Raw genomic sequence first — 55,585 nt, 5'->3', positions numbered from 1 at the left:
CCGTCGCGTGCGGCGGCGAGGATGGCGGGCCGGTCCTCGGACCCGGCCACGGCGGACAGACAGCGGGCAGCGGGCACATGCAGTGCGGCGCCGCGCTCGACACCCTCGTCGGCCCAGTCGAAGACGGCCTGGACGCTCCAGCCGGGCCGGGGCCCGGACGGTCGCATCTGGCGCTGCCAGCGGTCGAAGGAGCCTGCCTCCCGGGCCGCACGGACCCGGGCGCCGACGCTCTCGCGCCGGTCGTCCGCCCACAGCCGCCACGGCCGGGGTTCGAAGGCGTCGCGGACGGCGGCGGCCAGTTCGGCCTCACCCTCGGGGGTGGCCGGGAAACGGGCGAGGACGGGGACCGCGAGGGCACGCAGTCCGGCGTCGTCGTCGCGCAGGGCCAGTTCGTCCAGGGCCCACGCCCAGTTGGCGCCGGTGGCGGCATAGCCGCGCAACAGCGCGAGGGCATCGGTCCTGCCGTAGGAGGCGAGATGCCCGAGCACCGCGAGCGCGAGGCCGGTCCTGGCCTCGTCGGTGTCGAGGTGGTCGTCGGTGTCGCCCAGGTGCCGCTCGATCTCCTCGAGACCGCCGTGGAGGTCGAGGTAGAGGCGGGCGTAGTAGAGGGAGCGGTTCTCGACCTGCCAGTCGTGGCGGGGGTCGTGGAGCACGCAGTGGTTGAGGGCGGCGAGCGCTTCGGCGCGCGGCGCGGCGAGCGCGTGCAGCGTGCCGTCGCCGCGGCCCCTCTGCAGCAGGCCGAGCAAGGTGCCGCTCGGCGCTATGACTGGATCGAACATGGGGAGAGCCTCACATCAAGCTGTCGACGCAACCGGGGAGATCCGGGGAAATCCGGGCAAGGGGATGCCTAGGCCGCGCAGCAACATGTAGGGCCGCCCGTCGTCGTCTTCCGCTTGGTGTAGACCATCGTCCTGCCTCTCGTCGGTGGCCCCAGGGGAACTCCCGGATGAAGTCCGGGGTAGGGCCCGACGTCATGATGACCCACCCATTTCGCCACCGCGACCACATTTACGGCGTCCCTCCCGGCGGCCTTCCGGCAACCGGTCACCGGCCGCCGAAGAGCTCCAGGAGCTCTGTCTTCCCAAACATCTGCGCAGTATCCACGGCGGAGGGCGTACCTGCGGAAGGATCCGCTCCGCCGGCCAGCAGAACGCGGATGACATCGTCCTCGCCCTTGAAGACCGCACCGGCGAGCGGGGTCTGGCCGCGGTCGTTGGGACGGTCCGGCTCGGCGCCGCGGGCGAGCAGCGCCTCCACGGCGGAGGCGTGGCCGTGGTAGGCGGCGAGCATGACGAGGGTGTCACCGCGGTCGTTGGTGAGATTCGCGGGCACACCGGCGTCGACGTACGCGGCGAGCGTCTCGGTCTCGCCCTGCCGCGCCAGGTCGAAGACCTTGGTCGCGAGTTCGATCACCTCGGGATCCGGGGCTTCGCTCATCGGACGGACCGCCTCTCACTGCGTTGACCTGGGGCGCACGGCAAGAACAGCCGTACGAGTGAATCGTCAGAGTACTGCCCGGCGACCGGGACGGAGCGGCGCGCCCGAGGCATGGATCACCCATGAGGGAGGCACTGTGCCGTGCGAGCGCGGAGTGTGCCCCTCGAGCGGAGACCCGGCGTCCGCCAGTGGAGTGGAATCTTGGGATTTTCACCCATTTGCACCTTTTATCGCATAGATACTTCCTGTGAGGCTGGAAGTACTCAAGGTGACTGTCCCCTCACCCAGGAGAACTCATCATGATCCTGTCCATCTCAGGCGTCGTGCTGCTGCTCATCATCGTCTTCCTGTTCTTCAGGAAGGACGGCCTCAAGGCCTCCCACGCCGTCGTCTGCACACTCTTCGGCTTCTTCCTTGCGGGCACGGCCATCGCCCCCAGCATCAAGGCCGGCAGCCAGAGCCTCGCCAGCCTGCTGGGCGGGATCAAGTTCTGACCACTCCCGCCCCCTTCGGTACATCCGCATTCAGCACCCCCAGGAGACCCACGTGGCCCGGCGACCACTCCCCCGCATTCTGAGCAGCGGAACAGCGCAGATCGCCCGGAGCCGGGAGATCGCGCGCACGGCCGCCGACAACGCCACGGACGTACTCCATCCGCTGATCACGGTCTCCCGTGGTCTGCGGAAGCTGGCCGGACTGACCCGGCTGCGGTGGGCCGCCACACCCAAGGAACGGCGTGGTCCCACCCTGTTCCTGGTCGCGGGCGGCGTCCTGGTGGTCGCGCTCATCCCGTACGGGCCGCTTCTGGCCCTCATCTCGGTGATGGCCGCGGCCGCCTGGAAGGGACGGGTGCGCGAACCGGTGAAGACGGGGCCCGACGAGGCGGAGATCGGACGGCTCAAGGCGCTCTACGAAGCCCTGGTGCCCTACTTCTCGGTCCCCGACGACCCGGCCCCGCTCTTCGCCCACGGTGGCGACTGGTCAGGCGCCTTCAGTGAGTACGCCTTCGACGACGACGGCCGGCTGACCCGGCTGCACATCGCCTACCCGGCGTACTTCACGGACGGTGAGGCGCAGTCCCGCGACCGGATCGAGCAACTTCTGCACGCCAAGTCCGGCCGCGGCCGCGAGTACCTCTTCACCTGGGACGAGGAGGGCAACCGCCTCGTCATGAGCGTCCTGCCCGCCCTGTCCACGGCCATCGCCGCCCAGCGCTTCGTCACCGTCCCCGGCGAGACCGTGCTGGGCTTCACCGACGAGGGCGCCGTCCAGCGCACCGTGCCGGTGGCCCAGGGCGAGGAGACACGGGACGCGCCGCCGGTGGTCTGGCGTACGGGACCACGCTCCACGGAGCCGCATCTGCTGGTGGTCGGCGAATCGGGCAGCGGCACCACGACCCTTCTCCGGTCCATCGCGCTCCAGGCGCTCCAGCACGGCGACGTGCTGATCGTCGAGGGCAGCGGCACCGGTGAGTACGCCTGCCTGACCGGACGCACCGGTGTGCTGGCCGTCGAGTGCGGACTGGCCGGGGCGCTCGCCAGCCTGGAATGGGCCGCGCACGAGACCGAGCGCCGTCTGATCGCCGCGAACCGCGCCCGCCAGGCCGGGCAGTCCGTCCCCGAGGACACCAAGCGGCCGCTGTGGATCCTGGTGGACCGCCCGAGCATCTTCGGCCACCTCGCCGCGGCCGACGGGGACACCGAGCCCCAGCAGCTGCTCCAGGTGCCGCTGCGGCACGGCCGCGCCGCCCAGGTCACGGTCGTGGTGGCGGAGCAGTTCGACAGCCTGGACGCACTGACCGAGACCGTACGGACGCACACCCGCGGCCGCGTGGTGCTCGGCCCCGCGACCCCGGAACAGATCAGCACCGTGCTCGGGACGACGCCCCACACCACGCCGACGCCGGACGTCCCGCCCGGCCGCGGCTACGCACGGCTCGGCACCGGCCCGGTGCTGCGGCTCCAGGTGCCGGCGACCCCCGACCCGTACGACGACGCGACGAGCGAGGCACACCGCCAGGCCGTGCTGGAGCTGCTGCCCGAGTACATCGACGGGCGGGCGCCGGACGAGGCCGCGGAGCCGGTGGCGCAGGTGAAGAAGACGGAGAAGGCCGAGGCCGGGGCGCCCGACCCGATACCGGCCGAGGGCTGACCCGGCCCGGACGGCCACTGCCGGGAGGGGTCAGGCGACGAAGGTGCGCGGCGTTTCCGTGCCCGCCTTCGCCCCCGCCTCGACCAGTCGCGCGGCAGCGGCCAGCCGCGCGGCCGCCTCGTCGGCCACCGGCCCGCCGACCGTGAACGGCAGCCGGACGAAGCCCTCGAAGGCCCCGTCCACTCCGAAGCGCGGCCCCGACGGGACGCGTACACCGACCCGTTCGCCGACCTCGGCGAGCCGGGAGCCGGACAGCCCGCCCGTCCGCACCCAGAGCGTGAGACCACCGCTCGGGACGGCGAACTCCCAGTCCGGCAGTTCCCGGCGCAGGGCGGTGACCAGCGCGTCGCGGTTCTCCCGGGCCTGATCGCGCCGGATGGAGACCGCCTGGTCCCAGCCGCCGGTGCGCATCAGCCAGTTCACGGCGAGCTGCTCCAGGACCGGGGTGCCCAGGTCCGCATAGGCGCGGGCGGCGACGAGCGAACGGATCACATCGGGTGCGGCCCGCACCCAGCCGATGCGCATGCCCGCCCAGAAGGCCTTGCTGGCCGAGCCGACCGTGAGCACGGTGCTGCCCGCCGGGTCGAAGGCGCAGACGGGCCGCGGCATGTCGACACCGTCGTCCAGGTGCAGCTCGGACATCGTCTCGTCGACGACGAGGACCGTGCCGGCGGAGCGGGCCGCGTCGACCAGCCGGCGGCGCTGGTCCTCGTCCGCGAGCGCGCCGGTGGGGTTGTGGAAGTCGGCCACGACGTAGGCGAGCCGGGGCGCCGCGTCCCGCAGCACCTGCCGCCACCGCGGCAGGTCCCAGCCGCCCAGCCCCTCCTCCATCGCCACGGGCACGAGACGCGCCCCGGCCTCGCGCATCAGCTGAAGGATGTTGGCGTACGAGGGTGACTCGACGGCGACCCGCTCGCCGCGCCCGGCGAACAGATGGCAGATGGCGTCCATCGCGCCCATCGCGCCGGTGGTGACCATGATCTGTTCGGGCATGGTCGGGATGCCGCGCTCGGTGTAGCGGTCGGCGAGCATCTGCCGCAGGGCGGGAAGGCCCGCCGGGTAGTCGCCGTGGGTGTGGGCGTACGGCGGCAGTTCCTCCAGCGCTCCCTGGACGCCACGGGTCAGCCACGGCTCGGGCGCGGGCAGGGCGGCGCAGCCCAGGTCGATCATGGAGCCGAGCGACTCGGGCGGCAGGGGCTCCAGGCCTCGCGCGGGCAGCGGATTCCCTGCCGGTACGGCGGTCCAGCTGCCCGCACCCCTGCGGGATTCGAGGAAGCCCTCGGTACGCAGCGCCTCGTAGGCGGCGGCGACCGTGGTGCGGCTGACGGAGAGGGACAGCGCGAGTTCGCGCTCCGCGGGGAGGCGGGCGGCGACGGGGACCCTGCCTTCGAGGACGAGCAGCCGGATACCGTCGGCGAGGGCCCGGTAGGCCGGCGGCTTACGGGTCCCGGGGCCGGCGGGGCGCGGCTGCTGGGAGGTGAGCTGCCGGGCGAGCTGGGCCGCGCCCACCGCAGAGGTCCACTGCGTCATGGAAGTCAGTCCACCTTCATCGAATTGGCCATGGTTGCCGGGTATGGCATAGCCACAGAGTGTCATGAGTCAGTCCACTATCACCAGAGGGGGCGTCATCGTGTCGGGGAAGTCCGCGCATCTCACTCGCCGGCTGTCGCAGCTGTACATCGGCCTCACCCTCTACGGGGTGAGTGCGGCACTGCTGGTGCGCGCCGGGCTCGGGCTCGAACCCTGGGGAGTGCTGCACCAGGGCCTGGCGGAGCGCACCGGTCTGACCATGGGCGTGATCTCGATCATCGTCGGCGCCGTGGTGCTGCTGCTGTGGGTCCCGATCCGGCAGCGGCCGGGCCTCGGCACCGTCTCGAACGTCTTCGTCGTCGGTCTGGCGATGGACGGCACGCTGGCGCTCGTCCCGGACGCCCACGGCCTGCCCGTCCGGATCACGCTCCTGATCGCGGGCATCGTGCTCAACGGGGTGGCGACCGGGCTCTACATCGCGGCGCGGTTCGGACCGGGCCCGCGGGACGGCCTGATGACCGGACTGCACCGGCTCACGGGGCGCTCGATCCGCCTGGTGCGTACGGCGATCGAGGTGGCCGTGGTGGCGACGGGCTTCGTGCTGGGCGGCTCGGTCGGCATCGGCACGATCGCCTACGCCCTGGCCATCGGCCCGCTCGCGCAGCTGTTCCTGCGCGTCTTCGCCATCTCCGATCAGGACGCCGGCAGCACGGTCGTCGCCGGCGCGACACCCGGACGGGCGATACTGCGGAAGTGAACCGCGTACTCCACCCCTATCTCGACCACCCCTCCGTGCTGCCGTTCGCCCATCGCGGCGGCACGGCGGACGGGATCGAGAACACCACCGCAGCGTTCCGCCGGGCGGCCGGTCTCGGCTACCGCTACTTCGAGACGGATGTGCACACCACGGCCGACGGCAAGCTGGTCGCGTTCCACGACTCGACGCTGGACCGGCTGACGGACGCGAAGGGCCGGATCTCGGACCTGCCGTGGAGCGAGATCCAGCAGGCGAAGGTGGCCGGCAAGGAGCCGCTGCCGCTGTTCGAGGAGCTGCTGGAGGAATTCCCCGAGGCCCGCTGGAACATCGACATCAAGGCGGAGCCCGCGCTGGTGCCGCTGGTGGATCTGGTGCGCCGGGCCGGCGCCTGGGACCGGGTCTGCATCGGCTCCTTCTCCGAGGGCCGGGTGGCCCGGGCGATGCGCCTCGCGGGTCCGCGGCTCGCCACGTCGTACGGCGTGCGGGGTGTGGTGGGCCTGCGGCTGCGGTCGTTCGGCATTCCGGCGGCGGTACGGATGGGCGCCGTGTGCGCGCAGGTACCGGAGTCCCAGGGCGGGGTGCGCGTGGTGGACCGCCGCTTCGTGCGGTCGGCTCACGACCGCGGTCTTCAGGTGCACGTCTGGACCGTCAACGACGCGGATCGGATGGCAGCGCTCCTGGACCTCGGAGTGGATGGCATCATGACCGATCATCTGGAGACGTTGCGCACGGTACTGACGGACCGGGGAGTCTGGGTCTGACCCGCGCGTCTGCACCACGGACGAGCGAGGGGGCGGGCGTGACGACCGACATCGCGCAGGAGGCGACGGGGGCGGGCGACCGCCGGCGCGAGCAACGAGGCTGGTACTTCTACGACTTCGCGTGCTCCGTGTACTCGACGAGTGTGCTCACCGTCTTCCTCGGCCCGTATCTGACGTCGGTGGCGAAGGCCGCGGCCGACGCGGACGGCTTCGTGCATCCCCTCGGCATCCCGATACGCGCCGGATCGGTGTTCGCCTACGCGGTCTCCGCGTCCGTGGTGCTGGCCGTGCTGCTGATGCCGATGGCGGGAGCGTGGGCGGACCGCACCGGGCGGAAGAAGCCGCTGCTGGCCGTGGCCGCCTATGTCGGTGCGACGGCCACGACGGCCATGTTCCTCGTGGGCGGCGACCGCTATCTGCTGGGCGCGTTTCTGCTGATCGTCGCGAACGCCTCACTGTCGGTCTCGATGGTCCTCTACAACGCCTATCTGCCGCAGATCGCCGAGCCGGACGAACGCGACGCGGTCTCGTCGCGCGGCTGGGCCTTCGGCTACACCTCCGGCGCCTTGGTCCTGGTGCTCAATCTGATCGTCTACTCGGCCCATGAGTCGTTCGGCCTCTCCGAATCCGCCGCGGTACGGATCTGCCTGGCGTCGGCCGGTGTGTGGTGGGGCGCCTTCACGCTGGTTCCGCTGCGACGTCTGCGGGACCGGCGGATCGCGCCGGGCGGCGAGGGCGCGGTCGGGTCCGGCTGGCGGCAGCTGGTGGCGACCCTCAAGGACATGCGGAAGCATCCGCTCACGATGTCGTTCCTGCTGGCGTATCTCATCTACAACGACGGCATCCAGACGGTCATCTCGCAGGCCTCGATCTACGGTTCGGAGGAGCTGGAACTCGACCAGACGACACTGATCGTCGCGGTTCTGCTGGTGCAGGTGCTGGCCGTGGCGGGTGCCCTCGGAATGGGACGGCTGGCCAGAACGCACGGGGCCAAGCGGACGATTCTCGGTTCGCTCGGAGTGTGGGCCGTGATCCTGGCGGCCGGGTTCTTCCTTCCGGCCAGGGCTCCGCTGTGGTTCTTCGCGCTCGCCGCGGCGATCGGGCTCGTCCTCGGCGGCAGCCAGGCCCTGTCGAGGTCGCTCTTCTCACACCTGGTGCCCCGCGGCAAGGAGGCGGAGTACTTCTCGGCGTACGAGATGAGCGACCGCGGTCTGAGCTGGCTCGGACCGCTGGTCTTCGGCCTCGCGTACCAGCTGACCGGGAGTTATCGGGACGCGATCATCTCTTTGGTGGTCTTCTTCGGGCTGGGTTTCGTCCTGCTCGCCCGGGTACCCGTACGGCGTGCGGTGGCAGCCGCGGGCAACCCCGTGCCGGAACGGATTTAGACGTTGAAGTGAAAGGCCGGTAGTGTACGCCTTTGGCCTGCCAGGTGGACCGTTACTGCGAGCTGAAGAAGTGAAATCACTGGGTGACACTTCCTGTCAGATGTGACAAACCGGGCACTGGTGGGTACCCCAACCAATGGGATACCAGCGGCACGACGGGCGACGCATGACCCGGAACGGGAATCTTTACCGCCGACCGGACGTTGACCGGATGACGACGACAGCGACACCTGTCCTGTGGGCGACAAGCCCGGGAGGCACGATTCATGAGTGAGCGAGCTCTCCGCGGCACGCGCCTCGTGGTTACCAGCTACGAGACGGACCGCGGCATCGATCTGGCCCCGCGCCAGGCGGTGGAGTACGCATGCCAGAACGGACATCGGTTTGAGATGCCGTTCTCGGTCGAGGCGGAAATTCCGCCGGAGTGGGAGTGCAAGGCGTGCGGCGCCCAGGCACTCCTGGTCGACGGGGATGGCCCCGAGGAGAAGAAGGGCAAGCCGGCGCGAACGCACTGGGACATGCTCATGGAGCGGCGTACCCGCGAGGAGCTGGAGGAGGTGCTGGCCGAGAGGCTGGCCGTCCTGCGCTCCGGTGCCATGAACATCGCCGTGCACCCGCGGGACAGCCGGAAGTCTGCCTGATCCGCCTGACCGCGTACACCGCATCGCACCATCTGGCGCCACCTACAACAGCATGACGCACGACAAGAGCCGCGGGCCGTCTCACCGACCAGGTGAGACGGCCCGCGGCTCTGCTGTCTTCGGGTCCGAGGCGGGCCACTCGGTGCGGGTCCGGAGAGGCGCGGCTCAGGCTCGCAGCGGGCGTGCACCCGGCCGCGGCCGCACGCACACGCCGCTTGCGAACCCGTCGCCCCTCACCAGGTGCCGCTCAGGGCGTGAGCGGCGGCCTCGGGCGATCGCCACGCTCGCCCTCGTGTCCGCCCGCCGAATGCCCCGCGTCCTGGCGGATGACCTCACCCTGCACGATCTTGCCGTCGGGGCGGTGCATACGGGCCTGCTGGAAGGCGTCTCCCAGGCTGCCGGGTCCCGCTGCCCGCATACGGCGCTCGAGGGACCGCTCCGCGCGGCGCCCGAGGTACGAGCGGACGGGCGGCACCAGCAGGACCAGGCCCACCACGTCGGAGATCAGGCCGGGCAGCATGATCAGCAGTCCGCCGAGCATCAGGAAGCCGTTGCCGGTGCTGCCGCTCTCCGGGGGCGGCGCCTGGCCGTTCTGCTGCCTCTGCACGGTCTCGGTGAGATTGCGGAAGGCCCGCCGGCCGGCGCGCTTCACCACGGCGCCGCCGACGATGCCGGCGGCGATCAGCAGGGCGAGGACGGTCCATCCCCCGGCCGCCCCGGCGACCAGGGTCAGCAGCCAGATCTCGAGCACCAGCCAGGCGGCAACGGCGAGGGGAACCAGATTGCGGGCGCGTGAGCGCTTGGGGGCTGTAGGGGGCATAGCGCCGGTCGTCATGCTCCCAGTGTGCCTGGGAGCCCGCCGGAGTGGCGTAAGCGGGTGATCAAGAAGATCGCGGTCCGGACGGGCGGGTCATCGGGCCGTCGCCGCTACGAGGATTTACGGCCGAGGAGACGATTGGTCCGGTCGCCGACGCCCCACGCGGTGACGCGCCACAGCGCCTCGACCACGATGTCGCGGTTCATCTTGGAGTCGCCGAGCTCCCGCTCGACGAACGTGATGGGCACCTCGACCACGTGGTAGCCCTCGGCCACCGCACGGCGGGCGAGATCCACCTGGAAGCAGTAGCCCTGGGAGGCGACCTCGCCGAGTCCGAGCCCCTTCAGCGTCTCGGCCCTGAAGGCGCGGAAGCCGCCCGTGACGTCGCGGATCGGGACGCCGAGGAGAAGGCGGGAGTAGGTGCTGCCGCCGCGGGACAGGAACTCGCGGTACTTGGGCCAGTTGACGACCCGGCCGCCGGGCACCCAGCGCGAACCGAGCACCAGATCGGCGCCCTTGAGCGCGGTCAGCAGCCGGGGCAGTTCCTCGGGCTGGTGCGAGCCGTCGGCGTCCATCTCGATCAGCACGCCGTAGCCGTGCTCCATGCCCCAGGCGAAGCCGGCGAGGTAGGCGGCGCCGAGGCCTTCCTTGCCCTTGCGGTGCAGGACATGCACCTGCTCGTCGTGGCCCGAGAGTTCGTCCGCGATCTTGCCGGTGCCGTCGGGGCTGTTGTCATCGGCGACGAGGATGTCCACGTCGGGCACTGCCTCGCGCACCCGGGAGACGATCGTCTTGATGTTCTCGGCCTCGTTGTAGGTCGGGATGATCACCAAGGATCTGCCGAGTGGTTCGTACCGCCTCCCCTGGGCTTCGCCTTGGGTAGACCCAGCGCCGTCGTTCACTACTGCCCCTTAATGTCCGTGCACAGAGCCCCACCATAGCGATCGTGCGGCGCGAGCCTGCGGCGGCACGGACCTGGGGTGTCGTGGGCCGTGCGGCGGGGAGAGACAGCGGGTGCGGATCAGGGCCCGGCGTCCTTCGGGCCGACCTGGGACCCGCTGGCTGCGGGTCGACCGAGAGCCGTTGTCTACTGAACGCCGGGCCCTACCCGGGTCGCACCTGCCGGCCGGCTGAAACCTTCCCTCGCCCCCGAGGCGCGGGCGCTGGACCTGGCTCCCAGTGGCAGTGCACCGGTGCGGTGCTCTGCCCCATGGCCCAGCGGCGTTCGACGACTGGGGGGAAGTTCTCCGGTCGGACGTCCTGTGGTGGACTCGGCCGAACCTACCGGCCGGTGGGCGCTCCGTGTCAACAGTCGTGCGATCTGCGCGATTTGCGCAATTCCGCAGGTCGGAGCCGAAGATCCGCAGGTCGTGGCCGAACCTCGAACGCACCGGTCGGCGGTACGAAATGTCCGGACGTCACTCTTTCGGCCGCTCAAAGATCGTTTGTCCGGATACCACCGTTCGCAGACAGACCGGCAGCTCGGTGCCCGGGGTGAGGTCGGGCAGGCCCGGAGTGCCGGAGCGCGGGTCCGTCGACCAGCGGGCGACGCGGTCGTCGGGCGCCTGGACGATCAGTTCGCCGGTGTGCCACAGGGCGTAGTCGGCCGGTGCCCCGGGGACCAGGACACCCGCGTCGTCGCGCCCCACGGCCCGCCAGCCGCCCCGGGTGTGGGCGGTGAAGGCGGCCCGTACGGACACCCGGTGCTCGGCGGTGCGGTGGAAGGCCGCGGCGCGGATGGTGCCCCAGGGGTCGAGCGGCGTGACGGGGGCGTCGGAGCCGAGGGCGAGCGGGACGCCCGCGCGCAGCAGGGCCGCGTACGGGTTGAGGGTGCGGGCCCGCTCCACACCGAGGCGCTCGGCGTACATGCCGTCGTCGCCGCCCCAGGCCGCGTCGAAGGCGGGCTGTACGGAGGCGGTGAGGCCGAACTCGGCGAAGGCGGCGATGGTTTCGGGGGTCAGCATCTCGGCGTGCTCGACGCGGTGCCTGGCGGCGCGGACGCGGGCGAGGCCGAGCGTGTCGGCGACGGCCCGGATGCCGTCCACGACGGTGGTGAGAGCGGCGTCGCCGATGGCGTGGAAGCCGGCCTGAAGCCCGGCCTCGGTGCAGGCGGCGACATGGGTGGCGACGGCCTGGACGTCCAGGTGCGGGGTTCCGGTGTGGGCGGCGTCGGCATAGGGGGTGTGGAGGCAGGCGGTGTGGGAGCCGAGGGAGCCGTCGACGAACAGATCGCCGGCGGCCCCTGCCGCTCCGAGTTCCCTGATGCGCAGGGCGTCCTTCTCGTCGGCCACGCGTTCTGCCCAGTAGCCGACGACCCGCGGCACCGCTCCGCCGCGGGCGAGTGCGAGCAGACCGGTGAAGTCGTCCTCGTCCGAGATGTCGGGCCCGGCGCACTCGTGCACGGTGCCGATGCCGAGGGACGCGGCGTGGTCCAGCGCGGCCCGCTGGGCGGCTTCGCGCTGGGCGGGAGCGATGGCAGCGTGGGCGGCGGCCCGCACGGCGTGGTGGGCGTCGCCCGTGAGCGGTTCGCCCGGGTGGTAGCCGGACAGACCGGTCACCGAGGGGACGAGATCGAGCAGCGCGGTGGTGACCACGGCGGAGTGGACGTCGATACGCGGCAGATAGAGCGGGCGGCCGCCGGCCGCCTCGTCGAGCTCGGCGCGGGAGGGGTGACGCCGTTCGGGCCAGCGGGCGCTGTCCCAGCCGTGGCCGAGGAGGACGGCCGCACCGGGGTGTGCCGCACTGTGCTCGCGCACGAGACGCAGGGCGTCGGCGAGGGTGGCCGCGCCCGAGAGGTCGAGCCCGGTGAGCGCGAGGCCGGTGGCCGTGGTGTGCACATGGGCGTCGGTGAACGCCGGGGTGACGAGGGCCCCTTCGAGGTCGACGATCTCGTCGACCCCGTCGGCGAAGCCGTCGGCCGCCCCCTCGGAGCCCACCCAGGCGATGTGGCCTCGTTCGACGACCATCGCGGTGGCGAAGGGGTCGGCGGGGCTGTGGACTTCTCCGCCGCGCAGCAGGACGGTGCGGTCTTCGGCGCGGGGGGCGGTGCTCTCGGTCATGGGACCAGCCTAGATACGCGGCGGGCGTGCCTCGTACGGGGTCGACAGGACGACCGTGGTGCGGGTGGAGACGCCGGAGAGGGTGCGGATGCGGGCGAGCAGGTGCTCGAGGTCGTGCGGGGTGGAGACACGCACCTTGAGGATGTAGTTCTCGTCCCCGGCGACGCTGTGGCAGGCCTCGATCTCGGGTACGTCCGCGAGCCGTTCGGCGATGTCGTCGGGGGCGCTGGGGTCGAACGGTTTGACCGAGATGAAGGCGGTGATCGGGAGCCCGACCGACTCGGGGTCGACGACCGCCGCGTATCCGCGGATGACGCCGCGCTGTTCGAGACGGCGGACGCGCTGGTGCACCGCCGATGTGGACAGGCCGGTGGCCTTGCCCAGGTCGGTGTAGCTCATCCGCCCGTCCTTGACGAGCAACTCCACGATCTGACGATCCAGCTCCTCCATGCGGATCAACCTAATTGCCCAGGTGGCTTCCGGCACAGCCGAAAGAGGCATGCGAGGGCACCTGCGGGGGCCATGTGACGAACACCACAGTCCCGGCGGCGCCTCCGCCGTGACCGCACGGTTACCTGCCGGGCGCGTGGGGAAGTGCTTGCTGTGGTCGAGGCCGCACGTGCCTGGTCGGCCCACCCGAGGGGGAGATCTCCATGCAGAGTGTCAAGAACACCGTCCGTACCGAACCGGAGCCCGTTGATCCGGCTGAGCCCGCCGAGATGGACGAGCTGGACGCGTACGACACCTACGAGATGTACCGGGTGATCTGCCCGGACTGCGTGCAGCCGATCGCACTGCTGGCCGACGAGGACGTCCTTCCGGAGCACGCGCTGTGCCCGACTCCGTGGAACCCGTTCGGGCTCACCGTGTGCACCGGCACCGGCCGGCCCGCCTCGGAGGCGAGCGCCGCGGACGAATCGCTGGAGGTCCAGGAGCAGGACACCGCGCTGCTGTTGACACTGCCTCAGGGCCTGGACTGGCGGATGCAGCCCTTCTCGCACGTCGGCGGCCCGGGCTCGCGTCCGGTGCGGATCCCGTCCATGCGCCGCCGCGTCTGAGGTCGTTCCGGGGTTCCCGGCCGGAGTCGTAACGCGCAGCACCTGACGGACAGTTCGGGCTGCGCGCGGCCGGACGGCCGGGTCCCGTCGACCGCACCGTCGTTCTCCGGCCCCCGCACGGCCGCGAGAAGACGCTGAACTCCTTTGCCACGTAAGAGAGTTGCCTTGCCGCGCCGCACGCGCCGCACCGCACTTCGGCACCCGCGGTGAATCAGTGGCGGGAACACGGCACTTGACGGGTTCGGGCCTGTGCGCTCCGTCCGTCCGCTCCCCGCCCGCGTGTTTACGTGGGACCACCCGCAGGCCGCTCGGGCGCGGCCCGCTGCCGGTGGAAGGAGCAGGCAGATGACGCGCAGACGGACGGCCACGGTGCTCGGTGCGCTCGCGACGGCGGCGACGCTGACGCTCGCGGTTCCGAACTCCGCGTACGCGGCGCAGGGCACACTGATCATCAACCGGGTCGCGTACGAGAATCCGAGCGGGTGCTACCCGGTCACCTGGTTCCCGTCCTCGATCACCAACAGGACCGACGCGACGGCCACGGTGTGGACCGGCTTCGACTGCCGGGGGACCATCGACGCGATCGTGTACCCCGGCCGGTCCCACTACACGGAGATGGCCCACAGCGTCTCCATCCGCTGACGCCGCCCGGGGAGTAACCGCAAGGTGTCGTCGTCCGCCCGGACCGGACGAGACCTCGCGGACCCGGCCCGACGTCCCCGACGCCGCCGCGGCCCGCCCGGGAGCGGTCCGCGGCGCGATCGGTTCAGCGGGTCTCGGGACCGGCCAGGTGGCGGGCAATGACCATGCGCTGGATCTGGTTGGTGCCCTCGACGATCTGCAGGACCTTGGCCTCGCGCATGTAGCGCTCGACGGGGAAGTCCAGGGTGTAGCCGTAGCCGCCGAGGACCTGCACGGCGTCGGTCGTCACGCTCATCGCCGTGTCCGTGCAGAAGAGCTTCGCCATGGCGGCCTCGCGGGAGAAGGGGCGTCCCGCGTCCCGCAGCCGGGCGGCCGCCAGATACAGCGAGCGGCCCGCCTCGATCCGGGTGGCCATGTCGGCCAGCATGAAGCGCAGCCCCTGGAAGTCGGCGATGGGCCGGCCGAACTGAAGACGCCCGGTGGCGTACGAGACGGCCTCGTCGAGCGCGGCCTGCGCGACACCGATGGCGCACGCGGCGATGCCGAGACGGCCCGAGTCCAGGGCCGAGAGCGCGATCGCGAAGCCCTGCCCCTCGTCGCCGATCCGGCGGGCGTCGGAGACCCGGACGCCGTCGAAGTTGATCTGGGCGGTGGGCGAGCCCTTCATGCCCATCTTCTTCTCGGGCGCGGCCGCGTTCAGGCCGTCGGCGTCGCCCGGCACCAGGAAGGCCGTGATGCCGCGAGCACCCTCCCCGCCCGTCCGGGCGAGCACGGTGCAGAAGTCGGCGATCCCGCCGTGCGTGATCCAGGCCTTCGTACCGGTGATCACCCAGTCGTCACCGTCGCGGACGGCCTTGGTGCGCAGGGAGGCGGCGTCCGAGCCGGACGAGGGCTCCGACAGGCAGTAGGCGCCGAGCAGTCCGCCGCCGAGCATGGCGGGCAGGTGGTCGCTCTGCTGCTGCTTGCTGCCGTAGCCGGCCAGTGCGTGGCAGGAGAGGGAGTGCACGCTGACGCCGAGGCCCACGGTGAGCCGGGCGGCGGCGAGTTCCTCCAGGACCTGGAGGTAGACCTCGTACGGCTGGTCCCCGCCGCCGTATTCGCTGTCGTAGGGAAGGCCGAGCAGACCTGACTCGGACAGGAGGGTGAAGAGCTCGCGGGGGAAGTGTCCCGCCTCCTCCTCCTCGGCCGCCCGTGGAGCGATCTCCCGCTCGATGATGTCGCGCACCAGGGCGATGAGATCCCTGGACTCCTCGGTGGGCAGTTGACGTTCCACCGGCTGCGGGGCGCGGTCGGGCATTGCGGCGCTCTCCTCCCTGTCGGGCGATGCGGCGGTCGCGCGCGAAGGGTGTGTGCGCGCCGCCGGGTCTTCCTGCCAGGCCGATGCTGCCTTTCCGGGTCACGGATGTGGGCTGGACGGCGGCTGTGGCGGGTTGAGTATGCCCGATCAGCGGGCTTCCGTCACGGGTGGAGCCGTCCGGCCCGGCCCCCGCTCCCCTGCACGGGAACTTGGTCCGAACCATTGACCCAATGGTCTAGTCCTTCTACCGTTCCTGCAACGCGTACCGCGTTCATGTCAAAAGAGTCAGACGGTCGACAGCAGTCCCCCCACGTGTTCGCCTCCCCCACGAGGAGACCAGATGTCCGGTCCACACCGTCCCCGTGCCCGCCTGAGGGCCCTGATCGCCGCCGCCTGTACCGCCGCGCTCGGAGCGACCCTGCTGACGGGTGCCCATGCCGCAGCCGCGGGCGGGAGCACCCCGCAGCAGAAGACGTCGACAACGGCCGCCGCCCCGGCCGCCGCCGGCAGCAAGGTGATCGGGTACTTCACCGAATGGGGCGTCTACGACCGCAACTACCACGTCAAGAACATCCAGACGTCGGGGTCGGCCGCCAAGCTGACGCATATCAACTACGCCTTCGGCAACGTCCAGGGCGGCAAGTGCACCGTCGGCGACGCGTTCGCCGACTACGAGAAGTCCTACACCGCCGCCCAGAGCGTGGACGGTGTCGCCGACACCTGGGACCAGCCGCTGCGCGGCAGCTTCAACCAGCTGCGCAAGCTCAAGAAGCTGCATCCGAATCTGAAGATCCTCTGGTCCTTCGGCGGCTGGACCTGGTCCGGCGGCTTCGGCCAGGCCGCCGCGAACCCGGCGGCCTTCGCCGAGTCCTGCTACAAGCTCGTCGAGGACCCGCGCTGGGCCGATGTCTTCGACGGCATCGACATCGATTGGGAGTACCCCAACTCCTGCGGTCTTACGTGCGACACCAGCGGGCGCGAGTCCTTCAAGAACCTGATGTCGGCGCTGCGCACCAAGTTCGGCGGGTCGAACCTGGTGACCGCCGCCATCACCGCGGACGCCTCGTCCGGCGGCAAGATCGACGCAGCCAACTACGCGGGAGCCGCGCAGTACGTCGACTGGTACAACCCGATGACGTACGACTTCTTCGGCGCCTGGGCCGCGCAGGGCCCGACGGCGCCGCACTCGCCGCTCACGTCCTACAGCGGCATCCCGCAGCAGGGCTTCAACAGTGACGCGGCGATCCAGAAGCTGAAGTCCCTCGGCGTTCCCGCCTCCAAGCTGCTGCTCGGCATCGGCTTCTACGGACGCGGCTGGACCGGCGTGACCCAGAAGGCGCCCGGCGGGACGGCGACGGGACCCGCGCCCGGCAAGTACGAAGCGGGTATCGACGACTACAAGGAACTGAAGGCCAAGTGCCCGGCCAACGGGACGGTCGCCGGCACCGCGTACGCGCACTGCGGCAACCAGTGGTGGAGCTACGACACCCCCGCCACCATCACCGGCAAGATGAACTACAAGAACCAGCAGGGCCTGGGAGGCACCTTCTTCTGGGAGCTCAGCGGTGACACCGCCAACGGCGAGCTGATCAAGGCCATCAGTTAGGGGCGACGACGGACAGCGGGGCGGGGAGCCGGTCGGGCTCCCCGCCCCGCTGACATGTTCCGGACGCCCGGTCGGGCCCGGAACCGCGCCGTCAGGTCCGAACGCCCCAGGTCAGGCCTGGACCGCGGTGTCCTGCGGATACGGCGGCGGCACGTGTTCGCGCGGCGGCTGCGGGCACTTCGGCTCGAACTCCTCGATGGTGCCGAGGGTGGCCCGGAGCTGTCGCATCAGCAGGGCGCAGACGAGCTCCCGTTCCAGCTCCTGGTGCGCGAGCCAGTCGAGGGTGATCTGCTCGACGCTGCTGAGCCAGCCGAGCAGCGCGAGCCGGGCGATCATGGGAATGTCGCGTCTGCCGTACGCACCCTCGGCGATGGTCGCGATCAGTTCCTCGCGCACCGCCCCGCGTATGGACTGCACCTCGGTGTCGAACCCGACGCCACCGGTGACGATGGTGCGGAACGCGGCCTCGTGGTGCTGGGCGTAGCGCAGATAGCCCTCGACGGTGCGCTGCACCCGCTGGGCGCGCGGCAGTTCGGTGTCGCTCGCCGCGCCGGAGACGAGATCGGCCACCGAGTCCTCGATGATCGCGAGGTAGTAGCCGCGTTTGCTCTTGAAGTAGTAGTAGATCAAACCCTTGGCGACACCGGCGTGTTTCGCGATGTCGTCCATCGACAGCGCGTCATAGGACGTGTCGGCGAACAACTTCCGCCCGGTTGCGATGAGTTCAACGCGGCGTACCTGGGATCGTTCGGTCGCACCGCGTTGTTGACTATTATTCAAATGGCGCCCTAGTCTCCAACTGCCACAGGATTCCCGCAGTATGGCAGACCAGCGCAGCGGCTAGATCAGGCCGATCTGGGTCACGAGCATGGCGAACACGACGACGAGGGTCCAGCCGAGAATGTGCTCGAGGAGGTTCGAGTCCTCGTCGGGGCCGCCGGTGCGGGTCCGGACACGGTCTGCGGTGGTCGCGGAAGAAGTCATGGGGCATCTCGCTCGGTCGGGCTGACAGGTGTACGTCCCCCCGGGTGACCCGACCACAGTGCCAAAGACCGGGGCCCCGACGGTAGAGACGTACGTCACTGCCCCCGGGGCCCGGTCCGCGCCTCAGTGGATGCCGAAGGCCTCCAGCGCCTTGCGCTGAGCGGCCGTCGGGCGCTCCGGCCAGTAGAGGTAGCAGACGCCCCCTGTGCCGGAGGACACGTTCCCGCTCGCGTTGTACCGCTTCGTCCGCAGCCAGATGTTCTCCCACTCGCGGCGGCGGTAGACCCTGCGTACGGCCGCATTGCCCGGCGACGCGGGGTCGTTCGCGATCACATCGCCCGCGGCTGTGAACCCGATCACGGTCATCAGATGACCGGCGGTGCCGTAGCCCGCGCCCGTCAGCTCCTCCTTGAGGAACGACTGCGACGTTATGGCCGGGATTCCCGCGCGTACCAGCGTCTCCAGGTCGGCCAGCGAGGACAGCCGGGTGACGACCGCGTTCATCTCCGGGTAGGTCGCCGCGTACGCGGCGTTGAACGGCCAGTTCCCGCAGCCGTTGTACTGGTGGTCGAAGGTGAAACGGGCCGCGTGGCAGACCTGCGGATCGTCGAAGGCCGGGTTGACCCAGGCGAGGTCCGCCGGGGACGGCTTCCGGCCCCAGTACTCGATGATCATCTGCGAGGAGGTGGGGCTGCACCAGGCCTCGCCGCCGTTGTCGTACTCGGGGTACTGGCCGACGTGCGTGTTCTGCGAGTAGCGCGGCACGGCCAGCTCGCGTGCGAGCTTCGGGGCGGAGGCAGGGACGGTGAACCGGTCGGGAACGTCCGAGGCCATCGCACCGAGCCGCCAGACCGTGGGCGTCAGCCCGGTGCCGGGCCTGCGGTGGAGCCTGAGCCGCAGCTGGTAGGCCGCCAGGCGCAGACCGCTCGCCGCGTCATCGATCGAAAAGGTGTCGGTCCAGATGGAGGCCTTGCCGTCGGTCTGGCCGTCGACCGAGGTCCGCCGGATGTCCCCGTCGCCCGCCGCCCAGCGGCCCATCACGAACCAGGGACCGATGGTGCCGTCGGAGTAGTGGCCGCGCAGGTCGACCTGGAGCCAGGTGCCGGCCGGGGTGTGCGCGTTCCAGGAGGCCACGAGCTCCGTCGCGGGCACCCGGGCGCGGTGGACGGGCGAGGTCCAGGTGGCGTAGTCCCAGGCGGTGGTCTTCCCGGTGTGCGGGTCGGTGTAGTCGACGCGGCCGTCGGGGGCTGCGATCACGACGCCGGGACGGCTGCCGGCGACCGCCCCGGTGCCGGCGGCCGTGCCGCTGCGCCAGTCGGTATACGTCGCCCAGAACCGGTTGTCGACGAACGGAATCGTTCCTGCACCTTTCCGAGCCGCATGACCGGGCACGGCACCATGTCGCGCCCGGGGTGCGGTGGCCGCGACGGCCGACGAGGACAGGACGCCCGCTCCCGCCGCTGCCGCGATCGCGGCGCCGAGCACGGTTCTGCGGGAAGTGGCTCTGGCCATGGGACTCCCAAGTCGGTGCCTGCAGTGGGGTCACTATTACGGGTCCCTGCCAAGTTCTGCCAGCATCCCGGCATCGCGTCGCGCCACCAATATTGGTCTTGTCCTTTGGGAGTTCTCCGAATCGGTGCGGAGGGAGTGGCCTGCGGCATTCCACCGGGCCCTCGTAGGGTTGCCGGATGGACGATCTCGAACAGCTGACTTTGGCCCTGCGGGCATTGCCGCCTTCCTGCGGGCCGGTGCGGCTGATCGCCGTGGACGGCCACGCCGGATCGGGCAAGAGCACCTTCGCCGCGCGTCTCGCGGAAGCCCTCGGGAGCGGGGTGCCGGTGCTGCATCTCGACGATCTGGCGAGCCACGAGGAGTTCTTCGACTGGACGGACCGGATGCTCGGCCAGGTCGTCGACCCGCTCTCGCGGGGCGAGGAGGCGCGCTACGAGCCGTACGACTGGGTCGACCGCCGCTTCACCTCGGCGCGGACACTCGCACCGGCTCCGGTGGTGCTGGTCGAGGGCGTGGGCGCCGGCCGGCGGGCGCTGCGCCCTCATCTGGCATGGCTGTTCTGGATGGACAAGGACGCCGACAGCTCCTGGCAGCGCGGCCGTCAGCGGGACGGGGATGCGCTTTCGGCCTTCTGGGACGACTGGACGACGGCGGAGACTCGCCATTTCCTGACCGACCCCTCGTATTCATTCGCGAATTCCCTGGTACGCGAGTGTTCCGAGGGATATGAGGTGCTGCCGAGGCCTTCTGCGACAGCACGATTGAACGGAATCATCACAGAGGGTCACCGGATTTCACCCCCATACTGAGCAGTCGGAAATCCGCCTCAAGAGTGCTCCAACTCTTCTTGACCGACGGGGCGTACAGGTCTTACGTTTCCAATGTGCGGCTTTCCGGAGTCGCCGCAGACGCGAAGCCCCCGGTTGTTCCCCCGTGATCGGGGGCTTCGTTCTGCCCTCTCCCCCACTTCACCGGCGCGTCACCCCACCCTTCGCTCACCCTGGGTCACCGCCAAGGGATCATTTGTGGTGCCCTTAGGCGCAACCCCTCTGCGCAGGTACGATGCACCTCGGTGGGGTCAATTCCCGTCCACGGCAAGGCGGTTCAGTGCATTGCCCACGGTCGCCCTCCCGGCGCCGGGGGGTCCGGGGGCTCCCCCCGGAAAACACAGCACAGGTGCACTTTGTGGGGGACCTGATGGACATCGGCACTCAGGGCGCACCGGCCCCGGCCGACCTCGCCTGGGTGCGCGGCGTGGACGCCTACACCATGGGGGCCTACCCCCAGGCGGAGGAGGAGTTCCGCAGCGCCGTGCGGCTCGACCCCGGGATGGCCGACGGCTGGCTCGGACTCCATGCGCTGCGCGTCGACACCACGACCGCGTTGCTGCGCATGTACCGCAACCGCGAACGCTTCGGCGAGCAGCGCGCCCGGCACCGCCGCACCCTCAACTCCTGGTACTGGCTGGGCTGGTGGGTCCAGCCCGTGCTCGAGAGCCCACGTGATCTCCTGCTGGCGCACGCCTCCCACTGGCTCGACGGCCGCCATGTGCCCGAGCTCGACCGGGCGCTCGCCGGACTGCCGCCGGTCGACGCCGATCCGCAGGTGCGGTTTCTGCACGCCTGCCGCGCCTATCTGGTCAAGGACTGGGAGCAGCTCGTGCGCCACACCGAGCCGCTGGTCAACGATCCGGTGCTGGGCATCGAGGCAGGTCTCTTCGGCGGCATGGCCCGGGTGCGTCTGGAGATGTACGGACAGGCCGAGCCGCTGCTGTCGGCCGCGCTGATGCGCTGCCGCAGCGAGCAGCCGCAGCGCAAGGAGCTGCGGTACTGGCTGGCGCGCGCCCACGAGGGCACCGGGCGCAGCGCGGCCGCGCTGCCGCTGTACCGGGCGGTGCACCGTATCGACCCGGCGTTCATGGACACCTCGGCCCGGCTCGCCGCGATCGCCGAGTACGACGGGATGGACGGCTTCGACGACTCGGCCGGGCTCGCCGTCTCCCTCGCCGGCTACGGCCAGGACGCGGTGGACGCACAGGCGGAGGGCGAAGGCTCCCCTGCCGCCGACGCCCGTATCGGCATCGATCCGCAGACCCAGCTGCCCGGCTCGGTGCCCGCCGCACCGCCCGAGACCATCCGCCACCGGGCGGCGGTGCCCGCGCAGCCGGCGCCGCCGCTCTTCCCGGCCGGCCCCACCGACCCGGACCTGCTCGCCGACGCGCTCGCCGAGCTGGACCGGATGGTGGGTCTGGAACCGGTGAAGCGGCAGGTCAACGCCTTGTCGGCGCAGCTGAAGATGGCGAGACTGCGGGCAGGACAAGGCCTGCCCGTACAGCCTCCGAAGCGCCACTTCGTCTTCTCCGGCCCCTCCGGGACCGGCAAGACCACCGTGGCCCGCATCCTCGGCCGGGTCTTCTACGCGCTGGGGCTGCTCGGCGGTGATCATCTGGTGGAGGCCCAACGGTCCGATCTGGTGGGCGAGTTCCTCGGCCAGACGGCGGTGAAGGCCAACGAACTGATCGACTCGGCGCTCGGCGGTGTGCTGTTCGTGGACGAGGCGTACAGCCTGTCCAACTCCGGCTACAGCAAGGGCGACGCGTACGGCGACGAGGCTCTTCAGGTGCTGCTGAAGCGGGCCGAGGACAACCGCGACCATCTCGTGGTCATCCTGGCCGGCTATCCCGAGGGCATGGACCGGCTGCTCGCCACGAACCCCGGATTGTCGTCCCGCTTCACCACCCGCGTCGACTTCCCCTCGTACCGACCGCTGGAGCTGACGGCGATCGGCCAGGTGCTGGCCGCCGACAACGGCGACATGTGGGACGAGGAGGCCGTCGACGAGCTGCGGTCCATCAGCGGCCATGTGGTCGACCAGAGCTGGATCGACGAACTGGGCAACGGGCGCTTTCTGCGCACCCTGTACGAGAAGAGCTGCGCGTACCGCGATCTGCGGCTGTCCGGCTACCCCGGCACGCCGACCCGCGAGGACCTGGCCACGCTGCGGCTGCCCGACCTCATGCAGGCGTACGGCGAGGTCCTGTCGGGCCGCGGTCCGCGGGACCGCGGCCCCCAGGAGCCTCCGCCGGTCTGAGCCTCAGCCCACCAGCGCCGTGTCCCGGGCCGGGGGCGTGGTCCGGGGCGTGGACGGCACGGTGATCCGGTGGGACGGGTCGCGGACCTCGCCGACCAGCATCTCCAGCACGTCCTCCAGCGCGACCAGGCCCAGTACCTGTCCCGACGCGTCCGCGACCTGCGCCAGATGGGTGGCGGCCCGGCGCATCACGGTGAGGGCGTCGTCCAGCGGCAGTTCGGCCCGCAGCGTCGCCATGGGCCGCCAGATGTGCTGGGGCACGGCCCGTTCGCGGTCCTCCAGGTCGAGGACGTCCTTCACATGGAGATAGCCCATGTACGGCCCCGGCCCCTCGGCGCTCACGGGAAAGCGGGAGTAGCCGGTGCGGACGGTCAGTTCCTCGATCCGGCGCGGGGTGACCGACGGCGGAACCGTCACGAGGGCCGCGCGGGTGATCAGGACGTCGCTCACCGGGCGGGAGCCCAGTTCCAGGGCGTCCTCGAGCCGCTCCTGCTCGGCCGGCTCCAGCAGCCCGGCCTGCCCCGAGTCCTCGACCAGCTGGCCCAGCTGGTCGCTGGTGAAGACGGACTCCACCTCGTCCCTCGGCTCGACCCGGAAGGCACGCAGCACCAGCCGGGCACAGGCGCCGAGTGCCGCGGTGACCGGACGGCACAGCCGGGCGAAGGCGACGAGGCCCGGGCTGAGCCAGAGCGCGGTCTTCTCCGGTGCGGCCATGGCGAGGTTCTTGGGCACCATCTCGCCGATGACGAGATGCAGGAAGACCACCACGGCGAGCGCGATCACGAAGCCGAGCGGATGGATCAGGCCCTCGGGAACGTGTGCCGCGTGGAAGACCGGCTCCAGCAGATGCGCGACGGTCGGCTCGGCAACCGCGCCGAGGGTCAGCGAGCAGATGGTGATGCCGAACTGTGCGGCCGCCATCATCTGCGGCAGATTCTCCAGTCCGTGCAGCACCTGCCGGGCCCGGGCCGAACCCTCCGCCGCGAGGGGTTCGACCTGGCTGCGGCGGACGGACACGAGCGCGAACTCGGCCCCGACGAAGAACCCGTTCGCCAGGACCAGCAGTCCGGCGAAGGCCAGTTGGAGAACGCTCATCGCGCTGCCTCCGTGAGCACCGGGACATCGGCGGTGCGCACGAGGCGCACCCGCTCGGCGCGGTAGCGCTCCACCTGGCGCACGGAGAGCCGCCAGCCGGGGAGTTCCGCGCGGTCCCCGGGGGCGGGGATGCGGCCCAGCAGATCGGCGACGAGTCCGGCCACGGTCTCGTACGGACCGTCGGGCACATCGAGGCCTATGCGGCGCAGGGTGAGCACCCGGCAGCTGCCGTCCGCCTCCCAGGCCGGCCGGCCGTCCTCGGCTGCCACCGGCGCGAGTTCGGGCTGGGCGTCGGCCTCGGCGTCGTGCTCGTCGCGGACCTCGCCGACGAGCTCCTCGACGATGTCCTCCAGGGTCACGACCCCGGCGGTGCCGCCGTACTCGTCGACCACCACCGCGATCGGCTGCTCGCTGCGCAGCCGCTCCAGCAGCTGCTGGACGGGCAGGGTCTCGGGGACCAGCAGCGGCGCGACGGCGACCTGGTCGACGGGGATGCGCGTGCGCTGGTCGGCGGGGACGGCGAGGGCGTCCTTCAGGTGCACCATGCCGACGATCTCGTCGATGCGCTCGCGGTAGACGGGGAAGCGTGAAAGCCCGGTCGCCCGGGTGAGGTTGAGGACGTCGGCAGCGGTGGCGTCGGTCTGGAGCGCGCTCATCTTCACCCGCGGCGTCATCACATGCTGCGCCGTGAGATGGCCGAGCGAGAGCGTGCGGACGAACAGGTCCGCGGTGTCCTGCTCCAGCGCGCCGGCCAGAGCCGAGTGGCGGGCCAGGGACATCAGCTCGCCGGGGGTGCGCGCGGACGCCAGCTCGTCGGCCGGCTCGACACCGAACAGTCGTACGAGACGGTTGGCGGCCGAGTTGAGCAGGGTGATGACCGGGCGGAAGAGGGTCGAGAACAGGTGCTGCGGGCCTGCGACGAACCGCGCGACCTGGAGCGGCCGGGACACGGCCCAGTTCTTGGGGACCAGCTCGCCGATCACCATCTGGACGGCGGACGCGAGCAGCATGCCGATCACCACCGCGGCCCCGGAGACGGCCCCCGCGGGCAGCCCGGTGGCCGTCAGCGGCCCGTGGAGCAGCTGGGCGAGCGCCGGTTCGGCGAGCATGCCGACGACGAGCGAGGTGATGGTGATGCCGAGCTGGGTGCCGGACAGCTGGAAGGACAGCTCGCGCAGCGCCCGGACGACGTTGCCGGCCCGGCGGTCGCCCTCGGCGGCGGCCCGTTCGGCGTCGGGCCGGTCGACGGTGACGAGACCGAACTCCGCCGCGACGAAGAAGCCGTTGGCGAGGATCAGAAGGAAGGCTGCGGTGAGCAGCGACAAGGGGATGATCATGCCGCCGCCTCCTGGGAGGGGGCGGCGCAGGTACTACCGGACGATCCGTCCATTGCTGGAGGGAGTCACTCCTCGGGTCGGTGGAGAGTCCCGCGGGCCGCGGACGGCCGGGGGTGGGCGGGACGGGGCGCGCTCGGCGCCGCCGTCACCAGAGTAGACAAGCAAGCCGCGGACGCGGCAGGGGCATCGCCGCTCGAAACGCTCAGTGAGCGTCCGAGCCGCCGCGGGACTCCGACAGCGCCCGCAGTGCGCGGGCGTCACGGATCGCGTGCTGCTTGGCGATTCCGGGCTGGATGCCCAGTACAGGCAGGCTGGTTCCGTCACTCAGATCGAGGAAGACCCAGGGGTCACCCGGACGGAGGTTGACACGCAGGATCTCCGCCCACTCCAGCCGCCTGGTGCGGGTGATGTTGACGACAGTGACCCCGCTCGTGTCGGCGACGACCTTGGGCCGGCTCAGCAATGTCAGGACACCGAGGAAGAGCACCGCGGTGAAGACGAAGCTGCTCCGCTCCCCCGCGCTGAGGTTCTCCAGCAGCAGGGCGACGGCGGTGATGACGACGAACATCGCCGCGCCCACGGTCAGCAGGACCAATCGGGTGCGTGTGGGCCGGAACGTGACCGGCAGCGCGGGGACTTCGGGCGCGGAAGCGGGCATGGTGTCGGGCATCCTCAGAGCCGGCAGGCGTGAATGGCGGTGGTGAGGATGGCGCGGGCGCCGAGGTCGTAGAGATCGTCCATGATCCGCTGCGCCTCCTTGGCGGCGACCATGGAGCGCACGGCGACCCAGCCCTCGTGGTGCAGCGGCGAGATGGTCGGGGACTCGAGGCCCGGGGTGAGGGCCACGGCCTGCTCCAGGTGCTCGACCCGGCAGTCGTAGTCCATCATCACGTAGCTCCGCGCGACCAGGACGCCCTGGAGGCGGCGCAGGAACTGCTGCACCTTCGGGTCGTCGGTCTCCGCGCCGGTGCGCCGGATGACGACCGCCTCGGAGGTCATGATCGGCTCGCCGATGACTTCGAGGCCCGCGTTGCGCAGCGAGGTCCCGGTCTCCACGACGTCGGCGATGACCTGGGCCACACCGAGCTCGATCGCCGTCTCGACCGCTCCGTCGAGGTGGACGACGGAGGCGTCGATGCCGTGCTCGGCGAGGTGCTTGGCGACGATGCCCTCGTAGGAGGTGGCGACCGTCATGCCGCCGAACTCGCCGACCCCGGACGCGGTGCCGGGCTTGGTGGCGTAGCGGAAGGTGGAGCGGGCGAAACCGAGCTGGAGGATCTCCTCGGCGCTGGCGCCGGAGTCCAGCAGCAGGTCGCGGCCCGTGATGCCGATGTCGAGCCGGCCGGAGCTCACATAGATCGCGATGTCGCGCGGCCGCAGATAGAAGAACTCGACCTCGTTCTCGGGGTCGACGAGCACGAGCTCCTTGGACTCCTTGCGCTGCTGGTAGCCGGCCTCATGGAGCATCGCCGACGCAGGTCCGGACAGTGAACCCTTGTTGGGGACGGCGATGCGCAGCATGAGTCGGGCTTCCTTCGTGCGTAGGGAGTGTTCTGCGTTGACGGGTGTGCTCAGAGGTGGGCGTAGACGTCGTCGAGCGAGATCCCGCGCGCGACCATCATCACCTGGACGTGGTACAGCAGCTGCGAGATCTCCTCGGCGGCGGCTTCCTTGCCCTCGTACTCGGCGGCCATCCACACCTCGGCGGCTTCCTCGACGACCTTCTTGCCGATGGCATGCACACCCTTGTCCACCAGTTCGGCAGTACGGGAGGTGGCCGGGTCGCCGTTCTTCGCCTTGAGCTGCAGCTCGGCGAAGAGCTCTTCGAAGGTTTTGTTCGCCATGATGGTCTCAGAGTAAGGGGTGCGGAAAGGCGGACACGCAGCGCCTCGGCCGACGGGTGCCGGCCGGACGCTCAGCGCCAGGGTTCGCTGACGGTCCGCAGCGTGGCCGCGGTGGCCACGGCGGCGGTCACGGCCTCGTGCCCCTTGTCCTCGTGCGAGCCCTCGATCCCGGCCCGGTCCAGCGCCTGCTCCTCGTTGTCACAGGTCAGTACGCCGAATCCGATCGGGACACCGGTGTCGATCGACACCTGGGTGAGGCCCTGGGTGACGCCCTGGCACACATACTCGAAGTGCGGTGTACCACCGCGGATGACGACGCCGAGCGCGACGATCGCGTCGTAGCCGCGGCCGGCCAGCACCTTGGCGACCACGGGAAGCTCGAAGCTGCCGGGGACGCGCAGCAGTGTCGGCTCGTCGATGCCCAGCTCGTGCAGTGCGCGCAGAGCGCCGTCGACCAGCCCGTCCATCACCTTCTCGTGCCACTGCGCCGCGATCACCGCGACCCGCAGGTCGCCGCAGTTGCGTACGGACAGTTCGGGTGCACCCTTGCCGCTCATGTCTCTCCTTGACGCTTACTGGCTTTACTGGTTGCCGCAGGCGGACGCGCCGGTGGCGTCGAGCCGGGGCAGGTCGTGTCCCATCCGGTCCCGCTTGGTGCGCAGATACCGGAGGTTGTGCTCACCCGCGTGGACGGGCATGGGCTCGCGGCCGTGCACGGTGAGACCGTGCCGGACCAGCGCGCTGATCTTGTCGGGATTGTTGGTCATCAGCCGCAGGCTGCGGACACCGAGGTCCTCGAGGATCTGGGCGCCGGCCGCGTAGTCGCGGGCGTCCGCGGGCAGCCCCAGTTCGAGGTTGGCGTCGAGCGTGTCGCGGCCGCGCTCCTGGAGTTCGTACGCCCGCAGCTTGGACAGCAGGCCGATGCCGCGGCCCTCGTGGCCGCGGAGATAGACGACGACGCCCCGGCCGTTCTTGGTGATGTGCTCCATGGACTCCTGGAGCTGGGGGCCGCAGTCGCAGCGCAGCGAGTGGAAGATGTCGCCGGTCAGGCACTCGGAGTGGACGCGCACGAGGACGTCCTCGCCGTCGCCGATGTCGCCGTGGACGAGCGCGACGTGCTCGATGCCGTCGACAGTGGAGCGGTAGCCGTAGGCGGTGAACTGCCCGAAGGAGGTGGGCAGGTTGACCGCGGCCTCGCGCTTGACCGTCGGCTCGGCGGAGCGCCGGTAGGCGATCAGGTCCTCGATGGAGATGATCGTCAGACCGTGCTTGCGGGCGAACGGGATCAGCTCGGGCAGCCGCAGCATCACCCCGTCCTCGCCGGCGATCTCGACGATCGCCCCGGCGGGGCGCAGACCGGCGAGCCGGGCGAGGTCGACGGCGGCCTCGGTGTGACCGTTGCGGACCAGGACGCCGCCGGACTTGGCCCGCAGCGGGAAGACATGGCCGGGGCGCACGAAGTCGGAGGCTTCGGCCCGGCCGCCGGCCAGCAGCTGGAGCGTGGTGGCGCGGTCGGCGGCCGAGATACCGGTGGTGACGCCGTGGGCGGAGCTCGCGTCGACGGAGACGGTGAACGCCGTCTGCATGGACTCGGTGTTGTGCTCCACCATCTGGGGCAGCTCCAGCCGCTCCAGTTCGTCGCTCTCCATCGGCGCGCAGATCAGGCCGCGGCACTCGCTCATCATGAAGGCGACGATCTCGGGGGTGGCCTTCTCGGCGGCGATGACGAGGTCTCCCTCGTTCTCGCGGTCCTCGTCGTCGACCACCACGACGGGGCGTCCGGCGGCGATGTCACGGATGGCCTGCTCCACCGGGTCGAGGGCGAAGTCCTCGACGTTGTCGGTGGAGTACCAGGTGGGCTGTGCCGTCATGCTGCTGCTCCTTCCAGAGCGGGCTTGACGCTCCCACGGGAGCGCAGCCACCAGTCGCGCATGCCCCACAGGACGAGCGCGAAGTAGACCACGTAGACCAGGCCGGAGAAGGCCAGGCCGCTGTTGAAGGCCAGCGGGACGCCGACGAGGTCGACGAGCAGCCAGGCGAACCAGAACTCGACCAGCCCACGGGCCTGGGCGACCATCGCGACGAGCGTGCCGACGAAGATGTACGCGTCGGCCCACGGGCTCCACGACAGCGACGGGTAGAGGGTGAACAGCCCGCCCACGGCGAGTGTGCCGACGAGGGCACCGCCCGCGAGGAGGCCGCGCTCCTTCCAGGTGGCGAACCGGACGGCGATGGACCCGTCCTGGGCCTGCTCCCGGCCGCGGCGCCACTGCTGCCAGCCCCACAGCGCCACACCGATCACGAGGAGCTGCTTGCCGACGCCGCCGCTGAGCTGGGCGGAGGCGTACGCCGCGACGAGGATGACACCGGAGGCGAACTGGGCCGGCCAGGTCCAGATGGAGCGCCGCCAGCCGAGCGCGAGCGCGAGCAGCCCGACGCAGTTCCCGATCATGTCCGACCACAGGATGTGCTGGTCGAAGGCCGTGAAGGCCTCGGCGTTGAGCCAGGACAGAGCGCTCACCGGGCTGTCTCCTCGGTACCGGCGCCGAGCAGCCGCTCGACGTACTTGGCGATGACGTCGACCTCGAGGTTGACCGGGTCGCCGCTCTGCTTGATGCCGAGCGTGGTCAGCGCGAGGGTGGTGGGAATGAGGCTGATCGTGAAGTAGTCGGGTCCGGCGTCGACGACGGTGAGGCTGACGCCGTCGACCGTGATGGAGCCCTTCTCGACGACGTAGCGCGTGAGGTCGGCGGGGAGCGAGATCTTGACGATCTCCCAGTTCTCGGAGGGCTTGCGCTCCAGGACCGTGCCGACGTTGTCGACATGTCCCTGGACGATGTGCCCGCCGAGCCGCCCGCCGACGGCCATGGGCCGTTCGAGGTTGACGCGGGAACCGGCCTGGAGCGCGCCGAGGCTGGAGCGGTCGAGTGTCTCGGCCATGACGTCGGCCGTGAACTCGCCGTCGGCGGTGTCGACCACGGTGAGGCAGACGCCGTTGACGGCGATCGAGTCGCCGTGCTTGGCGCCGTCGGTGACGACGGGTCCGCGCAGTCGGAAACGCGAGGAGTCGCCGAGGTTCTCGACGGCGGTGACCTCACCCAGTTCTTCGACGATTCCGGTGAACACGCTCAGCGCTCCTTCGGTGTGGCAGTGATACGCAGATCGGGGCCGATACGGACGGCTTCCGTCACGTCGAGGCGCAACGCCTCGGGGAGAGTGGAGATTCCGGCGTCGGCGAGGGCCGCGGGGCCCGCACCGAGGAGGACGGGGGCGAGATAGCCGACGACTTGGTCGACCGCTCCTTCGGCGACGAAGGCGCCCGCGAGGGTCGGCCCGCCTTCGAGCAGTACGGAACGGACGCCGCGTTCGTGCAGCGCCGCCAGCAGGGCCGGCACGGACAGCCCGCGCCCGGCCCTCGGCAGCCGTACGACATCGGGGAGATCGGTGGTCGCGTCGTCGGCGACCGCGACCAGGGTGGGCGCGGCGTCGTCGAGGACCCGGGCGCCGGGCTTCACCACGGTGGCCTCGGTGTCGAGGACGACGCGCAGGGGCTGGGTGGCGCTCTCGATCCCGCGGACCGCGAGGTGCGGGTCGTCCGCGCGGGCGGTGCCGGAGCCGACCACGACCGCGTCGGCCTCGGCGCGCAGCCGGTGGACGTCGGCGCGGGCCTCGGGCGAGGTGATCCAGCGGCTGGTGCCGTCGGCGGCGGCGATACGGCCGTCCAGGGTGGCGGCGTACTTCCACCGGACGAAGGGGCGGCCCCGGCGCATGGCGGTGAGCCAGGCGGTGTTGCCCGCCGCGGCCTCCTCGGCCAGCAGGCCGGCCTCCGCCGGGATGCCGGCGGCGCGCAGGGTGTCACCGCCGCCGGTGGCCTGCGGGTTGGGGTCGGCGACGGCGTAGACGACGCGGCCGATCCCGGCGTCGACGAGTGCCTGCGAACAGGGGCCGGTGCGACCGGTGTGGTTGCAGGGTTCGAGGGTGACGTACGCGGTGCCCCCACGGGCCCGGTCGCCCGCGTCGCGCAGGGCGTGGACCTCGGCGTGCGGGCCGCCGGCGCGCTGGTGGTAGCCCTCGCCGACGATCCGGCCGGATGCATCGGTGATGACACACCCGACGACCGGGTTGGGGCTGGTGGAGCCGAGTCCGCGGGCGGCGAGCGTGATCGCTCGGCGCATGGCGGTGATGTCGGCTGCGGTGGCCACCGGGTCCTCCTGCCTCTTCGGGCACGGACTCCGGGGCCTGTCGACGAACGACAGAGAAGCGGGACGTCACCGTACGGCTGCGCCTGGGCCGAGCACGCCGGTTGTCGTGAAACAACCAGCCACTACGGCCGGCATGCCGCGTAGGGCCGCCCGCCGCGCACTGCCTCCCATCCGGACTTTAACCGTCGGTCCAGGAATTTCACCTGGTCAACCGTCCGCTGGATGCGGACGGGTCGCGGACTGTAACCGCCGGTTCGGAATTTCACCGACCCCGGAGTGCGCTGCTGCTGATACAGGGCAATTCTGCCACGCCTGGGCGTGGGCCATGCGAGTGAACAGATGTGTGCTGACTCACAAGTCTAGACATGCCGCACAAGAGGGCGAGCGCACGGCCGGCCGTGAGGCGAACACCCCGCGGGCCACGATTGGTTCAGACCTATTGACGGACTGGTCTAGTCCTTTTAGTCTCTGGCGCACCTCGGCATGCGCGCGGGGGGGGGTGTGGACTGCCCGGCGGCGGAGTCCCGGCCCTTGCCGCCGTCGGGCTTCTGCCGGACCTGGCAGGGCGCCATGACCTCGATCCTGGTGACGGGCGGCACGGGAACTCTGGGCACTCTGGTGAGCGCGCGTCTGCGCCGCGGCGGGCACGATGTCCGCGTCCTCAGCCGCCATGCGCACCCGTACGCCGTGGATCTGCGTGACGGTACGGGCCTCGACGCGGCCGTCGAGGGAGTCGACGCGATCGTCCACTGCGCCACGAGCCCGCGCGGGGGCGACGACCGGTCGACCGCCAGGCTGACCGAGGCCGCCCGGCGGGCCGGGGTCGGACATCTGGTCCACATCTCCATCGTCGGCGTGGACCGGGTTCCGCTCGGCTACTACGGGGTGAAGCGCGAGACCGAGCGACTGATCGAACAGTCGGGCGCGTCCGGCGGCCCGGGGTGGACGGTGCTGCGCACGACCCAGTTCCACGAGCTGGTGCTGCGCCTGCTGGCCGGCGCGTCCAGGCTTCCGGTACTGCCGCTGCCGTCGGGTGTGCGCGTCCAGCCGGTCGACGCGGGTGAAGTGGCCGACCGGCTGGCCGAGTTGGCCCTCGGACCACCTGCCGGCCGGGTCGCCGACATGGGCGGCCCGCAGATCCGGCCGCTTGCCGACCTGGCGCGCAGCTACCTCCGGGCGACCGGGCGCCGCCGCGGAATCATGCCGGTACGGCTCGTGGGCAAGGCGTACGCGGGCTTCCGCGCGGGCGGCCATCTGGCACCGGAACGGGCCGTGGGGCGGGTCACGTTCGAGGAGTTCCTGGCGCGACGGAAGAACTGAGCGCTCTGGCACCGCCGGGCGCGCGTTTCGCGCTGAGCGCCCCGGTGCCGCCGGGCTTGCTTCCTCGCGCCGAGCGTCCCCGTACCGCGGGGCTGCGCTGAGCACCGGGCGTCGAGCACCCCGGTAAGGCCGGGAACGCATCCTCGTGCTCAGCACCGCGGTCCGCCGGGAACGCATCCTCGTGCTCAGCACCCCGGTCCGCCGACCGGCGACGCGCAAGCTGAACGGCAGGCATCGCGGGGACTGCGCCAAGCGCCCCGGCCTCGCACGCCGAGCACGCAGGCACCGCAGGAACTCCGCCGAGCCCCCCGATATCGCCAGACCCTCGCCTCACACGCCGAACACGCAGGCACCGCAGGACTGCGCCAAGCGCCCCCGCATCGCCGGGCCCGCGCCTTCGCAAGGAGCACCTTGGTACCGCCGGGCCCGCGCCTCCGTGCCGAGCAACCGGAACCGGCGGCCCGCGGCCCGCCACCCGCGCCCGCGCACCCAGGACCCCGCACCCCGCACCCCGCACCCCGCGCCTGCGAGCTCACGCCCCCGGTGCGAACAGCTCGTCCTGGGCCGCCTCCCGGGCCGTCAGCAGCGCACCGTGCAGCACCGCGTCGCCGCCGAGATCACCCGCACGCACCTGGGTCGGCAGCGGAGTCAGCGCCGCCAGCTTGGCCTCGACCCTGGCGGCGAGCTCCTCACCGCCCGCCCGGCCGACCTCGCCGCCCAGGACGACGCAGCCCGGGTCGAGGACCGAGGCCACCGCGGCCGCGCCGAGCGAGAGGCGGTGGGCCAGTGTGTCGAGGAAACCGGCGTGGCCCGAGGCCACCGCCTCGGCGACCAGCGCGGCCGCCGCCGGACCGGGCGCCGGAGCGGCCTCGATGCCGTACTTCCCGGCGAGTTCACAGATCGCGGCGGAGCCCGCCAGCGAGTGGAAGCCGCCGTCGCAGTCGTTCGCCGACGGCAGCCCGGCCGTGCCCGGCACCGGGAGGAAGCCGATCTCGCCCGCGCCGCCCGACGCTCCGCGGCGGAGCCTGCCGTCCAGGAAGAGCGCGGCGCCGACGCCGTGCCCGAGCCACAGGTAGACAAAGGTGTCGCGGTCGCGCGCGGCGCCGGCCCGCTGTTCGGCGAGCGCGGCGAGATTGGTCTCGTTCTCCACCACGACTCGGGCCGGCAGCCGCTCCTGGAGCGCGGAGACCAGGCGGCGGTGCCAGGCGGGCAGCCCGGAGGTGTCGCGCAGTTCGCCGCTCATCGGGTCGATGAGGCCGGGCGCCCCGATGCCGACGCTGTGCAGCCGGGCCGCGCCGGCCTCGCGCACGGTCCGTTCCAGGAGGGCGACCGCCCGCTCGACGGCGGGCTCGGTACCGGTGTCGTCGCCGATGGGCAGGGACGCCTCGGCGAGGGTGACACCCAGCAGATCGGCGACGACGAGGGTCACCCCTTGGGTACGGACGTCGAGGGCGGCGAGGTGCGCGCGGTCGGCGACGATCCCGTACACCCGGGCATTGGGCCCGCGCCGCTGCTCCCCCGACTCTCCGACGACCTGGATCAGGCCGGAGCCCTGGAGCCGTTCCACCAGGTCGGCGACGGTCGGCCGGGACAGACCGGTCATGGCCTTGAGCTGCCCTGCCGTCAACGGGCCCTCGCGCTGGAGCAGTTGAAGGGCGACCCGGTCGTTGATGGCCCGGGCGGTACTGGGGGATGCGGGCATGCCTGGATCCTTCCAGATCTGATCCGGCCACTATTTATCAGGCAGGGTTCCTGATAGTTTACGCGAACCAACCGCGGGGAGGAGCAGAATCATGGCGGAGGAAGCGGCCTACGGGCAGCGGCAGTTGCGGCGGGCTCGGTTCGCCGTCGCCGCGGTCTTCTGTGTGCACGGCGCGGTCACCGGCAGCTTCGCCACCCGGATCCCCTGGATCCAGGACCATGCCGCGGTCAGCGCGGGTCAGCTGGGCCTGGCCCTCGCCTTCCCCGCCCTCGGCGCGTCCGTCGCGATGCCCCTCGCCGGCGCGGTCAGCCACCGCTTCGGTGCGCGCAACGCGCTGCGCGGACTGCTCGCCCTGTGGACGCTCGCCCTGACACTCCCGGCTCTGGCACCCAACCTGCTCGGTCTGTGCGCGGCGCTTTTCGTGTTCGGTGCGACGGCGGGCATGTCCGACGTGGCGATGAACGCCCTCGGCGTGGAGATCGAGAACCGGCTCGACCGCTCGATCATGTCCGGACTGCACGGCATGTGGAGCGCGGGCGCTCTGATCGGATCCGCCGGCGGCACCCTCGCGGCCCATCTGGGCAGCGACGCCCGCCTGCATCACGCCCTGGCGGCGCTGACCCTGACCGCGCTCGGACTGATCGCCTGCCAGGGCGTACTGGATCTGCGCAGCGCGCCCGACGAGGAGCCCCCGCCGCGCTTCGCCCTGCCGCCCACATCAGCGGTCGTCATCGGGGCGATCGGCTTCTGCGCGGTCTTCGCGGAGGGCGCGAGCCTGGACTGGTCGGCGGTCTATCTGCGGGACGTGATGGACACGTCACCGGGTCTCGCGGCCGCCTCGACCACGGCCTTCGCCCTGACGATGGCGGTCGCCCGGCTCGCCGGCGACCGGATCGTGGACCGTTTCGGCCCCGTGCGCACGGTGCGCTGGGGCGGAGTCCTCGCGACGGCGGGCGGGCTCACCGTCGTCCTCGCACCGCATCCGGCGCTGACGATGACCGGCTTCGGATTCATCGGACTGGGTGTCGCCGTCGTCGTCCCGCTCGCCTTCGCGGCGGCCGGACGCAGCGGCCCGAATCCCAGCCAGGCCATCGCGGGCGTCGCGACCATCACCTACACCTCAGGCCTGATCGCACCCTCGGCGATCGGCGCGGTCGCCGACGCCACCAGCCTGGTGGTCTCCTTCTCCCTGGTGACGGCCCTGGCGTTCGGACTGACCCTGGGGGCCGGTGTGCTGCGGTCGGCCGGGCGGGAGCAGGCCAAGGCGGGGACTCAGGACCGGGCCGTATCCGAGCCCCGGACCTGAGGCCCGGCCCTGAGCCGTTCATGGCGCCCGGCGGGCTCCGCGCGCGCCGGGTCCTTCCGCTTCCCGGCCTCGGTCAGCCGGCGATCGAGTCGAGCTGTTCGGCAGCGGGCCGCAGCGCCCAGAGATCTCCGCCGGGAGGTGCCTGGAGCCGGGGGACGGCCGCCTTGGCCCGGCGGTCACCCGCGTCGGCCGCCGCGTGCACGACGTCGGTCGCCGCGTACCGGTAGAACTCGAGCTCCGGATGCGGCCACGGGGACGCGCCGGTCGCCGCGGGCAGCAGATAGTCGACGGCCTTGAACAGGCTCTGCCCCTGCGGTCCTCGGTAGGCCCACAGGTCGACGCCGACCTGCTCGCCGATGTCCGCGAGGCGGGTGTACGCGACCAGGTCGAAGGTCGAGTAGTGCCAGCTGCGGGTGCGGGCGAGCTCCTGCGGCTGGCTCCCGTCGGCGGCTATCTGCGGATCGATGCGCTTGGCGCGCGCGTCGAGGACGGTCCTGCGGGCGAGCGCCTTGTCCCCCGTCGCGACGGCGAGAGCGGCGACCTGCATGTCGTGGAAGGTGCCGTGGTTGTTCTTGGCCGCCGCCTCCTCCTTGCCGAACGGGCTGTTGACCAGCCAGTCCAGGAACGCGGTGTTCCAGGCGCGCATACCGGAGCGGTCCTTCCCGGACCAGCCGGGAGCTCCGGTGTCGAGGATCGCGATGGCGTCCAGCACGCTGGTGTACATCTGCGAGAAGTCGATGATGCCGATCGCCCGGCCGTCGTACTTGCAGGGGATGAACTGCCCATGGTTCAGATGGGGGTTCATCCGGGTGGCCGGGTCCACGAACCAAGTGCGCAGGATCTTCGAGGCGTGCTCGGCGTACTTCCTCTCGCCGGTGTAGTACCAGGCGAGGCTGAGCGTGGTGGTGGAGTTGACGACCTTGCCGATGTCGGGGCGGTCGGTGCCGGTGTCGACCTCGGGATTGCGTTCCCCGTCCCGCTGGACGTAGGGGCAACCCCACGGATTCTCGGGGGTCTTGGGCTGCGAGGGCCACCAGTAGGGCGCCTGGCTCAGATAGTCGTGGACATCGCCGCTCGGGGCGGGCTTGGGCTTGTCCACCACGGTCCAGGGCCCCTGGCCGAGCCAGCCGTCCGCGCGGACGGTCAGATCCCTGGCGGCCCGGCGCAGTGCCGGATCACCGCGCTCCAGCCGCTTTCTGGCCTCCTCCAGGCGCTTGCCGTCGATGACCGCCGTCCTCGGCACCCGGTGGGAGCCGGTGGTGGCGGCCTGGGAGGACGCGGTCGGTACGAGGACGGCGACGCAGCCGGCGAGGGCGGTGAGCACAACTGCCCAGCGGCGTCGGGGTCTTCCGGTCATCAAGCGCTCCCATCAGATATGTGAACGAGATTCATGAACGGGACCGTGCGAGCGTAGGGCCACCAGGTACGGGTGACAATGCCGCGCGCACGATTCACGGATGGGACTGCGGCGTTGATCGGCCACTACGATTGCGCCGATCATCGAACGACTGTGGAAGTGGAGCGGCCCGTGAATCTCGGCGTGCGCTGGACCCTGCACGGCGACGGGCGGACTCCCGCTCCGGGCGCCGTCGTACGCCCCGACGAGCGGCTCTCCTGGCCGCGCACCGCGGGGCTCGGCGCCCAGCATGTGGTGGCCATGTTCGGGGCGTCCTTCGTCTCCCCGATCCTGATGGGGCTCGACCCCAACCTCGCCATCATGATGTCCGGCATCGCGACGGCGATCTTCCTGCTGGCGACCCGCGGGAAGGTGCCCAGTTACCTGGGCTGTTCGCTCTCCTTCGTGGGCGTGGCCGCCACCATCCGGGCCTCGGGCGGCGACAGCGCCACCGTGACCGGCGCGGTCTTCGTCGTCGGCGTGGCCCTCTTCCTCGCGGGCCTCGCCGTGCAGCGCTTCGGGGCGCACATCATCCACACCGTGATGCCGCCGATCGTGACCGGCGCTGTCGTCATGCTCATCGGCTTCAACCTGGCGCCGGTGACCGCCACGACGTACTGGCCGCAGGACCAGTGGACGGCCCTGCTGACGATGCTGTTCACCGCGCTGGCCGTGGTGTGCCTGCGTGGCTTCTTCTCCCGGATCGCCATCTTCCTGGGCCTCGTCTTCGGCTATGTGCTGTCCTTCGCCCTCGACCGGATCTTCGGCAGGATCCACTCCCCCGCCGGCGGCGCCGAAGCCGTCGACCACTGGCGGCTCGACCTGTCGGGCGTGGGCCGGGCCGACTGGATCGGCCTCCCGTCCTTCCACGCACCGAGCTTCGAGTGGTCGGCGATCCTGGTCGCCCTGCCGGTCGTCATCGCGCTGATCGCCGAGAACGCCGGACACGTCAAGGCAGTCGGCGAGATGATCCGCGAGCCGCTCGACGACAAGCTCGGCACCGCGATCGCGGCGGACGGCGCGGCCTCCATGCTGTCGACGGCCGTCGGCGGCCCGCCGAACACGACGTACTCCGAGAACATCGGCGTCATGGCGGCCACCCGCGTCTACTCGACCGCCGCCTACTGGGCCGCGGCCTGCTTCGCCCTGCTCTTCGGGCTCTGCCCGAAGTTCGGCGCGGTGGTGGCCGCCATCCCCGGCGGCGTCCTCGGCGGGATCACCGTGATCCTCTACGGCATGATCGGTCTGCTCGGCGCCCAGATCTGGATCAACGCCAAGGTGGACATGCGCAATCCGCTGAACCTCGTACCGGCGGCGGCGGGCATCATCATCGGCGTCGGCGGCGTCAGCCTGAAGATCACCGACACCTTCGAGCTCAGCGGCATCGCCCTCGGCACCATCGTGGTCATCGCCGGCTACCACCTGCTGCGGGCCTTCGCCCCCGCCCATCTCAAGCAGCAGGAGCCCCTGCTGGACTCGGGCACCTCCACGTACGACGAGGCCGACAAGCACCCGGGCGAGCAGCCGTAGCCGCCCGCGTATTCCCTCGTTTCGGGGAAGTCCCGGCCGGTCACCGCGTCCGTGGGCCGGCGGCTGGGACGCTTCCGGTATGGCGCAGAGGGAACTGCTCGCACCGCCGGCCGGCCGCCGCCCGTCCCCGGTCGACTCCGTGGTGGAGCGGATGGTTTCGTTCCGCTCGATCTGGCCCGCGACGGACGGGGTCGCGGTCTTCAACCGCGTCTATCTGACCGTCACCAAGGAGATCGACCGGCGCATCGCGGCGGGCGACTTCCCCGACCGGCGGGCCGCCGCCACGCTGGACGTGCTCTTCGCCCGGCGCTATCTGGCGGTCGTGGACGCGGCCGCGGTGGGCGAGAGGCCGCCGGCGTGCTGGCGGCCGCTGTTCCAGTACCGGCGCCACCCCGGCATCCACCCGGTGCAGTTCGCCCTCGCCGGGATCAACGCCCACATCGGGCACGACCTGGCGCTCGCCGTCGTCGACAGCTGCCGGGTGCTCGACTGCGAACCGGCCGATCTGGAGGGCGAGTTCGACCGGGTCGGCGACATCCTCACGCTCCTGGAGGAGCGCATCAGGGAGGACCTGATGCCGGGCCCCGATCTGCTGGAGATCGCGGATCCGCTCACCCATCTGCTGGGCGCGTGGAGCCTGGACCGGGCGCGCGACGGCGCCTGGTCCGCGGCCCGGCTGCTGTGGGGCGTACGGTCCCTGCCGGAGCTGGCCGACGAGTTCACCGAACGGCTGGACACGGGCGTCGGCCTGGTCGGGCGCTGCCTGCTGACGCCCTGGTCCTGACCGGCGGGCCCGGATCCGGGCGGTCAGTCCTCCGGCAGCTCGACGGGAGCGATCTCGTCGAACACGTCGCCGGGGCCCGGGTTGGTCGCGTCGGTCGCGCCGCCGAGATGCGCCATCACACCCCACACCGCGTTCAGCGCGGTCTGCACGGCGCCCTCCGCCCATCCCGCGGTCCACGAGATGTCGTCACCGGCGAGGAAGATGCCGCGCTTGTCGGCGGGCAGCGAGTCCTGCATGAAGTGGGTGAACAGCCGCCGCTGGTAGCGGTAGTGGCCGGGCAGGTTCGCCTTGAACGCGCCCATGAAGTACGGCTCGTTCTCCCAGGACACGGTGACGGGGTTGCCGATGACGTGGCTGCGGATGTCGACGTTCGGGTAGATCTCGCCGAGCGACTTGAGCATGACCTCCATGCGCTCGTTCGCCGACAGCGGCAGCCACTTCAGGCTGTCGTCGCACCAGGTGTAGGAGAGGCAGATGACGGCCGGCTTGTCGGGGCCGTTGTCCAGCAGATAGGTGCCGCGCGTCATCCGGTCGGTCAGCGTCATCGACATCGTGTCGCGGCCGGTCGTCTCGTCCTTGTCGAGCCAGAACGGCCGGTCGACGGGGACGAAGAGCTTGGACGACTCCATGTAGTGGGTGCGCTCCATCGCCGTCCAGTGGTCGATGGGGAAGAGCGAGTCGTCGCAGTCGATCTTGGAGAGCAGCAGCCAGGACTGAGCGGTGAAGATCGCCGCCTGGAAGGTGCGGATGTCGCCGGACGCGTCGGTGACCGTGATGCGGTTGCCCGCCGTGCGGTTGAGCCGGGTCACGGCCGGACGGGGCTCGCCGTCGTGCAGCGAGGCGAGCGAGGTGCCCAGCGGCCAGTGCACGATCTTCTGCGGCTCGCGCTCCCACAGGCGCACCGGCAGTTGCTGCGAACCGCCGACGATCCCGCGGTGGTGGTCGTCCGCCTCGGTGTAGACGACGCGGAGGATCTCCAGGATGGAGTTGGGGAAGTCGGTGTCCCAGCCGCCGGTGCCGAATCCGACCTGCCCGAAGATCTCGCGGTGCCGGAAGGACTTGAAGGCCTCCGAGTCGCACAGGAACCCGTAGAAGGTCTGGTTGTCGAGCTTCTCGACGAGCTTCGCCCAGATCTCCCGGATGCGGGGCACGTCGCGCTCCCGCATGGCGCGGTTCATGTCGGAGAAGTCGGCGCCCTCCTCCAGGCAGGCGTTCCACGCGGCGGCCACATCGCGGTAGACCTGCGGCAGATCGTCGATGGTCTCGGCGTAGTGGGACTCGCCCTTGAGGTCGACCACGGTCGAGGGGGTCGCCTCGGACAGCGGGTTCGGGAACGGTTCGGTGACCAGTCCCACCAGGTCGATGTAGTGCTGGAGGGCCGTCGAGGACGGCGGGAAGCGCATGGCGCCCATCTCGGCGGTCAGCTCCGGGTCGCAGCCGTCGAAGCCGACGGTGCGCAGCCGGCCGCCGATCCGGTCCGCCTCGTAGACGACGGGCTTCAGGCCCATCTTCATGAGCTCGTAGGCGGCGACGATGCCGGAGAGCCCGCCGCCGATGACGGCGACCTCGGTGCCGTGCTCGGTCGCGGGTATCTGGCCGAGGCCGGCGGGGTGGGCGAGGAAGTCGTCGTACGCGTACGGGAAGTCCGGACCGAACATGGTGATCGGCGGCTGAGCGTCGGTGTGCTGGACAGCGGTGGGCACCGTGGACGTCATGGGGTACGGACTCCTTGCGCAAAAAGGTGGGGCGGGGAAGGCCGGGCGGGCCCGGATCGTCGTGGCGTGGGGAGCGCCGCGGCTCAGTTCAGCGAGGTGTACAGGCCCGGGCGGCGGTCCCGGAGATACGGATTGGCCTCGCGCGACGCACTCAGGAAGGCGGGATCCACCTCGCCGACCACGAGTTCTTCGCCGCGGCCCGCGCGGGCCCGGGCGGCGCCGTCGGGGCCGGCGAGACAGCTGAGCCCGACGAACTCGAACTCCCCCTCGGGGCCCGTCCTGTTGACGTACGCGATGTACATCTGGTTCTCGAAGGCCCGCACCGGTACGAGCGACTCGGCGACGAACTGGAAGGGGTGCATCTGTGCGGTGGGCACCAGCAGGAGGTCGGTGCCGGCGAGGGCGTGCGCGCGGACGTTCTCCGGGAACTCCACGTCGTAGCAGATCAGCATGCCGATCGTGATGCCGTCGAGCTCGGCCTGGACGACGGGCTGGTCGCCGGGGGTGAACCACTGCTGCTCGAAGCAGCCGAAGAGGTGGGTCTTGCGGTAGTTCGCCAGGCGGTCGCCGTCGGGGCCGATCAGCTGGGCGGAGTTGAAGATCCGGCCCGGGCCTCCGGTCCGGTCGCCGGACGCGGCGCCGTCCCGCTCGGGGTATCCGTACACGACCGCGATGCCGTGGCGGACGGCGATCTCGGCGACGGCCGTGGCACCGGGGCCGTCTGCGGGCTCCGCCAGCACGGGCAGCTCGTCCCCGATCGCGTATCCGGTCAGGAACAGCTCCGGGCACACCAGCAGGCGGGCGCCGGTGGCCGCGGCGTGCGCGGCGGCCTCGTCGAGCGCCTTCAGATTCTCGGCGACCGAGCCCGGTCGGCCGGAACTCTGGAGCAGTGCGGTGCGCAGCGGCGGCATGGCTGACCTCGGACGGAGTGCGGGGTGGAGGAGACGTCAAAACGGTACGGGCCGGGCACCGGCCGGGACAAGGCGCGACCGTTGCGCGCTGATGAGCGATCCATTGCGCCGACAGTCCATGGAGCGGCGATTCGTTGCGCCCTGTGACCTGCGACATCCGGGGGTGGGGCGAGACCGGCCGCTGATGCGTCTACGGCTGCGGTCGTACGGCGCGTCGCGCTGCCCCGCCCGGACGGCGGAGCCGGGCACCGTCTCGGGCGCGATGTGCGTCGGGAGGGCCGCCGGAAGAGTGGTCGTCGTCCGGTTCACCTGCCGAAAGGACCATCATGAAGGCTCCTGTCCACTTCCCTGCGAAGGTCGCCGCGATCGGTGCGGCCCTGCTGATCACCGCCGGGGCCACCGGGTCCGCCGTGGCGTCGGGCGACGCCGACGCGCGGGGCGGCGGGCAGCGGGAGGCCGCCGCCCTCACCGGCTCCGCGAAGCTGTACCGCTCGCTCGGCGACGACATCACCTTCACCTTCGACGCGCATCTGGCGGCGAAGGACACCGACGACCCGCTCAAGGCCACCGGCACCTTCAGCTGGAGCCACTATCTGAACGGCGAGGGCGCCTGGGCGAAGGCCAGGGTCGACTGCCTGGTCACCGGCGGCAAGGTGGCCGTGGTCAGCGGCGTCATCACCGACACCGACCTGGAGGGGGCCAAGGGCACCCGGGTCGGCATCACCGTCCACGACGTCGGAGGGCGGGACCGGCTCGGCTACAGCTGGGCCGCCCAGGGCAGCCCGGTGGAGACCAAGGACCTGCCCCGATGCGTGGGCTCCGCGCCCTTCGAGAAGGTGAAGGGGGGCTCGGGCGACTTCCGGGTGGTGCCCTGGAACCCCAAGCTCTGACGCATCGGGACCCGGCGTGTCAGGCGGGTGAGCCCGACGAGTAGCGCCGCAGCAGCGGCGACAGCACCAGAACCGACTTGGTGCGCTCCACGAAGGGCTCGCCCGCGATCCGCTCCAGCACCCGCTCGAAGTGGCGCATGTCGGCCGCGAAGACCTGCACGATCGCGTCCGCGTCCCCCGTGACGGTGGAGGCGGACGCGATCTCCGGGTACCGCTTCAGCCCACGCTCGATGGCCTCGGGCGAGGTGTTGCGGCTGCAGTAGATCTCGATGAACCCCTCGGTCTCCCAGCCGAGGGCCGCCGGGTCCACCCGTACGGTGAAGCCGGTGATGGCCCCCACGTCGCGCAGCCGGTCCACACGCCGCTTCACGGCGGGAGCGGACAGGCCCACCATGGCGCCGATGTCGGCGTAGGAGCGGCGGGCGTCCTCCGCCAGAGCGTGGACGATGCGTTCGTCGAGATCGTTGAGTCGCACTACGAATGGGTCACTTCTCTGCGGTGGCCAGTCGGGAGCGGCGCATGCCGTAACCGAAGTAGAACACGAGGCCGACCGCCATCCAGACTCCGAAGACCGCCCAGGTGACGGCCGGGAGGCTGAACATCATCCAGACGCAGAAGGCGAAGCCCGCCACCGGGAACAGCGGCGAGAGCGGGACCCGGAACGTGCGGTCCATGTCCGGGCGCGTCCGGCGCAGCACCACGACCGCCACATTGACCAGGGCGAACGCGAAGAGCGTGCCGATGCTGGTCGCGTCGGCGAGCTGGCCCAGCGGGACGGCGGCCGCCAGCACTCCGCAGAACACCGAGACGATCACGGTGTTCGCGCGGGGCACGCCGCTCTTGCGGTCGACCTTGGAGAAGACCTTGGGGACAAGGCCGTCGCGGGACATCGCGAACAGGATGCGGGTCTGTCCGTAGAGCACCGTGAGGACGACGCTGGCGATGGCGATCACGGCACCGGCGGCGAGCAGGACGGCCCAGAACGTCTGGCCGGTCACATCGCGCATGATGCCGGCGAGCGCGGCCTCCGACTCGCCGAAGCCCTTCCACGGCCGGGCGCCCACGGCGACGGCCGCGACCAGCACGTACAGGGCCGTGACGATGAGCAGCGAGAGCATGATCGCGCGCGGCAGGTCGCGCTGCGGGTTCTTCGCCTCCTCGCCGGCCGTCGACGCGGCGTCGAAGCCGATGTAGGAGAAGAACAGCGAGGCGCCGGCGGCGCTGACGCCCGCCATGCCCAGCGGCATGAAGTTCTCGTAGTTGCCGGCCCGGAAGCCCTGGACCCCGACGGCGCAGAAGAGCACCAGGGCGGCGATCTTCACGACGACCATGATCGTGTTGGCGCGGGCGCTCTCGCGGGCACCGCCGAGCAGGAAGACCATCGCCAGGAGCACGACGATGAGGGCGGGCAGATTGAACAGGCCGCCGTCGCCCGGCGGAGCGGACAGCACGTCCGGAATGGTCACGCCGATCGTGCCGTCGAGCAGTTCGTTGAGGTACTCGCCCCAGCCGACGGCCACCGCGGCCACCGACACCCCGTACTCGAGGATCAGACACCAGCCGCAGACCCAGGCGATGAGTTCGCCGAGGGTGGCGTAGGTGTACGAGTAGGAGGAACCGGAGACGGGGATCGTGCCGGCGAGTTCGGCGTAGGAGAGTGCCGAGAACAGTGCGGTGAGGCCGGCTATCACGAACGAGACAGTGACGGCCGGTCCCGCTTCGGGGACGGCCTCGCCGAGGACGACGAAGATGCCCGTGCCCAGCGTGGCGCCGATGCTGATCATGGTCAGCTGCCACATGGAGAGCGACCGGCGCAGCGATCCACCCTCGCCCTGGCCACTCTCGGCAACCAGGCGCTCGACGGGCTTGCGCCGCATCAGCCGGGCGCCGGCGCCGGGGCGCCCGCCCTGCGGTGGCTCGGTCGAGGGTGGGGCTGCGCCGTGGTCCAGCACTGCGGGTGCTCCTTCATCGCTGCGGATCGCGACGGGTGACCTGCGACGATCCACGGACATGACGGAGGGGTCCGCATGAGGGGAGACCGCCGAGCAGACGGTCACCGCCACTCCTGGTACGGGGGATGAGCCTATGAGCCCGCGCTCGGAACCGGAAATGCACTGTCGTTGCGCATCGGCGGACGATCATTGCGCGATGACGGAGAGTATGGGGAAACATTGCGCTCCGCCGACCGTGGGCCTCGCCGCGGCGCGGAACGCGGGAAGGGCGATCCGGTGAAACGTGCCGCACCCCGCGGTGAACGCGGGCGTCACAACTCCCGCAGTCTGGCGGCGATCTCCCGCAGCAGCACGGGGTCGTGCAGGTTCCGCGGTGTCACCGGCTCGGAGATCCTGACGAGACCGGCCTCGGCGAGGTCGGCGAGCAGCACACGGACCACGGTCAGCGGCAGATCGGCGTCGGCGGCGATCTCGGCGACCGGCCGCGGCCCGCGCCGCACCAGCTCCAGCAGCGCGCTGCGGGCGTGGTCGAGCGGCAGGTCGACGCCCTCCGGGTCCAGGGCCGTGACCTGGGACATCAGGTCGATGTTCTGCTCGGACGCGGGCCGGGTCCGGCCTCGGGTGACGGTGTAGGGCCGTACGAGGGGACCGGACTCGTCCTCGTACCAGTGGTCGCTCACGAGGACTCAGGTGCCGGTGTCCTCGGGGGCCGAGCGCGTGGGCACGGCCATGTGCCGTCCCACGCGCCGGACCAGCAGTGCCATTTCGTGGGCCAGCTGACCGACGTCCGTCTCGATGTCGGAGAGGACGGCAAGCCGGCTGCCGTCACCGGCCGGGGTGATGAAGAGGAAGGCGTTGTCGAGCATCACCATCGTCTGCCGTACGCTGCCCGCCGCGAACCGGTCGCCCGCCTCCTTCGCCAGGCTGTGGAAGCCCGCGCAGACGGCGGACAGATGCTCGATGTCCCGCCTGACCATGCCCCGGGACGCGCTGCCGACCAGCCCGTCCGCCGTGAGGAGCACCGCCTGCTGCACATGACCGGTCCTGGCCACCAGGTCGTCGAGGAGCCAGCCCAGACCGGCGCTTTCTCCCGTGCCTTCGTCAGCCATCGTCGTCGGTCCCTTCATCGTTCGTGCGGGCTTGCGGTGCGGTGCTCGGCGACTCGGGTCCGACGCTGTCGCCGCGGCGGCCGCGGTCCAGCCCTCGCTGGAAGGATCCGAAGATCGAGCGCATCTCCTCGGCGGACACCTCGCGGTCGGGGCCCCCGGCGGCGGGCGGCGCCGCGTCACGCAGCGGAGGCGCGAGGGAGGCCTGGCGCACGCGGGTGGGAAGCCCGTGCAGCGGCGTCGCGGGGACCGCCGTCCCGCTCGGCCCGCCGGTCGGGTCCGGTACGGACGCGGGCCTGGTGCCGGACGGGGTGGTCCCGTCCGACGCAGGAGCCACCTTCTCGGCGGCCGTGACGGTCCCGTCCGTCGCGGGCACGCTCATCTCAGCGGCAGGACCAGACCCGTCCGTCACCGGTGCGCTCAGCACGGCGGCAGGACCAGACCCGTCCGACGCGGGCGCGCTCATCTCGGCGGCAGGACCGGACCCGTCCATCACCGGCGCCGTCTCCCCCGCGGCAGCGCCGGACCCGTCCGGTACCGCCACCGGCCTCGCCCCGGATCCCGTCGTCGCCGTCGTCCGCTCCGGCGCGGGTGCCGGGGCATCCGTGGCGCGGTCGTGCACCAGGGGCACGCGTTCGAGCGTGCGCCGCAAGGCCTCGGCCCGTACGGCCCGGGGCCGGGGCGGCGGCGCGCTCTCCCGCTCCGCGGCGGCCTTGGCCGGCTGCTCGACGGCGGCGAGGACCGCGGTGGGCAGGAAGACCACCGCCGTCGTGCCGCCGTACGGGGAGCGGGTGAGGGTGACACCGATGCCGTGCCGTTCCGCCAGGCGGCCGACGACGTACAGCCCGAGGCGGTCGTCCTGCGCCGGATCGAAGTCGCCGGGCCGGGCCAGCGTCCGCTGGGCCTCTTCCAGCGCGGCCTGGTCCATGCCGAGTCCGCGGTCGTCGATCTCCAGCGCGAAGCCGTTGCCGACGCGTCCGGTGCGCATGGTGACCTGCGTGTGCGGCGGGGAGTAGACGGCGGCGTTCTCGACGAGTTCGGCGACCAGGTGCACCACGTCCGCCACGGCATCGGCCGTGATGCCGACCGCGGGCATGGGCGGTACGACGACACGGGCGTAGTCCTCGATCTCGCCGACGGCCGCGGACACGATGTCGACGACCGGCACCGGCCGGCGCCACCGACGGCCGGGGGCGGCGCCGGAGAGAATGATCAGGCCCTCCGCGTGCCGGCGCATCCGGGTGGTCAGATGGTCGATGCGGAACAGGTCGTCGAGTGTGTCGGGGTCGCTGGTGCGGCGCTCCAGGGTGTCGACGAGCTTCGACTGACGGTGCACGAGGGCCTGGTTGCGGCGGGCGATGTTGAGCAGGACGGCGAAGATGCCCCGGCGCAGCGTGGACTGCTTGACGGCGGCCTCGACGGCGGCCAGCCGTGCGGCGTTGAGTGCCTGGCCCACCTGGTCGATCTCGTCGATCTCGTCCGGGCCTCGCTTCGGGTCGCCGAAGTCGAGGGGTGGAGCGGCGGCTGCCGCGTCGACCTCCTCGCCCGCGGCGAGCCGCTCCATCACGTCGGGCAGCTGGCGGGTGGCCAACAGGTCCGCGGCGTCGCGCAGTTCTTCCAGCCGGCGGGAGATGCGGCGGCCGCTGGCCACCGAGAACCAGATCGACAGACCGACCGCGGCCAGTCCCGCCACACCGACGACCGCCGCCTTGATCATCTCGTGGTAGGCGAAGGCGCGGCCCCGGTCGGACGCGTTGATCGCCGCGTCGGTGCACAGCAGCATGTACCGCTGGACCGCGCGGTCCGTCGTGTCGCGCCAGGAGTCACCGGCCATCGCCTCGCCGGCACCCGCGGGACCGGCCCGCAGCAGTGTGTCCTCCTGGGCGACCAGGGCCCGGTAGACATCGCTGCGCTCGAAGCCGGCGAAGAGCTGCCGGGAGTCGGCCGGGAGGTCGGGGACATAGGTGCGGTGGAAGACCCGGCGGTCCTCGATCGTGGCGGTGAGGGTGTCGTACTGCGCGTCGCTCAGCCGCCCGGCGGCGTGCGCGCCCGCCACCAGTGCGTCCTGCCGGGAGACGAACTCCCGCACCCGCACGAGTTCGACGACGACCTGCGCCTCGCGGGCGAGTTGGCCGGCCTGAAGCGCGGTGAGCGTGGACTGCACGTCGAAGGTGGGTTCCACCATCGTCGTGTACTCCTCGATCGCGCGGTCCCAGGAGATCGTCCGGCCCACGACCTTCTCGCGCAGCGCATCCAGACCGTCGGCCGCGTCCGCCATCGCGTCCAGGGACTCGCGCTGACGTGCGGAGAGGTCCTCCCGCCGCTCCCGGTCGCCGATCGCCTCGCGCATCGCGCGCACGGCCCGGTCGGTGGAGCGCTGCTGCTGGGTCAGACCGGCGACGGCGGCAGCGCCGCCCTGCGGCCCCGCCCCCAAGTACGCGGCGGAGAGCCGCCGTTCGATCTGGATCTGCCCGACGGCGGTGTCGACCGGCGTACCGAAGCTCTCGTACATGCTCTGGAGCCGTATGAGCGCGCGGAGATCACCGGTCACGGAGACCATGGCAAAGGTCCACAAGGACATCAGAGCAATGACGGGTATGACCGTCAGTGTCACGATCCGTCCCCGGATCGTGGGGCGGCGAAGTCGCCGGCGCATGGTCTCCCCTGAGCAAGAGAGCTACTGAACAGCGGTGATTACCCCCGAGTAGGGGGCAGTCAAGTTACGCGACGCAGCATGCGCAACGCAACGTTCCTGGGGGTAACCGGCCGTTCAGTAGGAACGGTATTTTCTGACCCCCCGTCAGGCCGTTGCGCGGTGCGCAAGCACCGCTCCGCGACCCGCAACCCGACCTCTGGAGGCCCCGGTGACCTGGCTCGATCCTCATCCGTTCCTGCGCGGAGTGGCCTGGCTGGACCGAGGACGGCCGGTGCGTGCGGACCCCGCGGACGCGGGCCGGCTGCCCTGGGATGCCTGGGAGCGGGCCACCCTGCCCATCGGCGTGCGCCTGGAGTTCACGGCCGAGGACGCCGCCGCGGTCGAGATCCGCTATCGCGCCTCCCCGCCGGGCGAGAGCGATGCCCTGCGGGAGCTCCCGCACTGCTTCGCGCTGTGGCAGGACGGCCGCTGCGTATCGGAGACGATCACCGAGCCCGCCGCCGAGTCGGTGGTCACCCTGGCGCTGCCGGGCAGCTCGGCCGCGCCCTTCACCGTGCATCCGCCCGAGTCCGTGGCACCCGAGATCCTCGGGCTGCGCGCGGTCGGCGGCTCGATCGCGCCCGCCCCACGGCAGCCCCGCTGGCTCGTGCACGGGGACTCCATCACCGAGGGCTGGTGGTCCACCCGTCCCGCCCACTCCTGGCCCGCCACGGCCGGCCGGCGGCTGGGCCTGGACACCGTGAACCTGGGATACGCGGGGTGCGCACACGGCGAGCCGGCCCTCGCGGAACAGCTCGCGTCGCTGGACGCGGATGCCATCACTCTCGCCTTCGGCACCAACTGCTGGTCCAGCACCCCCTGTTCGGCGCCGCTGATGTACGAGACGGTCCGCACCTTCCTCACCCTCGTACGACAGGGCCACCCCCGCACGCCCCTCCTGGTGGTCTCCCCCGTCCTGCGCCCCGGAGCGGAGAACACCCCGAACCGGCTGGGTGCCACGCTCGCGGATCTGCGGACGGCCATGGAGCGGGCCGTCATGGACCGCAGGGAGGGCAGTGACGGCCAGGACGCGGACGACTGGCTCGCTCTGCTTCCCGGTCGCGACCTGCTCGGGGCGGGACAACTGGCCGACGGGGTGCATCCCGACGACGAGGGACATGCCGTGCTGGCGGCCGCGGTGGCCGAGGCCCTCCCCTCGGCGCGGCCGAACGGATGAGGTGCAGGCGCAAATACATGCTCCGGGACGGGGTACGCGAGCTGCGATGAACACTGAACCGCGGGTGGTGGCCGACCCCCCGCTCCCCAGCGACAGCGCGCGGGCCCGCAGGGCGACCGCGGACTTCCTGGCGCGCCACTGCCCGTGGGCCGACCTGGACGCCGTACTGCTCGTCGTGTCCGAGCTGGTCAGCAACGCGGTGCAGCACACGGCCGGCTGGTGGCGGCTCCAGCTGGCGGCGGCCCAGGACACGCTGGTGGTCGAGATCGACGACTCCAGCCCCGCGATCCCGGTGTCCCGCGAGCCGGACTTCAGCGGCAGCGGCGGATTCGGCTGGCACATGGTGCACCAGCTCGCCGGACAGGTGGAGATCAGCCCCCTGCCCTGCGGCAAGCGCGTCCAGGCGACGTGGGTGAGGAAGATCCCCGCAACGGCGCCTGCCTGCTGACGCGCGGCCGGAACGGCCGGGCGCGCTGCCGGCGCACAGGCAGCCTTCTTCGGTCCACAGCGGCATCATCACGCGGTAGTCATGAAACGACAGCACACGGCGCGCACGAACCATGACGCCCTCCCCCGCGTCGACGGCGCGCCCTCCCGGGAATCACAGGAGGCGGCGCCCCCTGTCAGGTGGGGCGCCGCCTGTCCCGTGGGGGGATCTTCCCGTGGGGGGAAGTGTGAGGGCGGGAGTTCACGCTCCCGCGAGCAGGCCCTCGCGAAGCCGCGAGGTGATGCGGTTCAGCAGCCGGGACACATGCATCTGCGAGACGCCGAGCTCCGCACCGATCTCCGCCTGCGTCAGCTCCTGGCCGAAGCGCATGGCGAGGATCAGCCTGTCCCGGTCGTCGAGTTCCTGGATGAGCGGCTTGAGCGCCTGCACGTTCTCGGCGATCTCCAGATCGGAGTCCGGTGCGCCGAGCCGGTCGGACAGCGGTGCCGACGCGTGATCGGAGGCGTCGTCGATCGGCGTGTCGATGGAGCCGGCGGTGTAGCCGTTGCTCGCGACGATGCCCTCGATGACCTCTTCCTCGTCGAGCTTGAGGTGCGCGGCGAGCTCCGCCGTGCTGGGCGCCCGGTCGAGCCGCTGCGAGAGCTCGTCGGCCGCCTTCGCCAGATCTATCCGCAACTCCTGGAGCCGCCGCGGCACATGGACCGCCCAGCTGGTGTCACGGAAGAACCGCTTGATCTCACCGACGATGTACGGGACGGCGAAGGTCGCGAACTCCACCTCGCGGCTCAGCTCGAACCGGTCGATCGCCTTGATCAGGCCGATCGTCCCGACCTGGACGATGTCCTCCATCTGCTCGGCCCGGTTCCGGAAGCGGCCGGCCGCGTACTTCACCAGAGCGAGGTTCAGCTCGATGAGGGTGTTCCGCACGTACTGGTAGTCGGGGGTGCCTTCCTCCAGCGAGGACAGGCGCACGAAGAAGACCTTGGAGATCTCCCGTGCGTCCTTGGGAGCGACCGCCCTGGCGTCCCGCACCTCCGGAAGCTCGAGCTCGCGGCTCGGGCACCGTGTTCCCGGCTCTGTGCGTTCGGTCGCAACCGTACTCGCCGTGGACACTAAGTCCTCCCCTGCTCCGTGGTCAGTGCAACGGCCCGTCTACCCCCAGTCCGCCCACACATGCCTACGAATTCCAAAGTCGTGGAAACACCTGGTGGGAGCGGCCTGTCGGGGCCAACTGATCGGGCGGACGGCGGATGCGGGCGCACACGAAGACGTCCGGCCCCGGACGATGCCGGGACCGGACGCGAACGGCCGCGCGGGCGAACGCTTGTCGCCCTAGTGCCGCGACAGGCAATGTTTGCCCGTCAAGGAGTGGGGGTCCCCCCACGCCCGCAGGGCGTAGGGGGAGCGTCCGGTGCGTGCGATCGCAAGGCGGCCGGAAGTCCTGGTAGCGGAGCTACCAGGACTTGTGGCCAACGCAGCGAGCGGGCGTGCAGGGCGGGGCGACAGGGCAAAGCTTGCCGGGAGCGGCACTAGCTCCAACTGGCGTGCAGCGGCTTGCCCTCGGCGTACCCCGCGGCGCTCTGCACACCCACGATCGCCCGCTCGGCGAACTCCTCCAGGGAGTTGGCGCCGGCGTACGTGCAGGACGAGCGGACACCCGCGATGATCGAGTCGATCAGGTCCTCGACACCGGGACGGGTCGGGTCGAGGAACATGCGCGAGGTGGAGATGCCCTCCTCGAACAGCCCCTTGCGGGCCCGGTCGTACGCGGATTCCTCACTCGTACGGTTGCGGACGGCCCGCGCGGACGCCATGCCGAAGGACTCCTTGTAGAGCCGTCCGTCGGCGGTCTGCTGAAGGTCGCCCGGGGACTCGTACGTACCGGCGAACCACGAGCCGATCATGACGTTGGACGCGCCGGCGGCAAGTGCCATGGCGACATCGCGGGGATGGCGGACACCGCCGTCGGCCCAGACGTGCTTGCCGTACTTCTTCGCCTCGGCCGCGCACTCCAGCACGGCCGAGAACTGCGGCCGGCCCACGCCGGTCATCATGCGGGTGGTGCACATGGCACCGGGACCCACGCCGACCTTGATGATGTCGGCGCCGGCCTCGACGAGGTCGCGCACGCCCTCGGCGGCGACGATGTTGCCCGCCACGATCGGCACGTGCGGGTCCAGTCCGCGGACCGCCTTGATCGCGGCGATCATCGATTCCTGGTGGCCGTGCGCCGTGTCGACCACGAGGGTGTCGACGCCCGCGTCGAGAAGCTGCTTGGCCTTGCCCGCGACATTGCCGTTGATGCCGACGGCCGCGGCGATGCGCAGCCTGCCCTGGGCATCCACGGCCGGGCTGTAGAGAGTCGCGCGCAGGGCGCCCTTACGGGTGAGGATGCCGACGAGACGGCCGTTCTGGTCGACCGCGGGGGCGTAGCGCCTGTTGGCCGCGTCCAGCGTGTTGAAGGCGTCGCGCGGGTCGATGTCCGCGTCGATCAGCAGCAGGTCCTTGGACATGACCTCGGACAGCTGGGTGAAGCGGTCGACGCCGGTCAGGTCGGCGTCGGTGACGACACCGACAGGCCGGTGGTCGGCGTCGACGACCACGCCCGCGTCGTGGGCACGCTTGGGCAGCAGGGCCAGCGCGTCGGCCACGGTCTGCGTGGGGGCGAGCACGATCGGGGTGTCCAGGACGTGGTGACGCGTCTTGACCCAGGCGATGACCTCGGTGACGACCTCGATCGGAATGTCCTGGGGGATGACGACGAGCCCGCCGCGGCGGGCGAGCGTCTCGGCCATCCGGCGGCCCGCGATGGCGGTCATGTTGGCGACGACCAGCGGGATGGTGGTGCCGCTTCCGTCGGGGGACGAGAGGTCCACACCCAGCCGGGAGCCCACCGCCGAGCGGCTCGGCACCATGAACACGTCGTCGTACGTCAGGTCGTACGGCGGCTTCAGATCATTGAGGAAACGCACGTGCTGATCATCCCAGTCGATCGGAGTTGGCCCCCGGTCATTTCAGCCGGGGAAATCGCACGTACTTCATTGTCCCATGCCCACCCGCATGCATGGCCCGGACGATTCCTCCAGGTCAGCGCGGGTGGGCTCGTACGATCGTCCAAGGCCGTCCGTCCGGCCGCACCCGTCAGTCGTCGGGGTCCGCGCGCTCCAGCGCCGGGCGCGGCCCCGCCTGGACCGAGAGCAGGTGGTCGGCGGCCGCCGTGTCCGTCACGAGGCTGGTGACGAGGCCGGAGCGCAGGACGGCCGCGATGGCCTCCGCCTTGCGCTGGCCGCCCGCGATGGCCACCACCTCGGGGATGCGGCGCAGCCGGTCGGCCTCGACGGTGATGCAGCGTTCGCCCAGGTCACGGCCGACGCGTCGGCCGTCCCGGTCGAACAGGTGCGCCGACATCTCGGCGGCCACACCGAAGGAGGCGTACCGGGCGCGCTCCTCGTCGCTGAGCATGTCGTACACCGTCGAGATACCCGGCTCCCAGGAGCCGATGGAGACGGCCGCGACGGTGACCTTGTCGAAGTACTCGAAGGCGCGGGCGATACCGGTCTGGTTGCGCAGCGCGGCCGCGGTGGCGGCGTCGGGCAGCAGCATCGGCGCGTAGATGGGGTGGGCGTCGCCGCCGGAGACCTGGGCCGCGCGTCTGACCGCCTCCACCGAGCCGCGCTCGGCGGTACCCGCGTCGTAGACGCCGGTGAGCTGGACGACCGTGCAGGGCGGCAGCCGGTCCAGCGCGGCCGCCATGTGGATGGTGGACCGGCCCCAGGCCAGACCCAGCACATCGCCCTCGTTCACCAGCTCGCCGAGCAGGTCGGCAGCCACCTCGCCCAGGTTCTCGGGGTCCGGCGACTCGTCGGCCGCCTCCGCCGGCGACTCGACCACGACCGCGTGACGCAGTCCGAAATGGGCACGGAGGGCGTCGGAGCGCTCGGCGTCCAGCTCCGCCGGGACGCGGATCTCGATCCTGACGAGATCGCGTTCCAGGGCGGTCTCCAGGACGCGCGCCACCTTGAAGCGGCTGACGCCGAACTCCTCCGCGATCTGGATCTTGGACTTGCCCTCGAGGTAGAAGCGGCGGGCCATGGCCGCCGCCTGCACCAGCTCCGCGGGTCCCATCCGCAGGGCAGACCGTCCCGCCGACCTTGCAGACACCGCGATCTCCTCACTGCTGTTCGCACTCCAGATCTGCAATCCTGTCAGATCCGGCGGTTGTCGATCAGCCCCGAAGGGCCGAGTTCACTTGCTTGTGGCTCAGTGGTTGCAAGCCCAGCTCGCCGAGGCGATGCTCTGCTCCCCCTTGGCACGCAAGGCGCGCACCGCCTGGGCCGGGTCCTTCGCGCCGTAGACCGCGGAACCCGCGACGAAGACGTCCGCGCCCGCCTCGGCGCACCGCTCGATGGTGGCGTCCGAGACGCCGCCGTCCACCTGGAGCCACAGCGCGAGTCCGTGCTTGGAGATCAGCTCACGGGTACGGCGGATCTTGGGCAGCATGATGTCGAGGAAGGCCTGACCGCCGAAGCCGGGCTCCACGGTCATGATCAGCAGCATGTCGAGCTCGGGCAGCAGATCCTCGTACGGCTCGATCGGGGTGGCCGGCTTGAGCGCCATCGAGGCACGGGCCCCCTTGGCGCGGATCTCGCGGGCCAGCCGGACCGGAGCGGCGGCGGCCTCCACGTGGAAGGTGACGGATCCGGCCCCTGCCTCGATGTACTGGGGTGCCCACCGATCGGGGTCGTCGATCATCAGATGGCAGTCCAGCGGGGTGTCCGTCGCCCGGCTGAGGGATTCCACGACCGGCACGCCCAGCGTCAGGTTGGGCACGAAGTGGTTGTCCATCACGTCGACATGGAGCCAGTCGGCGCCCTCGACGGCCCGGGCCTCTTCCGCCAGGCGGGAGAAGTCGGCGGAGAGGATACTGGGGTTGATCTGTACGGCCATGGCCCAAGCCTGCCATGTTCCGGGGGTCTTCCCCTCCCCGGTACGGGTTCCGGTCCGGACCAAAGCGCTCCGGGATCAGCACAGTCCGTGCAATCCTGGCGTTTTCGGCCAGGGTCGAGGCCAATGGGGGCGTCATGGCGGACGGGAACACGGGACAGATGCGGCCTCGCCGGGGCGTCGCCCACCTGGTCTGCGGGCGGCGCGCCAAGTGGATCGTGGTCGTGCTCTGGCTCGCGGTGATGGTGCTGGCGTTCCCGCTGGCGCAGAAACTCACCGACGCCCAGGACAACGACGCCGCGTCCTGGCTGCCCGGCAGCGCGGAATCCACTCAAGTGCTGCACGAGGCCGAAGAGTTCAGGCCCGAGGTCATCCCGGCCATCGTCGTCTACGCCCGCGAGAGCGGCCTCACGGCGGCCGACCGCACGCGCATCGCCGAGGACGTCGCCGAGCTGAAGCGGCTGAGCGCGCACGGCGTGCTGGGCAACGAGGTGCGCGGCCCGG

53 protein-coding genes and 1 riboswitch (2 of these 54 only partly in view) are annotated in these 55,585 nt (G+C 71.1%); of the genes, 19 read left to right on the top strand and 34 right to left on the bottom strand.

All coding sequences use genetic code 11. The features are described 5' to 3' along the window. A protein-coding gene (locus RPQ07_RS31105) for a HEAT repeat domain-containing protein (protein WP_313947540.1) crosses the window boundary here: on the bottom strand, window positions 1–779 show its 5' portion. Its footprint begins 640 nt before the window's first position; 779 of the gene's 1,419 nt are visible here — the first part of the coding sequence; its start codon is at window positions 777–779; the stop codon falls past the left edge of the window. Between the two features lie 265 nt (window positions 780–1,044). Beyond that, entirely contained in the window at window positions 1,045–1,437 is a 393-nt protein-coding gene (locus RPQ07_RS31100; protein WP_313947539.1) for an ankyrin repeat domain-containing protein, read from the bottom strand. Between the two features lie 299 nt (window positions 1,438–1,736). Between RPQ07_RS31100 and RPQ07_RS31095 the strand changes: the two genes are divergently transcribed. Further along, window positions 1,737–1,931, top strand: a complete 195-nt coding sequence (locus tag RPQ07_RS31095) for a hypothetical protein (RefSeq protein ID WP_313947538.1) — start codon at window positions 1,737–1,739, stop codon at window positions 1,929–1,931. A 52-nt stretch (window positions 1,932–1,983) separates the two neighbouring features. Further along, window positions 1,984–3,588, top strand: a complete 1,605-nt coding sequence (locus RPQ07_RS31090) for a hypothetical protein (RefSeq protein WP_313947537.1) — start codon at window positions 1,984–1,986, stop codon at window positions 3,586–3,588. A gap of 30 nt (window positions 3,589–3,618) precedes the next feature. On the opposite strand, the gene RPQ07_RS31085 is transcribed toward RPQ07_RS31090, so the two are convergent. Continuing rightward, window positions 3,619–5,118 (bottom strand): PLP-dependent aminotransferase family protein, encoded by a 1,500-nt coding sequence (locus tag RPQ07_RS31085; RefSeq protein WP_313947536.1) that lies wholly within the window; start codon window positions 5,116–5,118, stop codon window positions 3,619–3,621. A gap of 64 nt (window positions 5,119–5,182) precedes the next feature. On the opposite strand from RPQ07_RS31085, the gene RPQ07_RS31080 reads away from it, so the two are divergent. The 4 genes from RPQ07_RS31080 (at window position 5,183) to RPQ07_RS31065 (ending at window position 8,662) form a co-directional block, all read left to right on the top strand. Next, complete coding sequence (locus tag RPQ07_RS31080) at window positions 5,183–5,875, top strand: YczE/YyaS/YitT family protein (protein WP_313947535.1); 693 nt, start codon at window positions 5,183–5,185, stop codon at window positions 5,873–5,875. Further along, on the top strand, window positions 5,872–6,636 hold the full coding sequence (locus tag RPQ07_RS31075; RefSeq protein WP_313947534.1) for a glycerophosphodiester phosphodiesterase family protein: 765 nt from the start codon (window positions 5,872–5,874) through the stop codon (window positions 6,634–6,636). The genes RPQ07_RS31080 and RPQ07_RS31075 overlap by 4 nt, the downstream gene beginning before the upstream one ends. 38 nt (window positions 6,637–6,674) lie before the next feature. Continuing rightward, the gene (locus RPQ07_RS31070; protein ID WP_313947533.1) at window positions 6,675–8,021 is read left to right on the top strand and encodes an MFS transporter; all 1,347 of its coding nucleotides are present in this window, start codon (window positions 6,675–6,677) and stop codon (window positions 8,019–8,021) included. 266 nt (window positions 8,022–8,287) lie between these two features. Further along, window positions 8,288–8,662, top strand: coding sequence for an RNA polymerase-binding protein RbpA (locus tag RPQ07_RS31065; protein ID WP_003959706.1), 375 nt, complete (start codon window positions 8,288–8,290; stop codon window positions 8,660–8,662). 247 nt (window positions 8,663–8,909) lie between these two features. On the opposite strand, the gene fxsA is transcribed toward RPQ07_RS31065, so the two are convergent. From fxsA to RPQ07_RS31045, 4 genes are all read right to left on the bottom strand, one after another. Further along, the gene (fxsA, locus tag RPQ07_RS31060) at window positions 8,910–9,497 is read right to left on the bottom strand and encodes an FxsA family membrane protein (protein ID WP_313947532.1); all 588 of its coding nucleotides are present in this window, start codon (window positions 9,495–9,497) and stop codon (window positions 8,910–8,912) included. 92 nt (window positions 9,498–9,589) lie between these two features. After that, complete coding sequence (locus tag RPQ07_RS31055) at window positions 9,590–10,381, bottom strand: polyprenol monophosphomannose synthase (RefSeq protein WP_313947531.1); 792 nt, start codon at window positions 10,379–10,381, stop codon at window positions 9,590–9,592. Between the two features lie 516 nt (window positions 10,382–10,897). After that, entirely contained in the window at window positions 10,898–12,538 is a 1,641-nt protein-coding gene (locus RPQ07_RS31050) for an amidohydrolase (protein ID WP_313947530.1), read from the bottom strand. Between the two features lie 9 nt (window positions 12,539–12,547). After that, entirely contained in the window at window positions 12,548–12,988 is a 441-nt protein-coding gene (locus tag RPQ07_RS31045) for an Lrp/AsnC family transcriptional regulator (RefSeq protein WP_313947529.1), read from the bottom strand. A 203-nt stretch (window positions 12,989–13,191) separates the two neighbouring features. On the opposite strand from RPQ07_RS31045, the gene RPQ07_RS31040 reads away from it, so the two are divergent. Then, entirely contained in the window at window positions 13,192–13,596 is a 405-nt protein-coding gene (locus RPQ07_RS31040; RefSeq protein ID WP_313947528.1) for a hypothetical protein, read from the top strand. A gap of 345 nt (window positions 13,597–13,941) precedes the next feature. After that, the gene (locus tag RPQ07_RS31035; RefSeq protein ID WP_313947527.1) at window positions 13,942–14,238 is read left to right on the top strand and encodes a hypothetical protein; all 297 of its coding nucleotides are present in this window, start codon (window positions 13,942–13,944) and stop codon (window positions 14,236–14,238) included. A 124-nt stretch (window positions 14,239–14,362) separates the two neighbouring features. On the opposite strand, the gene RPQ07_RS31030 is transcribed toward RPQ07_RS31035, so the two are convergent. Further along, window positions 14,363–15,535, bottom strand: coding sequence for an acyl-CoA dehydrogenase family protein (locus RPQ07_RS31030; protein ID WP_313947526.1), 1,173 nt, complete (start codon window positions 15,533–15,535; stop codon window positions 14,363–14,365). 340 nt (window positions 15,536–15,875) lie between these two features. Here RPQ07_RS31030 and RPQ07_RS31025 point away from each other — a divergent pair, with 340 nt between their 5' ends. Further along, window positions 15,876–17,141, top strand: a complete 1,266-nt coding sequence (locus RPQ07_RS31025; RefSeq protein WP_313947525.1) for a glycoside hydrolase family 18 protein — start codon at window positions 15,876–15,878, stop codon at window positions 17,139–17,141. Between the two features lie 111 nt (window positions 17,142–17,252). Here the strand turns inward: RPQ07_RS31025 and RPQ07_RS31020 are convergent, their stop codons facing one another. The 3 genes from RPQ07_RS31020 to RPQ07_RS31010 form a co-directional block, all read right to left on the bottom strand. Continuing rightward, window positions 17,253–17,921 (bottom strand): TetR/AcrR family transcriptional regulator, encoded by a 669-nt coding sequence (locus tag RPQ07_RS31020; RefSeq protein WP_313947524.1) that lies wholly within the window; start codon window positions 17,919–17,921, stop codon window positions 17,253–17,255. A 60-nt stretch (window positions 17,922–17,981) separates the two neighbouring features. Then, a complete protein-coding gene (locus RPQ07_RS31015; RefSeq protein ID WP_313947523.1) occupies window positions 17,982–18,125 on the bottom strand; it encodes an SCO1431 family membrane protein in 144 nt (47 codons plus the stop codon). A gap of 123 nt (window positions 18,126–18,248) precedes the next feature. Continuing rightward, the gene (locus tag RPQ07_RS31010; RefSeq protein WP_313947522.1) at window positions 18,249–19,637 is read right to left on the bottom strand and encodes a C39 family peptidase; all 1,389 of its coding nucleotides are present in this window, start codon (window positions 19,635–19,637) and stop codon (window positions 18,249–18,251) included. Between the two features lie 176 nt (window positions 19,638–19,813). On the opposite strand from RPQ07_RS31010, the gene RPQ07_RS31005 reads away from it, so the two are divergent. Together RPQ07_RS31005 and RPQ07_RS31000 are read left to right on the top strand one after the other, a co-directional pair. Then, window positions 19,814–20,446: a hypothetical protein gene (locus tag RPQ07_RS31005; protein WP_313947521.1), complete on the top strand. Its 633-nt coding sequence runs from the start codon at window positions 19,814–19,816 to the stop codon at window positions 20,444–20,446. Between the two features lie 388 nt (window positions 20,447–20,834). Next, the gene (locus RPQ07_RS31000; RefSeq protein ID WP_313947520.1) at window positions 20,835–22,727 is read left to right on the top strand and encodes an AAA family ATPase; all 1,893 of its coding nucleotides are present in this window, start codon (window positions 20,835–20,837) and stop codon (window positions 22,725–22,727) included. A gap of 3 nt (window positions 22,728–22,730) precedes the next feature. Here RPQ07_RS31000 and RPQ07_RS30995 read toward each other — a convergent pair whose 3' ends face one another. The 10 genes from RPQ07_RS30995 to ribD form a co-directional block, all read right to left on the bottom strand. Continuing rightward, window positions 22,731–23,822 (bottom strand): hemolysin family protein, encoded by a 1,092-nt coding sequence (locus RPQ07_RS30995; protein WP_313947519.1) that lies wholly within the window; start codon window positions 23,820–23,822, stop codon window positions 22,731–22,733. Next, the gene (locus RPQ07_RS30990) at window positions 23,819–25,159 is read right to left on the bottom strand and encodes a hemolysin family protein (RefSeq protein WP_313947518.1); all 1,341 of its coding nucleotides are present in this window, start codon (window positions 25,157–25,159) and stop codon (window positions 23,819–23,821) included. Before RPQ07_RS30990 ends, RPQ07_RS30995 begins: the two co-directional genes overlap by 4 nt. A gap of 202 nt (window positions 25,160–25,361) precedes the next feature. Continuing rightward, a complete protein-coding gene (locus tag RPQ07_RS30985; RefSeq protein WP_313947517.1) occupies window positions 25,362–25,817 on the bottom strand; it encodes a PH domain-containing protein in 456 nt (151 codons plus the stop codon). Between the two features lie 14 nt (window positions 25,818–25,831). Next, window positions 25,832–26,680: an ATP phosphoribosyltransferase gene (gene hisG, locus RPQ07_RS30980; protein WP_313947515.1), complete on the bottom strand. Its 849-nt coding sequence runs from the start codon at window positions 26,678–26,680 to the stop codon at window positions 25,832–25,834. 50 nt (window positions 26,681–26,730) lie between these two features. Then, complete coding sequence (locus tag RPQ07_RS30975; RefSeq protein ID WP_142215995.1) at window positions 26,731–27,003, bottom strand: phosphoribosyl-ATP diphosphatase; 273 nt, start codon at window positions 27,001–27,003, stop codon at window positions 26,731–26,733. A gap of 71 nt (window positions 27,004–27,074) precedes the next feature. Then, the gene (gene ribH, locus RPQ07_RS30970; protein ID WP_313947514.1) at window positions 27,075–27,560 is read right to left on the bottom strand and encodes a 6,7-dimethyl-8-ribityllumazine synthase; all 486 of its coding nucleotides are present in this window, start codon (window positions 27,558–27,560) and stop codon (window positions 27,075–27,077) included. A 24-nt stretch (window positions 27,561–27,584) separates the two neighbouring features. Then, window positions 27,585–28,874, bottom strand: coding sequence for a bifunctional 3,4-dihydroxy-2-butanone-4-phosphate synthase/GTP cyclohydrolase II (locus RPQ07_RS30965; RefSeq protein ID WP_313947513.1), 1,290 nt, complete (start codon window positions 28,872–28,874; stop codon window positions 27,585–27,587). Further along, a complete protein-coding gene (locus RPQ07_RS30960) occupies window positions 28,871–29,524 on the bottom strand; it encodes a nicotinamide mononucleotide transporter family protein (protein WP_313947512.1) in 654 nt (217 codons plus the stop codon). Before RPQ07_RS30960 ends, RPQ07_RS30965 begins: the two co-directional genes overlap by 4 nt. Then, on the bottom strand, window positions 29,521–30,129 hold the full coding sequence (locus RPQ07_RS30955; RefSeq protein WP_313947511.1) for a riboflavin synthase: 609 nt from the start codon (window positions 30,127–30,129) through the stop codon (window positions 29,521–29,523). The genes RPQ07_RS30960 and RPQ07_RS30955 overlap by 4 nt, the downstream gene beginning before the upstream one ends. A 2-nt stretch (window positions 30,130–30,131) precedes the next feature. Beyond that, the gene (ribD, locus tag RPQ07_RS30950; protein WP_313947510.1) at window positions 30,132–31,205 is read right to left on the bottom strand and encodes a bifunctional diaminohydroxyphosphoribosylaminopyrimidine deaminase/5-amino-6-(5-phosphoribosylamino)uracil reductase RibD; all 1,074 of its coding nucleotides are present in this window, start codon (window positions 31,203–31,205) and stop codon (window positions 30,132–30,134) included. Window positions 31,206–31,358: 153 nt separating this feature from the next. Further along, a riboswitch (FMN riboswitch) is annotated at window positions 31,359–31,489 on the bottom strand. A 286-nt stretch (window positions 31,490–31,775) separates the two neighbouring features. On the opposite strand from ribD, the gene RPQ07_RS30945 reads away from it, so the two are divergent. Beyond that, window positions 31,776–32,525, top strand: a complete 750-nt coding sequence (locus RPQ07_RS30945; protein WP_313947509.1) for an SDR family oxidoreductase — start codon at window positions 31,776–31,778, stop codon at window positions 32,523–32,525. A 532-nt stretch (window positions 32,526–33,057) separates the two neighbouring features. Here RPQ07_RS30945 and RPQ07_RS30940 read toward each other — a convergent pair. Beyond that, window positions 33,058–34,227, bottom strand: coding sequence for an ROK family transcriptional regulator (locus RPQ07_RS30940; protein ID WP_313947508.1), 1,170 nt, complete (start codon window positions 34,225–34,227; stop codon window positions 33,058–33,060). Window positions 34,228–34,318: 91 nt separating this feature from the next. On the opposite strand from RPQ07_RS30940, the gene RPQ07_RS30935 reads away from it, so the two are divergent. Continuing rightward, window positions 34,319–35,533 carry an MFS transporter gene (locus RPQ07_RS30935; RefSeq protein ID WP_313947507.1) on the top strand — a complete coding sequence of 405 codons (1,215 nt, stop codon included), beginning with the start codon at window positions 34,319–34,321 and terminating at the stop codon, window positions 35,531–35,533. 73 nt (window positions 35,534–35,606) lie between these two features. Here the strand turns inward: RPQ07_RS30935 and RPQ07_RS30930 are convergent, their stop codons facing one another. Then, window positions 35,607–36,890: an alginate lyase family protein gene (locus RPQ07_RS30930; RefSeq protein WP_313947506.1), complete on the bottom strand. Its 1,284-nt coding sequence runs from the start codon at window positions 36,888–36,890 to the stop codon at window positions 35,607–35,609. A 171-nt stretch (window positions 36,891–37,061) separates the two neighbouring features. Between RPQ07_RS30930 and RPQ07_RS30925 the strand changes: the two genes are divergently transcribed. Further along, window positions 37,062–38,459, top strand: a complete 1,398-nt coding sequence (locus tag RPQ07_RS30925) for a uracil-xanthine permease family protein (protein WP_313947505.1) — start codon at window positions 37,062–37,064, stop codon at window positions 38,457–38,459. 79 nt (window positions 38,460–38,538) lie between these two features. Next, window positions 38,539–39,243 (top strand): DUF5995 family protein, encoded by a 705-nt coding sequence (locus RPQ07_RS30920; protein ID WP_313947504.1) that lies wholly within the window; start codon window positions 38,539–38,541, stop codon window positions 39,241–39,243. Window positions 39,244–39,266: 23 nt separating this feature from the next. Here the strand turns inward: RPQ07_RS30920 and RPQ07_RS30915 are convergent, their stop codons facing one another. Together RPQ07_RS30915 and RPQ07_RS30910 are read right to left on the bottom strand one after the other, a co-directional pair. Beyond that, window positions 39,267–40,958 (bottom strand): NAD(P)/FAD-dependent oxidoreductase, encoded by a 1,692-nt coding sequence (locus RPQ07_RS30915; protein WP_313947503.1) that lies wholly within the window; start codon window positions 40,956–40,958, stop codon window positions 39,267–39,269. 83 nt (window positions 40,959–41,041) lie between these two features. Beyond that, on the bottom strand, window positions 41,042–41,869 hold the full coding sequence (locus RPQ07_RS30910; RefSeq protein WP_313947502.1) for a carbon-nitrogen hydrolase family protein: 828 nt from the start codon (window positions 41,867–41,869) through the stop codon (window positions 41,042–41,044). A gap of 326 nt (window positions 41,870–42,195) precedes the next feature. On the opposite strand from RPQ07_RS30910, the gene RPQ07_RS30905 reads away from it, so the two are divergent. Further along, entirely contained in the window at window positions 42,196–42,759 is a 564-nt protein-coding gene (locus tag RPQ07_RS30905; protein WP_313947501.1) for a Repetin, read from the top strand. A gap of 19 nt (window positions 42,760–42,778) precedes the next feature. On the opposite strand, the gene RPQ07_RS30900 is transcribed toward RPQ07_RS30905, so the two are convergent. From RPQ07_RS30900 to RPQ07_RS30880, 5 genes are all read right to left on the bottom strand, one after another. Further along, a complete protein-coding gene (locus tag RPQ07_RS30900; RefSeq protein WP_313947500.1) occupies window positions 42,779–43,234 on the bottom strand; it encodes an Lrp/AsnC family transcriptional regulator in 456 nt (151 codons plus the stop codon). Window positions 43,235–43,244: 10 nt separating this feature from the next. Continuing rightward, window positions 43,245–44,711 (bottom strand): amino acid permease, encoded by a 1,467-nt coding sequence (locus RPQ07_RS30895; RefSeq protein WP_313947499.1) that lies wholly within the window; start codon window positions 44,709–44,711, stop codon window positions 43,245–43,247. 311 nt (window positions 44,712–45,022) lie between these two features. After that, window positions 45,023–45,391, bottom strand: a complete 369-nt coding sequence (locus RPQ07_RS30890; protein ID WP_313947498.1) for a DUF742 domain-containing protein — start codon at window positions 45,389–45,391, stop codon at window positions 45,023–45,025. Window positions 45,392–45,397: 6 nt separating this feature from the next. Further along, window positions 45,398–45,820, bottom strand: coding sequence for a roadblock/LC7 domain-containing protein (locus RPQ07_RS30885; protein WP_313947497.1), 423 nt, complete (start codon window positions 45,818–45,820; stop codon window positions 45,398–45,400). Next, window positions 45,813–48,377, bottom strand: coding sequence for a nitrate- and nitrite sensing domain-containing protein (locus RPQ07_RS30880; protein WP_313949089.1), 2,565 nt, complete (start codon window positions 48,375–48,377; stop codon window positions 45,813–45,815). The genes RPQ07_RS30885 and RPQ07_RS30880 overlap by 8 nt, the downstream gene beginning before the upstream one ends. A gap of 304 nt (window positions 48,378–48,681) precedes the next feature. Here RPQ07_RS30880 and RPQ07_RS30875 point away from each other — a divergent pair, with 304 nt between their 5' ends. Together RPQ07_RS30875 and RPQ07_RS30870 are read left to right on the top strand one after the other, a co-directional pair. Continuing rightward, window positions 48,682–49,689, top strand: coding sequence for a GDSL-type esterase/lipase family protein (locus RPQ07_RS30875; protein WP_313947496.1), 1,008 nt, complete (start codon window positions 48,682–48,684; stop codon window positions 49,687–49,689). A gap of 46 nt (window positions 49,690–49,735) precedes the next feature. After that, window positions 49,736–50,137, top strand: coding sequence for an ATP-binding protein (locus tag RPQ07_RS30870; protein WP_313947495.1), 402 nt, complete (start codon window positions 49,736–49,738; stop codon window positions 50,135–50,137). Window positions 50,138–50,377: 240 nt separating this feature from the next. On the opposite strand, the gene RPQ07_RS30865 is transcribed toward RPQ07_RS30870, so the two are convergent. The 4 genes from RPQ07_RS30865 to rpe all read right to left on the bottom strand — a co-directional run bounded on the left by RPQ07_RS30865 (window position 50,378) and on the right by rpe (window position 55,084). Further along, window positions 50,378–51,250, bottom strand: coding sequence for an RNA polymerase sigma factor SigF (locus RPQ07_RS30865; RefSeq protein WP_313947494.1), 873 nt, complete (start codon window positions 51,248–51,250; stop codon window positions 50,378–50,380). A 416-nt stretch (window positions 51,251–51,666) separates the two neighbouring features. Next, complete coding sequence (locus RPQ07_RS30860) at window positions 51,667–53,130, bottom strand: GuaB1 family IMP dehydrogenase-related protein (RefSeq protein ID WP_313949088.1); 1,464 nt, start codon at window positions 53,128–53,130, stop codon at window positions 51,667–51,669. A 148-nt stretch (window positions 53,131–53,278) separates the two neighbouring features. Beyond that, on the bottom strand, window positions 53,279–54,262 hold the full coding sequence (locus RPQ07_RS30855) for a sugar-binding transcriptional regulator (protein WP_313949087.1): 984 nt from the start codon (window positions 54,260–54,262) through the stop codon (window positions 53,279–53,281). A 135-nt stretch (window positions 54,263–54,397) separates the two neighbouring features. Continuing rightward, complete coding sequence (gene rpe / locus RPQ07_RS30850; RefSeq protein WP_313947493.1) at window positions 54,398–55,084, bottom strand: ribulose-phosphate 3-epimerase; 687 nt, start codon at window positions 55,082–55,084, stop codon at window positions 54,398–54,400. Window positions 55,085–55,242: 158 nt separating this feature from the next. Between rpe and RPQ07_RS30845 the strand changes: the two genes are divergently transcribed. Beyond that, on the top strand, window positions 55,243–55,585 hold the start of the coding sequence (locus tag RPQ07_RS30845) for an MMPL family transporter (protein ID WP_313949086.1). Its footprint extends 1,799 nt past the window's final position; only the first 343 of its 2,142 coding nucleotides appear in the window; it begins with the start codon at window positions 55,243–55,245; its stop codon lies off the right edge, out of view.

This window comes from Streptomyces sp. AM8-1-1 (assembly GCF_032229325.1).
Lineage (GTDB): Bacteria > Actinomycetota > Actinomycetes > Streptomycetales > Streptomycetaceae > Streptomyces > Streptomyces achmelvichensis.
The sequence above is the reverse complement of the archived record's forward strand: the minus strand, read 5'-3'. Positions and strand labels throughout refer to the sequence as shown.

Excerpts from the sequence above, each read along its gene's own strand:
- RPQ07_RS30990 (WP_313947518.1), bottom strand. The coding sequence starts at position 25,159 with ATGATCATCCCCTTGTCGCTGCTCACCGCAGCCTTCCTTCTGATCCTC.
- RPQ07_RS30855 (WP_313949087.1), bottom strand. The coding sequence starts at position 54,262 with ATGGGACCCGCGGAGCTGGTGCAGGCGGCGGCCATGGCCCGCCGCTTC.
- RPQ07_RS30870 (WP_313947495.1), top strand. The coding sequence starts at position 49,736 with ATGAACACTGAACCGCGGGTGGTGGCCGACCCCCCGCTCCCCAGCGAC.
- RPQ07_RS31065 (WP_003959706.1), top strand. The coding sequence starts at position 8,288 with ATGAGTGAGCGAGCTCTCCGCGGCACGCGCCTCGTGGTTACCAGCTAC.
- RPQ07_RS31100 (WP_313947539.1), bottom strand. The coding sequence starts at position 1,437 with ATGAGCGAAGCCCCGGATCCCGAGGTGATCGAACTCGCGACCAAGGTC.
- ribH (WP_313947514.1), bottom strand. The coding sequence starts at position 27,560 with ATGAGCGGCAAGGGTGCACCCGAACTGTCCGTACGCAACTGCGGCGAC.
- RPQ07_RS30885 (WP_313947497.1), bottom strand. The coding sequence starts at position 45,820 with ATGGCTGACGAAGGCACGGGAGAAAGCGCCGGTCTGGGCTGGCTCCTC.
- RPQ07_RS30965 (WP_313947513.1), bottom strand. The coding sequence starts at position 28,874 with ATGACGGCACAGCCCACCTGGTACTCCACCGACAACGTCGAGGACTTC.
- RPQ07_RS31095 (WP_313947538.1), top strand. The coding sequence starts at position 1,737 with ATGATCCTGTCCATCTCAGGCGTCGTGCTGCTGCTCATCATCGTCTTC.
- RPQ07_RS30915 (WP_313947503.1), bottom strand. The coding sequence starts at position 40,958 with ATGACGTCCACGGTGCCCACCGCTGTCCAGCACACCGACGCTCAGCCG.
- RPQ07_RS30935 (WP_313947507.1), top strand. The coding sequence starts at position 34,319 with ATGGCGGAGGAAGCGGCCTACGGGCAGCGGCAGTTGCGGCGGGCTCGG.
- RPQ07_RS31050 (WP_313947530.1), bottom strand. The coding sequence starts at position 12,538 with ATGACCGAGAGCACCGCCCCCCGCGCCGAAGACCGCACCGTCCTGCTG.
- RPQ07_RS30940 (WP_313947508.1), bottom strand. The coding sequence starts at position 34,227 with ATGCCCGCATCCCCCAGTACCGCCCGGGCCATCAACGACCGGGTCGCC.
- RPQ07_RS31045 (WP_313947529.1), bottom strand. The coding sequence starts at position 12,988 with ATGGAGGAGCTGGATCGTCAGATCGTGGAGTTGCTCGTCAAGGACGGG.
- RPQ07_RS31035 (WP_313947527.1), top strand. The coding sequence starts at position 13,942 with ATGACGCGCAGACGGACGGCCACGGTGCTCGGTGCGCTCGCGACGGCG.
- RPQ07_RS30975 (WP_142215995.1), bottom strand. The coding sequence starts at position 27,003 with ATGGCGAACAAAACCTTCGAAGAGCTCTTCGCCGAGCTGCAGCTCAAG.
- RPQ07_RS30985 (WP_313947517.1), bottom strand. The coding sequence starts at position 25,817 with ATGCCCGCTTCCGCGCCCGAAGTCCCCGCGCTGCCGGTCACGTTCCGG.
- hisG (WP_313947515.1), bottom strand. The coding sequence starts at position 26,680 with ATGCTGCGCATCGCCGTCCCCAACAAGGGTTCACTGTCCGGACCTGCG.
- RPQ07_RS30945 (WP_313947509.1), top strand. The coding sequence starts at position 31,776 with ATGACCTCGATCCTGGTGACGGGCGGCACGGGAACTCTGGGCACTCTG.
- RPQ07_RS30905 (WP_313947501.1), top strand. The coding sequence starts at position 42,196 with ATGAAGGCTCCTGTCCACTTCCCTGCGAAGGTCGCCGCGATCGGTGCG.
- RPQ07_RS31080 (WP_313947535.1), top strand. The coding sequence starts at position 5,183 with ATGAGTCAGTCCACTATCACCAGAGGGGGCGTCATCGTGTCGGGGAAG.
- RPQ07_RS31025 (WP_313947525.1), top strand. The coding sequence starts at position 15,876 with ATGTCCGGTCCACACCGTCCCCGTGCCCGCCTGAGGGCCCTGATCGCC.
- RPQ07_RS30930 (WP_313947506.1), bottom strand. The coding sequence starts at position 36,890 with ATGACCGGAAGACCCCGACGCCGCTGGGCAGTTGTGCTCACCGCCCTC.
- RPQ07_RS31000 (WP_313947520.1), top strand. The coding sequence starts at position 20,835 with ATGGACATCGGCACTCAGGGCGCACCGGCCCCGGCCGACCTCGCCTGG.
- RPQ07_RS31040 (WP_313947528.1), top strand. The coding sequence starts at position 13,192 with ATGCAGAGTGTCAAGAACACCGTCCGTACCGAACCGGAGCCCGTTGAT.
- RPQ07_RS30920 (WP_313947504.1), top strand. The coding sequence starts at position 38,539 with ATGGCGCAGAGGGAACTGCTCGCACCGCCGGCCGGCCGCCGCCCGTCC.
- RPQ07_RS31010 (WP_313947522.1), bottom strand. The coding sequence starts at position 19,637 with ATGGCCAGAGCCACTTCCCGCAGAACCGTGCTCGGCGCCGCGATCGCG.
- fxsA (WP_313947532.1), bottom strand. The coding sequence starts at position 9,497 with ATGACGACCGGCGCTATGCCCCCTACAGCCCCCAAGCGCTCACGCGCC.
- RPQ07_RS31085 (WP_313947536.1), bottom strand. The coding sequence starts at position 5,118 with ATGACGCAGTGGACCTCTGCGGTGGGCGCGGCCCAGCTCGCCCGGCAG.
- RPQ07_RS30880 (WP_313949089.1), bottom strand. The coding sequence starts at position 48,377 with ATGGTCTCCGTGACCGGTGATCTCCGCGCGCTCATACGGCTCCAGAGC.
- RPQ07_RS30995 (WP_313947519.1), bottom strand. The coding sequence starts at position 23,822 with ATGAGCGTTCTCCAACTGGCCTTCGCCGGACTGCTGGTCCTGGCGAAC.
- RPQ07_RS30910 (WP_313947502.1), bottom strand. The coding sequence starts at position 41,869 with ATGCCGCCGCTGCGCACCGCACTGCTCCAGAGTTCCGGCCGACCGGGC.
- RPQ07_RS31015 (WP_313947523.1), bottom strand. The coding sequence starts at position 18,125 with ATGACTTCTTCCGCGACCACCGCAGACCGTGTCCGGACCCGCACCGGC.
- rpe (WP_313947493.1), bottom strand. The coding sequence starts at position 55,084 with ATGGCCGTACAGATCAACCCCAGTATCCTCTCCGCCGACTTCTCCCGC.
- RPQ07_RS31005 (WP_313947521.1), top strand. The coding sequence starts at position 19,814 with ATGGACGATCTCGAACAGCTGACTTTGGCCCTGCGGGCATTGCCGCCT.
- RPQ07_RS31030 (WP_313947526.1), bottom strand. The coding sequence starts at position 15,535 with ATGCCCGACCGCGCCCCGCAGCCGGTGGAACGTCAACTGCCCACCGAG.